Origin of the sequence: Aristophania vespae, from assembly GCF_009906835.1 — a bacterium.
GTDB lineage: Bacteria > Pseudomonadota > Alphaproteobacteria > Acetobacterales > Acetobacteraceae > Aristophania > Aristophania vespae.
Genome location: NZ_CP047652.1, coordinates 483,357 through 541,027 on the forward strand (window position 1 = coordinate 483,357; position 57,671 = coordinate 541,027).

The following is a 57,671-nucleotide window of genomic DNA, read 5'->3' on the forward strand; positions in this document are numbered from 1 at the left end:
AAGACGTTATGTTATAGAAGAGCTGGTTCAGGACCATATTCCTGAAAAATCATTCCCAGAAGCCTGGGATATGAAAGGCCTTCATCAAGAAATTATGCGCGTCTTGGATCTGGACCTTCCGGTAGAGGAATGGTCACATGAAGATGGTATTGATGAAGAACATATGATTGACCGCATTGAAGCAGAGGCGGTGAAAGCTCATGCTACACGCTCTGCCTTAATGGGTCCCGACATGATGCGTATGGTCGAAAAGCATGTGCTCTTAACGTCATTTGACAGCGCCTGGAAAGAGCATCTTCATGCTTTGGATCAGCTGCGCCAGGGCATTGGTTTAAGGGCATATGGACAGCGCGATCCATTAAATGAATATAAGCATGAAGCCTTTCAGATGTTTAAATTCATGCTTTCAGAAATGCGCTTGAGAACAGTCCAGACCCTGTCACGTATACAGACAGTGTCTGAAGCCCCTCAAACACCTGAATTCCCTGCTAATGCACATTATGAAACCGTTCCAGAAAGTGAAAATGACATAATCGATGCTGAAACTTTAGCTTTATGGAATAATCAAACACCGCGTAATGCCCCATGTCCTTGTGGTTCTGGGTTAAAATTCAAGCATTGTCACGGTAAAATTATCTAACTTTTGATATGTAACTTTTTGAGGAGATGAGAGGTCAATGGCCGGCCATTCCCAGTTTAAAAATATTATGCACCGTAAAGGCGCGCAGGATGCTAAGCGTGCCAAACAATTTGGTAAAGTCATTCGTGAAATAACGGTTGCTACGCGCTCTGGTCTTCCTGACCCGGCCATGAATCCCCGTTTGCGGGCCGCTATTATTGCTGCACGCGAAGTGAATATGCCTAAAGACACCGTAGAGCGTGCTATTCGCAAAGCTTCCGGCGCTGCCGGGGGTGATGACTATGAAGAGGTTCGTTACGAAGGTTACGGTCCTGCCGGTGTTGCAATTATTGTCGAAGGTTTGACAGATAACCGCAATCGCACTGCTTCTGAAGTACGGGCAGCTTTTTCCAAGCATGGTGGCTCTATGGGAGAAGCTAATTCTGTTTCTTTCATGTTTCAGCGCCTTGGCGTTGTGACCTATCCTCTCGATGTGGCGAATGAAGACGAAATGCTGGAAGCTGCCATTGAGGCAGGAGCGGATAATGTCGAGGTTGTTGACGGTTTCCATGAGATTACGAGCTCAATGGAAGCGCTCTTCACCGTTCGCGATGAGTTAGAAAAGCGTTTTGGTGAGGCACGTTCGGCCAAACTAGACTGGCGCCCTGAAACGACTGTTTCTCTGGATGAAGATAAAGCACGTTCAGTGTTAAAACTCATTGATGTGCTCGATGAAAATGACGATGTGCAGGCTGTGTACGCTAATTTTGATTTGCCAGACGAGGTAGCAGAGGCTTTATCAGCTTGATACGTCTCATTGGTATTGACCCCGGCCTGCGTTTTATGGGCTGGGGTGTTATTGAGGTTGAAGGTAACAGGTTACGCCATATTGCTGATGGTGTTTTAGCGACAGATAGTGCGGATTCAGTCCCTCAGCGTTTATGCACCCTCCATGAAGGTTTGAAAAATCTCATAGAAAATTTCGCCCCTGTTGAAGCCGCTGTAGAAGAGACTTATGTTAATCGTAATGGTTCTTCTACTCTAAAGCTTGGTTATGCTCGTGGTGTAGCTCTTTTAGTGCCCGCTCTGGTAGGGCTCCCTGTAAGTGAATATGGGGCTATGGCTGTCAAAAGATCAGTCGTGGGTACAGGAGCAGCTTCCAAAGAGCAGGTAACTATGATGGTAAGAAGGCTTTTGCCTGGAGCAATAATTAAACGTGCAGATGCTTCTGATGCTCTTGCTGTTGCAATCTGCCATGCTCATTATCGTGCAAGTGCCTGTAGAGTGGTTCAGGGAGTGAGAATGGCATGATAGGACAGCTTACCGGCTTTGTTGGACAAGTTGAAAATGACTGCTGCATTATTGACGTCAATGGTGTTGGTTATGTCGTTTTCGCCTCTACCCAAACTTTGGGGCAACTGGCCAAACCCCCAGAAATAGCCCGTGTTTTCATTGAAACAATCGTAAGGGAAGATGCAATTCAGCTTTACGGTTTTGCTGAACTAGAAGAAAGAGAGTGGTTCCGCTTATTAACAACGGTACAGGGCGTTGGTTCTCGCGTGGCTTTGGCAATTTTGTCCGTTAGCCAGCCTATACAGTTGCTTCAGGCTATTAATGCGAGTGATAAACAGGTTTTTACACAGGCTGCTGGTGTTGGGCCGCGTTTAGCAACGCGTATTTTGACTGAGCTAAAGCCCAAGGTTGCAAAAATGCCAGGGAGTTCTCAAAATCTGCAAGCCCCCATTCTGGACTCTGCACCGGGGGCAAGTATCGAGGCAGATGCACTGATGGCGCTTGAGGGATTAGGATTTCGTCGTGCTGAAACTTGGCCTGTGGTTAGTCGTCTCATAAGTGAAAATAAAACATCAGGGCTTGATCAAATTATTCGTCTCTCCTTGCAAGAGTTAGCACGTTCATGATGGATGAATGGGAAACACCAACCAACCGTGCCCCAGAAACTGACGCGGTGCGGCAGCCAGAAGACGCAGCTGATGCGAGCTTGCGGCCTCAAACCCTGGCTGATTTTACAGGTCAAAAAGCAAGCCGGGAAAATCTGTCTATTTTCATTAAGGCAGCTAAATCTCGTGGTGAAGCTTTAGACCATGTTTTACTGCATGGCCCGCCAGGTTTGGGTAAAACCACCTTGGCTCAAATTGTCTCACGAGAGCTGGGGGTTGGTTTTCGTGCAACGTCAGGGCCTGTGATTCAAAGAGCTGGTGATTTAGCGGCTATCTTAACCAATCTTCAGCCGCGTGATGTTTTATTCATTGATGAGATTCATCGTTTGCAGCCAGCTATTGAAGAAGTCCTTTATCCCGCGATGGAGGATTTTCAGCTCGATCTCATTATAGGGGAAGGGCCGGCAGCACGCTCAGTACGTATTGATTTAGCCCCCTTTACCTTGGTTGCAGCAACGACGCGGGCAGGTCTTTTAGCAACGCCATTACGTGACCGTTTCGGTATTCCCTTAAGGTTAGTGTTTTATACCCCAGAAGAGTTACGCTTGATTGTCTCGCGTGGCGCAAAGAAACTGGGCATGTCTCTAACACCAGAGGGTGCTGAGGAAATTGCTCGCCGTTCTCGTGGAACACCACGCATTGCAGGGCGGCTTTTGCGCCGTGTAAGAGATTTTGCTCTTGTGTCTAAAAAAGACGTCATAGACCGTGAGACAGCCGATATAGCTTTGTCTCGCCTGGAAGTAGATGCGCATGGTTTAGATGCAATGGACCGGCGTTATTTACGCCGCATTGCCGAACATCATCATGGGGACCCGTAGGGGTAGAAACCTTGGCCGCTGCTTTGGCCGAAGCCAGAGATACGTTAGAAGATGTTGTTGAGCCTTATCTTATCCAGGAAGGTTTGGTGTTGCGTACTTCAAGAGGGCGTATGTTGGGCGATCCTGGATGGCGTTATCTTGGGCTAAAACCACCCACCGATTCACCAACCCTTTTTTAGCAAGGGCGTCTATGGCTCACCATATAAAATTTCGTGTATATTATGAAGATACCGATGCTGGAGGCATTGTCTATCATGCGCGTTATCTCGGCTTTGCCGAGCGTGCTAGGGCAGAGGCTTTAAGAGAGTTAGGCCTGGCTATCGGTGAATTGGCTGAAAAAGAAAATCTTGGTTTTGTTGTTGCCAACCTCTCTATTCACTATCATCGTCCGGCTAAATTAGATGATGTTCTCGAAATAGAGACATGCCTTGTAGAGGCCAAAGCGGCCAGGTTTATTTTACAGCAAAATATTTTTACTGAGGTTAATTCAGAAAAACTTCATATTGCTAGTTTAAAAGTGGAACTCGTTTCTATGGCAATGGATAGATTAAAACCTGTGAGATTGCCTGTTGAAGTTAAAAAGCGATTAGAACAACTAAGAACAGATAATTAACCTGAACGATCGGTAATAAAAAATCCCTTTCACCTTTTGTGGCGTAATGCCATGTAAGAAGATAGACCTTGCATGAAAGAATCATTGTCAGGATTCTGATGCCCGGAACTTTGAAAAAATATCAGGAGAAAGCAGAGTGGACCAAGCGGTGAGTTCAAGTGCTCTAGGGGCTGTTAGCGCTGTGGGGTTATCGCCGGTACAATTATTCTTACATGCTTCCATCGTGGTTAAATTAGTCATGATTGGCCTTGTGGCATGTAGCATATTTGTTTGGGCGGTCATTGTTGAAAAAATCCTTCTTATCCGTCGTATCAACCACGAGGCTGCGTCTTTTGAAGATCTGTTTTGGTCTGGAGGGTCTCTTGATGATCTTTATGAAACAGAGGGTGCACGCCCTGTACATCCTCTGGCAGCTGTTTTTGGCGCAGCTATGGGAGAATGGCGTCGTTCATCGCGTATAGAAGGGATTGATATGGTGCGGGGCGGTACGCAAGAACGTATTGATCGTGCCATTAATATCACGATTGCCCGTGAGGAGGATCGCCTTTCTCGTTATGTGACAATGCTTGCCACAATTGGCCCAGTTGCACCATTTGTCGGGCTATTTGGCACAGTATGGGGCATTATGCATGCTTTCGGCTCAATTGCCGCAATGCATAATACAAATCTTTCAGTTGTTGCTCCTGGTATTTCCGAGGCTCTTTTCGCAACGGCAATTGGTCTTATAACAGCCATACCCGCTTATGTTGCCTATAACCTTATTACGCGTTCATTAGATAATTTTTCAGAGCGTATGCAGGCGTTTGGCACTGAATTCGCTGCCATTCTTTCTCGTCAGTCTGAAGAACGTAAAGCTGGAAAGAACTGAAGATCATGGCGATGTCAGGAGGAGGAGGGCGATTTTCCGGTCGCCGCCGTCACAGGCCCGCTTCGGAAATCAATGTTACGCCTTTGGTCGATGTCATGTTGGTGTTGTTGATCATTTTTATGGTCACGGCCCCTATGATGACAAGCGGTGTTAATGTTGATCTTCCTAAAACAAGCGCCAGTCCCGTTAATACTGATAGTAAGCCCATAACTGTTTCCTTACGTAGCGATGGAAACCTGTTTTTGGGTGATGAGCCTGTTACGGCTGAAGAGTTGGTAGATCGTCTTAAAAAAGCTGCCAATAATGACTCAACCAGACGCATTTTTGTGCGTGCGGATGCAAAGATTGATTACGGACAGGTCATGCGTGTTATGGGGCAGATTACGACCGGTGGTTTTAGCCACGTAGCCCTGCTTGCCCAGCAACCCCCAAGTGGCCCTTAATTAAAGTCCTAGGAGCGCACTGTGCAGCCCGGAATATTTTACGATAATAGGGGGCTAAATTCCGAAAAGCGTTTAACGCTTGTTGGAACGGTGCTTTCTATCATGGGGCATGGGGGAATTTTAATAGCGCTTTTATGGAACCATGTGGCTCCATTGCCTGAACCTCCACCGCCACCACCTGTTGAAATGGTTTTTGATACACAAGGTTCAGCGGCTCCTCCAATGAAATCAGCTCACAAGGCTAAGGTTCCTGCACCATTTGCTAAAGAGGAGAGTGAAGCGCCTCCCTCTCAGGAACCACCTAAAAAGGCGCCTCATGAGCCACCGCCACCAACAGCGCCACCACCACCGCGGGCATCATCAGTGCCTAAACCTTCCAAGACGCCTGTAAAAACAGACATTCAGCAAAAAGCTGAGCTGCACGAAAAAGGGGAGGTTAGTGCTGAACCCAAAAAGCAAAAGGTGGTCAAGCAGAAAGTGGCTGATATTAAAGCCCCGTCACCTTCAGTTACAAAACCTATTTTAAAGCCACAGGCCTCAAAAACCCACCAACCGAATGAAGCTAAAAAAGCACAATCAGATAGCCATTCCTTGCTGGCCACTTTGGATAGTTTTCGGTCTGAACAAAAACAGACCCAGCCACCAAGAGCCAAGGCTAATCCGTCACAGGGTGGTTCTCCTAAAGGTGGGGGAGATCCAGATGGTGATACGCGTTCTTTGAATGCGGGAGAGCAAAAAGCTATCGGCGCTTCCGTACGGCGTTGCTATCAGGAGGATACGGCGGCGAAAAATTATGCAAGCTTTATGGCGCGCATGATCGTAACAGTAGATGCCTCAGGAGAAGCCAGAATTGCGGTTTTTGCGCCTGAGACAGCATCACGTATGGCTTCTGACCCCTCTTATCGTGTGTTGGCTGAGCGTGCTCGTGCGGCTGTATTAAGTCCAACCTGTTCACATTTGCCAGTTCCTGCCCGTTTACTGGGGAAAACCCGGCAATTTCGTTTTGTGTTTAGACCATAATTTTACAAACTCGAGGTAACTGCATATGTCATTTTTTACCGATGCTGAGTCTGAAAACCTAAAAAAGCATTTTACTCGTCGCACTGTCTTGAGTGGTGCTGCTATGGGGGGTGTTGCCCTGGGGGGCGTTATGGCGACGCCATTAGGGGCTTTTGCCGCTGGTCAGGATAATGCGCCTGGTGCTCCTGAAATAACAGTTGATCAGGCGCATCAGGCACCTATTCCGATTATTATTCCTAACTTTGGAGCAGGTTTAGGAAGCCGCATTTCCGATGTTATTTCCTCTGACCTGAGCAGCACTGGGTTGTTTCAGGTCATGTCAGGTGATGTTCCTTCAGGAAGTCAACCTGATTTTGGTGCGTTAAAAGCACGTGGGGCCCGTGCTGCTGTGGCGGGAAGTGCAAATGGCACAAATAATGTTCGTGTTGAAATGAGATTATGGGACGTTGTTGCAGGTCAGCAACTGCAAGGGACGGCCTATACAGCATCAGAAACAAATTGGCGGCGTATTGCCCATATTATTGCTGATGTCATTTACAAACGTCTTTTAGGCGAGCAAGGTTATTTTGATACACGCATTGCTTATATTGCCCGCACAGGCCCGCGTCGGAAGCAGATAACGCGTCTTGCCATTATGGATCAGGACGGAGCGAATCCGCATATTTTAAGTGATGGAAAATGGCTCACATTAGAGCCGCGTTTTAGTCCGATCAGCCAGCAAATAGCTTTTTTATCCTACGCAAAAAATAGACCTCGCGTTTATGTTTATGATCTTAATTCTGGTCAGGAAACATTGTTTGGTTCCTTTGAAGGCATTTCATTTGCACCACGTTTCTCACCAGATGGAGGGACCATTATCCTTTCAGTGACAACACGTGACGGGGGTCTGATATTTATAGAATTGAGACTGCTACTCAACAACGCATACGCCTAACGAGCGGTCCTGGCGTTATTGATACAAGTCCCTGCTTTAGTCCTGATGGTCAAAAAATTGTCTTTAATTCCGACAGGGGCGGTAGTCCGCAACTTTATATTATGGATGCCACAGGAGGAAATGTGCGTCGCCTTTCTTACGGAAAAGGGCATTATGGTTCTCCAGTATGGTCCCCCCGTGGCGATGTGATTGCCTTTACGCGTCTTAATCAGGGTCAGTTCTCACTTGGGGTTATGAATCCTGATGGCACGGGCGAGCGTATTTTGACACAAGGCTTTACGGTAGAAAGCCCGAGTTTTGCTCCTAATGGCAGGGTCATAGCTTTTTGTCGTCAGAGTGCTTCAAGAGCAGGTGGTGTAGGATTTAGTTCCACAATTGGTGTGATTGATGTGGCTGGGTTTAACGAGCACGTAATTCCAACCTCCACTGGTGCTTCCGATCCTTCTTGGTCACCTTTTAGACAATAAGAAAGAGACCGTAAATCAGATGCCCTCGAAAGAGGGTGCTTGACAGTTTTTAAAATACAGGATTAGCATCACTTCCTGAAGCTTATCTTAAATTAAGAAGGCTTTTTTCATTTGGCTCTTTTCAGAGCCTTCCTAAGGTTGAAGACATGAAATTCAAGGCGTTTGGTATTATCGGTTTGACCCTTGCTCTGGCAGCTTGCGGTAGCTCCTCAGATCATAAAGGGGACAGCTTAGGGAACGGTATGTCTCAGCAGGCTGATATGGGGCCTGTACCTGGTAGTGAAGCAGATTTGGTCGCTAGTGCTGGGGACCGCGTCTATTTTGCTCTGGCACAAAATCAGCTTAGCTCAGAAGCGCGTGCAACCCTTGATAAACAGGCTGCTTGGCTGCAACGTTATCCTCAGGTGAGCATTGTCATTGCAGGAAATTGCGATGACCGTGGCACAGAAGAGTACAATATTGCTCTGGGTCAACGTCGTGCTAATGCTGCAAGAGACTATTTGCAGGCTCGTGGCGTAAGTGCATCACGTATCAGCACCATCTCATATGGTAAAGATCGCCCTACAGTTGATGGCGATAATGAAGAAGCATGGGCACAGAATCGTAATGCTATTACATCGGTTCGCTAACGCGAACTGAGCATTTTGCTCATAGAGATTTTTTTAGTAGAAAGGCCAGGAGGGGCATAATTCCCCCAAATGGCCTTTTTTATTTTTGGCTAAGGAAGAAGAGGTAATATATGTCACGACTTGCTATTTTAAAGCAGATTAAAAATTCTCTGTCTTTAATGTGCCTTGTTTCGACTTTCCCTTTTGCCACGGCCTATGCCGATAATGGTCTGTCGCGTGAGGATATATTACGGCAACACCAACAATTAGAGCGTCAGAAGGCTGGTTATTCTTCTGACTCGCAGGATGCTCTAGCCCCTCCCGTCGCTTCTGACTCAGCTATTAATGCCTTATCTCATTCTTCTCATAATGGTGCGGTAAATTACGGGGCAAATAATGATGCCACATCTGATAATCTGGTCGCACAGCTCTTAGAGCGTGTGAATAGCCTGGAAAACCAGGTGCGGGGAATGAGAGGAGAGCTGGATCAGCTTAATAATCAGGTTCAGCAAAACCAGGCAGATATGAAAAAGCAAATTGGTGACATGCAGTTTGCTCAGCAAAATGGATCATCTTCTCATAGCAATTCTGTACCGGTAGCTAAGCCAGCTGCTAAGGGGAATGCGAATATAAATAATGGTACCCCTAAACCATCCTTAACGCCTATTAAGTCTGGGCAGGATGCACTTGCCGCACAGCGTTTTAGTGATGCAGAATTTTACGCGCGTGAGGCTTTAAAATCAGCCAAAACGGCAACATTGAAAGCTGAAGCCGATTATCTATTAGCGCGTGCTTTGGCGGGACAGAAAAATTATCGGCAATCAGCAGTTTCTTATTTTGACGCCTATAATAAAGCTCCTAAATCAGGCCGGGCACCAGAAGCACTCTTAGGTGTTGCTGCATCAATGATCTCCCTTAAAAATAATGCTGCTGCGTGCGAAGCTCTGGATAAACTTTCCAGAGAATTTCCAAATGCAAATGCCCGAGTTAAATCCTCACAAAAGGTTTTCCGTGCCCGCGCTGCCTGTCACTAAAGATGAATTTGCTTCCCTTATAAATAAACTCGGTCCTTTTGGGCCAGATGATCCCAGATCTCCTCTTGCTTTGGCTGTTTCAGGCGGAGGGGATTCCCTGGCTCTTGCTTATTTGGCAAGAGGGTGGCGAAAGCATATTATAGCTTTTATTGTTGATCATGCTTTGCGAGCAGAGTCCCGTCAGGAGGCAGAGTTAACACAAAAGCGGCTCGAAGCTATGGGGGTTCCGGCACATATTTTAACTTTAGATAGTTTAAAAACAGGTGGGTTGCAGGAAAGAGCACGGGACGCTCGTTTTGCTATTTTGGAGCGTGCTTGTAAAAATGCCGGAGCAACTGCTTTAGTGCTTGCTCACCATGAAGCAGATCAAGAAGAAACAATGTGGATGAGGGTGGAGAAAAAGAGCGGTAAAAGCGGATTAACAGGTATTGCCCCTAGATTATATCGCGGTAGAATTGCTCTCATTCGTCCTTTTTTGTCCATTCGTCCCGAGCGTTTGAAAGAAACATTGCGACAGGCAAATATAGCCTGGTGTGAAGATCCCTCAAATCATAATAGACGTTTCAAACGTGTACAGCTGCGCCAGGATCTTACTGACCTAGAACGACATGAAATGAGGTCTTTACAGGTAAAGTCGGTGCTGGATTATCGACGTGATGAAAATGACGTGGCAGAGCTTTTGGCCCGCCATGCATCATGGCAAGCTGAAGGGTGGATTATTTTGGAAAGCAAAGCCCTGTCTGTTGATGATCATAATATTTCTCAAAACTTATTAGGCCGTTTAATCAGTCTTGTTGGTGGTAATCCTTACATTCCTAGCCGTGCGCAATTAGCTATGCTGAAAGAAAATGAACAGGGTACGCTAGGAGGGGTCATCGTAAAAAAACAGCTTTCGCACAATTTTAAAGGCCGGCGAGACTATAAAGAGCCAAAAACAAATCTGTTATTTATGCGTGAAGAGCGTTCTCTCGAAGGGTTTTGTCCAGCAAAGTCAGGACAGCTATGGGATAATCGCTGGCTGTATCTTGGCCCTGATCGGACAGATTGTCAGATTGGGCCTTTAGGTGAGAAGGCTTTGTCACTTCGTGTAAATAGAGAGGTTCCCGCAGCCGTTCTTAAAACAGTACCAGCTCTTTGGCATAAAGGAACTGTTGTGAGTGTGGCAGAAGGCGTAAGAGGGCTTATAAAAGATTTACCAAGGGAGAATTTTTCATGGGAGAGCCGTGTCATAGTAACAGGCACCAGGCTATTTTAACGAATATTACAGCACTTTAAGAAAGTTTATGCAGTTTTTACTTTCTTTTCCTCTAGGAACAGCCCAAGAAAGTCTTATCTTTAAAGCATGAAGTTTAAGACACTAACTCCTTTTTGCCCCATACTGAGTGAGGTCATAAGATTAATATGAACAACATTGGTCGTAACGTTGTGATTTGGGTCATCGTCATCATGGCGGCCATCGTTGTGCTGACGGCCTTTCAACCTGGTGGAAACCGCCATGCTGTTCAACAGCTGGCTTATTCTGATTTCATGCATGATGTGGAACAGCACCAGGTACGCTCAGTCACTATTCGCGAGCAAAATATCTCTGGCGTTTTAACGAATGGCACTTCGTTTGAAACATACGCTCCCTTTGATCCTGCTATGGTCTCTAGTTTGACCAAGGCTGGAGTAGAGGTCACAGCAAAGCCTCCCCAAAGCAACGAAAGCCCTATTCTCCGTTACGTTGCAGCATATCTGCCTATTATTTTGATGCTGGGTTTGGGCTTTATGATTTTTCGGCAAATGCAGGCAGGTGCCGGTGGGCGCGGTGCAATGGGTTTTGGTAAATCCAAAGCCCGCTTGCTTAACGAAAAGCAAGGGCGCGTGACTTTTGCCGATGTTGCTGGAATTGACGAAGCCAAGTCAGAGCTCGAAGAAATTGTTGATTTTTTGAAAGACCCTCAAAAATTCACAAGACTTGGCGGTAAAATTCCAAAAGGTGTGCTGCTTGTCGGGCCTCCTGGCACAGGTAAAACGCTTTTGGCGCGTTCTGTCGCGGGTGAAGCCAACGTGCCTTTTTTCAGCATTTCCGGCTCTGACTTTGTCGAAATGTTTGTTGGTGTCGGGGCGTCGCGTGTGCGCGATATGTTTGAGCAGGGTAAAAAATCCGCCCCTTGCATCATCTTTATAGATGAAATTGATGCTGTGGGCCGTCATCGTGGTATTGGCCTTGGTGGGGGTAATGATGAGCGCGAACAAACCTTGAACCAAATGCTTGTCGAAATGGATGGCTTTGAAAGTAATGAAGGGGTAATTATCATTGCGGCAACAAACCGCCCCGATGTGCTTGACCCCGCTTTATTACGTCCAGGTCGTTTTGACAGACAAGTTGTAGTGCCTAATCCAGATGTGAGTGGACGTGAGAAAATTCTGCGTGTCCATATGAAAAAATTACCGCTTTTCTCTGATGTTGACCCGCGCGTTATTGCTCGTGGCACGCCAGGATTTTCGGGTGCTGACCTAGCCAACCTTGTTAATGAGGCCGCTCTTTTTGCGGCAAGACAGGGAAGCCGCTCTGTTTCTATGGCTCAGTTTGAGCAAGCTAAAGACAAAGTGATGATGGGCGCTGAAAGACGCTCCATGGTCATGACAGAAGAAGAAAAAAAGACAACAGCCTTCCATGAAGGTGGACATGCTCTCTGTGCCTATTTAACGCCGGGAAGTGATGCAATTCACAAAGCCACGATTATTCCGCGTGGACAGGCATTGGGCATGGTGATGACATTACCTGAGAAGGATAACATCTCTTATAGTCGTAAATGGTGTCTTGCACGTCTTATTATTGCCATGGGGGGACGTGTTGCTGAGGAAGTTATATTTGGCCATGAAGAGGTAAGTGCTGGGGCGTCTGGCGATATTAAAGGCGCTACCGATATTGCACGCCGTATGGTCAAACAATGGGGAATGAGTGACCGTTTGGGGATGGTCGCTTACGATAATCCTGATGATGTGTCTTCTCATATGGCTAACGAGATTGACAAAGAAGTACGCCTGCTGATTGACACAGCCTATGACCAGGCACGCCAGTTGATCCTTTCTCATATTGATGATTTACATCGTCTTGCTGAGGCTTTGTTAGAATATGAGACACTGACTGGTGAGGAAGTTGGACGCATTATTCGCGGTGAAGCAATAAGTCGAAGCGAAGATGGTGAGAATTCATTAGCTGGTAAAAAAGGGTCTGTGCCTGTCATTAATGCACCAGAAGGTGGGTTAAGAGCACAAACTATTTGACAATTTAGATTATAGTCTGAATTCAGGCGCTGAACGGAAACGTTTGGCGCCTGTTTTTAATGGAATTATTTAGTCCGTAAATCAGTATCTATGTAGTTTAACACTATGGACTGCTAAAAAAGTTAGGGGAGTTGTACTTGATGGCCAATCAAAGAGTTTTTTTTGGAACCGATGGAATCCGAGGCCAAGCAAACACATCTCCTATGACTGTAGAAGTTGCTCAAAAACTTGGTCAGGCTGCTGGTCTTTATTTTAAACACCGTCAAAATCGGCATACTGTTGTTTTGGGCAAAGATACAAGATTATCTGGCTATATGATTGAGTGCGCTCTGGTAGCGGGATTTTTATCAGCAGGCATGGATGTTACTCTTGTTGGGCCGTTACCTACACCGGCTATCGCGTTTTTAACGCGCTCTTTGAGAGCTGATATTGGTGTCATGATTTCTGCCTCTCATAATCCTTTTACGGATAACGGGATCAAGCTCTTTGGCCCAGACGGATTTAAGCTATCTGATGCTGCTGAAAGCGAAATAGAGTCATTAATGACTGATGATTTAACATCGTCTCTCGCACCCCCGAGCGAAATTGGACGTGCTTCTCGTCTTAATGATGCTGCTGGTCGCTATATTGAATTTGTAAAAGCGTCTTTTCCTCGTGGTTTGCGCCTTGATGGCCTTAAGATTGTGTTGGACTGTGCTCACGGCTCAGCCTATCGTGTTGCGCCTGAAGCTTTATGGGAGCTAGGGGCTGAGATTATTCGTGTTGGTTGTGAGCCTGACGGGGTGAATATTAATCACAATGTAGGTTCAACCCACCCTCAAACCGTGTGTGATGCCGTCAAAAAACATAAGGCCGATATTGGAATCGCTCTTGATGGCGATGCTGATCGTGTTCTGATTGCAGATGAGAATGGTGAGCTTATAGATGGTGACCAGATTTTGGCCCTTATAGCTCGGTCCTGGCAAAAAAGAGGTCAGCTTCGTGGTCAGGAAATTGTAGCAACAGTTATGTCAAATATGGGGTTAGCAAAATATCTTGAAGATATGGGTCTAACACTGTTCCGTACTGCTGTTGGTGATCGCTACGTTGTTGAGCGCATGCGTCAAGCAAGCGCTAATATAGGGGGAGAGCAGTCAGGTCACGTCGTACTATCAGATTATAGTACAACAGGTGACGGGCTTGTAGCGGCTCTTCAGGTGCTTGCTGTGATGATTGAATCGAAAAAGACAGCAAGCGAAGTGTGTAATGTTTTTAAACCATATCCGCAAATGTTAAAAAATCTGCGTTACAGTGGGCCAAACCCCATGAACAAGCCCGAAATGAAAGAAATTAATCAATGGGCTAACGAACAGCTTGATGGGCAGGGCAGGCTAGTTTTGAGAGCAAGCGGCACAGAGCCCCTTATTCGCGTCATGATTGAGGCTGAAGACGAAAATCTAGTTCAGACGCTTGTTCAGCAGGTTTGCGATAAAATTAGCAAGATAACCTAGTTGCTATCTTTCTAATTCTTCTAACCAGCTTTTTAATAAAAAACCCTTCTTTCTCTATGAAAGAAGGGAATATCAAAACATAAAACAGGCTTTGCCTCACTTTTAAGAGTGAGGCTGTAGAGCAGGGATAGAGGCATTTGTGTTTGTAGATGTATTTTCTGTTACATCACGCATAATATAGCCGCGACCCCAGACGGTTGAGATAAGATTATCTACATCATATGTCTGAAGTTTGCGTCTTAATTTGCAGATGAAAACGTCGATTATTTTCATTTCAGGTTCGTCAATACCACCATAAAGATGGTTCAAGAACGTATCTTTTGTAAGAACAGTGTTTTTACGAATAACTAGCAATTCTAAAATTGCGTATTCTTTACCTGTAAGGTGAAGTGGTTTGCCGTGAATACTGACAATCCTACTTTCAAGATTAAGTTCTAACGGGCCAACTCTTAATAAAGAATCTGCAAAACCTCTCGTCCGGCGCATGATGGCTTGGCACCGCGCGACAAGTTCTTCTGGGTCAAATGGCTTAACAACATAGTCATCTGCCCCAAGATTGAGGATTTTTGTTTTAACAGGTCGACGTCCTACAGCAGAAACAACGATAATAGGCACATTTATTTGCGATCGGCGCGCCATACGGATTAGGTCTGCGGCGTCCATATCCGTAAGATTTAACTCAGTTATGAATAGGTCATAATCATAATGCCTAAGCATATCCATAGCTTCTTCACCTGTAGAAGTGCGTTCCGTGGTGTAAGAAGCATTGGAAAGAAGTTTCGTTAATTGGTTCGCTGAGGAGAGGTCACTCTCTGCAATCAAGACACGCATCGTTTAAGTCTCCTATTACATAGGTTGTAATTAGAGGCTCTAATAATGAAAAATGCAACCTATGATTGTTTTTTTAGGCATCAAATTACCCGACCAAGTCAATAATTTTCTTTCAGACTTTTTTGAGTAGATAAAAAATAAATTGGGAAAATTAATTAATTTTACATTAAAATAAGTAAAATTTCTTACTGTAATAAGTAAATATAAAAATGATAAATGTAATTATGCCACAAATCAAAAAGGCTGATTTTAGATAAAAACCTTCTTTTTAAAAGATTGTTTAATTATAGGAATTATGATTTTATCAGAACTTTCAAAGGGATTTCACATATTGGACTTGTTTTGGAACCATCCTAAAGAAGGTAAGAGCTTAGCTTATGGCTAAAAAAGACCAAAATCCTACACTTAAGCTTTTTTACACCTTACTAGAACGTGAGGACAATGCCGCTATGCAATTAGAGGATGCTGAAAAAGATCTAATGAACCGGTTATTAGAAGCAAGCTATCCTAACTCTGGCGATGATGTTGTGGAAGAATTTAGTCGTTGGCTTCCTATTGGCAGGCGCAATATCGATATTGCACGCCAACGACTCGCTTCAATTTCTCTTGAGAGGGGCTTTGTAAGACAGGCTCTCGTTCTAGAAGCATCTGACCCATCCGATTCGGATGCGGAGTCGTAGCTTCTAAAAAATATATATTACATCCAGAATTCAAAAGCTCTCTATTAATAGCTTAAGTTAATTTTTCTTCTGGTTCTCTTTCAAAGACTGCAAAATTGCCGAAGACGAGCCAATTAAGGCACATATCACTGGATAAGCCTTATCTCTTACCAAAAGTAAAAAGACCTTTTTTTGATTTAGAAAAAGGTCACTTTCAATCTCGAAGATTGCGGGCGGTCTCTTTTCTGACTCATGTCCACCTAGTGTAATGAAAGTTTTTGCGGCTTCCTGTAGAAAATGAGCCGAAATTTTTTCTAGAGCTATTAATAGAGCTTCATCGCTATATGCGGGTTGCTCATGGCCTTCCCGTGTTTTTAAAGCGTCCCAGTCCTGTCGTATAATGAAAGAGGGTATGCCATCTTCTTGTGTATGGCGCTCAGCCCGGACGATTTGTCCGGACTGAGAAAGCCCAATAATATCGAGAGATGGCAAAGAGTTGGGGTCAAGCGTTATAGACACAGATTTACACCCATTCTCCCTGGCGCATTAAAGGGTAAGACTGGCCGTTTTTGATACCATCAACATCTATTTGACCAGAACCAACCATCCAATCAATGTGGATCATAGATTGATTAGCGCCGCGTCGTAAAAGCTGGTCCTCATTTTGTCCATCTGTATCGGAAAGACATTTTGTATAAGATTGCCCTAAAGCGATGTGGCTGGAGGCATTTTCGTCAAAGAGCGTATTTCTATAAAGAATACCGCTTTGAGAAATAGGAGAGGAGTGAGGCACAAGGGCAACTTCACCAATCCGCCTTGAGCCTTCATCTGTATCTAAAATACGCTCAAGGACATTTTGCCCTTGGCTGGCATGGGCCTCTATAATTTTTCCTTCTTTAAAATGAACCTGAATACCATCAATGAGCGATCCCTGGTGGAAAAGAGGCTTTGTGCTAGAAATCACACCATCCACACGGGTGCAATGAGGTGTCGTAAATACCTCTTCTGTAGGTATATTAGGGTTACAAATAATGCCTGATTTTGTCTCTTCAGCGCCGCCTGCCCATAAGTGTCCATCAGCCAAACCGATCGTAATATCTGTGCCAGGGCCTTTAAAAGCTAAAGCGTCAAAGCGCTGTTCATTAAGCTGGGATGAGCGGGCATGAAGTTGCTTATTATGATTTTTCCAGGTCGCTATTGGGTCTTGTGTATCGACGCGGGATGATGTGAAGATTCCTTGCCATAAGGCCTTCAGTGCGTCTTCTTCTGACAAATCTGGAAAAACTTGCTGAGCCCATATTGCATTAGCGGCAGCGACAATAGTCCAGTTTGTCGCAAATTGGGTAATAATTTCCATAGCGGGGCGGTTAGCCTTTGAGCTCGCTTTGCTCGATCGCTGGATATAATCAGGGTTTTGACCTTTAAGTAAGGTTGGATTACCCCCTGTTATAGCGAGGCGTGCGGCGCCTTCACGGTAAGCACGAGCGATTCCGTCAGCAAGCCATTCATTCGCGACATCAAAGCTTTCGGGTGAGGCATATTGGTAGCGGGCGAGAGTCGTCTCGTCATCGTTAAAAAAGGTTGTGACGAGAGAGGCACCGGCCCGATAAGCGTGCTCGGTAATACGGCGTACAAGCGGTGCTGCATCTAAAGAGGCTGTAATAAGGAGTTGCTGCTGCGGCACAAGATTAAGTCCGATACGCACAGCAACTTCACCAAGGCGGTCAAGTAATTGTTCATGAGAGAATTCTGTCTGAGACACGGTATTACACTCTGGGTTCTTTGTTGAAATATGACTTATAAAGTGAGCATAAATCATTTTGAGTGCAATAAGAGCATTCTGGCCCAGATTATTTTAACATTAATAAAACCGCTTTAACCCAGATAAACCTTCTCGAAGTAAAATTGTTCAATCAGCGTAGAGCGCGTAAATTTTATGCTGGGACGTTTTGACTGAGTCGTCTGGCCTTTTTTGCGATGAACTTAATATATCGGTGCTCAGCTCACTAATTCTACGTCTAATGCTATTTTTCAAAGCCAGAGATGTATGGGGTTTCATATGTTCCAAAACATCACGCAACTCTTTTAGCTGTTTCTTTTTTTCATCAAGATTACGACGAATGGGGCGATTTTCAGATAACATTCTGTTGCCAAAGCGCATTGCCACAAACTCCTCTTAATTAGGTAAGATCATATTCTCTGCCTGACATTTCAGGCAGAACATCCTCCTTTGCAGTATTAAGGAGGAGTCTTACTGTCCGATTAAGAAAGAGATTTTCTTTTAAATCAGTTCTTTTGGTGAGTATCTCAAACTGGTTTTAAACTAGGATTTTCCAGAATTTTTCTTAAAATGCGAATTAGGTTTTCACAGTCCTGGTCCGAACCGATTGTAACACGTAGCCACTCTTGAATACGCGGTACAGATGAGAGATGCCTTACTATTATAGACTGATCTCTGAGACGATTATGAAGAGTCACTGCCGAAAATTCTGGATGGTGTATTAAAATAAAATTTGCCTGAGATGGCAGAATTTTAAAACCAAGTGCTTCAAGTTGAGGAATCAGTTTTTCCCGCGTAGCGACGATATGTCGAACAGTTTTGCCAAACCACTCTTCATCTAAAAGAGAAGCAACAGCACCGGCCTGAGATGTACGAGGGAGGGGATAAGAGTTGAAACTGTCTTTAACACGGGTCAGGGCTTCAATAAGCTCTGGGGCTCCTAAAGCATATCCAACGCGCAATCCTGCCAGGCCAGAAGATTTAGAAAAAGTGCGAACAACCAGTAGATTGTCATAATTTTTGATGAGCGAGACAGCAGTTTCAGCCCCAAAATCTACATAGGCCTCATCAATAATGACAACACAATCAGGTTGAGATTTTAGAAGCTGTTCAATAGCGTCAAGAGGTAAGGCAATTCCTGTATTGGCATTGGGATTTGCAATTGCAATTCCACCGCATGGCCCCTGATAGTCTTCTACCGCCAGGCAAAAATCCTCCTTGAGGGGAATATGCCGATAGCTAAGGCCGAAAAGTTCGCAATAAACAGGATAAAATCCGTAAGTAACATCTGCGAAGAGAATATCATTTTCTGGCCTAAAAAAGGCACGAAAAGCGTGAGCCAGAACTTCGTCAGATCCGTTACCAACAAAAACATTATCAAGTTTAAGGTCAAATTTATCCGCAATGACTTCGCAAAGTTTTCGGGCTGTTGGATCAGGGTAAAGGCGAAGATCCTCATTTGCAGCATTTTTGATGGCTTCTATCGCCTTAGGGCTTGGTCCATAAGGTGACTCATTTGTATTGAGCTTTGTAAGATTTAATAAATGTGGCTGCTCTCCAGGAATATATGGATGTAATTTGTGAATGGAAGGGTTCCATAAACGGCTCATAAAATCTGCCCTACGAAAAAAAGCGAAGCTAAAAAAGAATATTTTGCCGCGTTGTATGAGGGAAAATCCCTCCATTACACTGCTAAGCTACAATGCCAAATTACATTGTGAATGAGTGTTATGAGAAAAGATGCTCTAATCCCTGCCGCTGTGCCAAAATACGTGCTGAAACATCTTCAATGTCTTTATGGTCGGGATTAGCCCCAGCTTTCAAGAGCTTGGTAACCATGGCTTCACGGCCAAACATGACAGCAAACATAAGTGGGGTGCGTCCTGCATGATTAGGCTTATCAACCGAGGCCCCATGTTCAATGAGTAAATCAGCTATCGTGTCAAACCCTTTAAAAGCAACGCCTGATAGGGCCGTAGCACCTTTAAGATCTGCTGCGTCAGGATTAGCACCTTTTTCTAAAAGTAACTTAGCGGCTTCCAAATTATCATTATATGTCGCTACAATCAGTGGCGTGTATCCGCGACTGTCAATGCAATCAACTGGCATACCTGCTTCAAGAAATTGTGAAAGCAGCTCAGTATCGCCACTTCTGGCAGTATCTATGAATAAAGCTGTTATCTGTTCTGGAGTAAAATTTATTTTATGATCAGTCATAATTTTTCCTGACTTATAATGCGGGGTAGTAAGATTTTATTACCTAACAAAGTGGTTTAAACTGTTTACTTCAATGAGTTTTACAAAACAGCGAAAAGAGTCGAAATCGACTCATAATAAACAGACACAAAATCGTGTTCCAGGTAAATTTTTGCTTTTTAGGCATTGCGTTACCCACCGGTCCACGCCAACTCTAATGGCGTTGGTGTTTTGGGACTGGACAGAAAGATAAAGAAGACTAATTCTGTACTAGTTGCCGTTTATTGATTAAGGATTTCTAAAGTGACTAACTCGCTATCGAAACTATGTATCGACACTATTCGAACTCTGTCGATGGATGGAGTAGAGCGTGCGAAATCCGGCCACCCAGGCACAGCCATGGCGCTTGCTCCTGCAATGTATGCCCTATGGCAACATGACATGCGCTATGACCCTGCAAATCCGCTATGGCCCGCACGCGACCGCTTCGTTCTTTCTGGCGGTCATGCTTCCATGCTCTTATATTCTCTTATTCATCTTGCTGGTATTAAATCTGTAGAATCAGGGAAGGTCGTCGATAAACCCTCTCTGAGTGTAAAAGATCTCGAATCTTTCCGTCAGTTAGATTCCCTAACCCCAGGCCATCCTGAATATCATCACACCTCTGGGGTAGAGACCACGACAGGGCCTTTGGGTCAGGGTTGTGGTAATTCTGTTGGTATGGCGATGGCAGAGCGCTGGTTTGCAGCTCGTTATAACCGTCCTGGATTTAAGCTCTTTGATTATCACGTCACGACATTCTGTGGTGATGGGGATATGATGGAAGGAATCGCATCAGAAGCTGCTTCTATGGCAGGGCATCTGGGATTAGGTAATCTTACATGGATCTATGATCGCAATCATATCTCCATTGAAGGATCAACCAATCTTGCCTTTACCGAAGATGTTGGTAAGCGCTTTGAAGCTTATGGCTGGCACGTTGTCCATATTGATGATGGCAATGATCATGAAGCTATTTTGGCCGCTCTTAAAGAGTGCAAAAATGTTAAAGACAAGCCTAGCTTAATTGTCTTAACAACTGTTATCGGCTTTGGTGCTCCTAAAAAGGCCGGCACGGCATCTGCCCATGGTGAGCCGCTTGGAAATGAAGAAATTATCGGCGCCAAGGCTTCTTATGGTTGGCTCAAAGATGCGCCTCCTTTCTATGTTCCTGAAGGTGTAAAAGAACATTTCGCTGAAGGTTTGGGCCGCCGTGGCGCAAAAGCAAGTGCGGAATGGGATAAGCTTTTTGCAGAATATGGCCAAAAACACCCTGAACTGGCAGCAGAATTAAAAGCAATCTTTGCTGGTGAGTTACCTCAGGGTTGGGATAAAGACCTTCCTGTTTATGAAACCAATGAAAAAGGCGTAGCCTCGCGTCAAAGCTCTGGCGAGGTGCTTAATGCGGTAGCGAAAAATCTGCCTTGGATGATTGGTGGTTCGGCCGATCTGTCCCCTTCTACAAAAACAACCATTAAAGACGGTGGGTCCTTCCAACCAGAAAAATGGAACGGTACTTATAGCGGGCGTAATATCCATTTTGGTGTGCGTGAACATGCCATGGGTGCGATTTGCAACGGTCTGGCTCTTAGCGGGCTGCGGGTGTTCTGCTCAGGCTTCCTTATCTTCTCAGATTATATGAAGACGCCAATCCGTCTTTCTGCTCTGATGAATCTACCAGTGAGCTATGTGTTTACTCATGATTCTATTGGTGTGGGTGAAGATGGCCCAACACATCAACCCATTGAACAGCTTGTTCAGCTTAGGGCAACGCCAAACGTCACTTTAATGCGTCCATCTGATGCAAATGAAGTGACAGAAGCATGGCGTTTCTTGATACAGCATAAAACAGGTCCTGTTGCTCTTGCTTTGAGCCGCCAGAACCTGCCGACTATTGATCGTTCAAAATATGCGCAAGCCTCTGGCCTGACAAAAGGTGCTTATGTGCTTGCTTGCTGTGGCCAAACACCAGATGTCATTCTCATGGCTTCCGGTTCTGAAGTAGGGTTGGTTGTTGCGGCTTATGAGCGCCTCAGAGCAGAAGGCGTTAAAGCGCGTGTCGTCTCTATGCCAAGTCTCGATCTTTTTGAAGAGCAGGATCAGGCTTATCGTGACAGCGTCCTTCCTCCTTCGGTTAAGGCAAGAGTTGGCGTTGAAATGGCATCGCCTATCGGTTGGGACCGTTATGTAGGTCCAGAAGGCAAAATGATTGCTATGCCAGGCTTTGGTGCCTCCGCACCAGCAGGTCAACTTATGAAGAAATTCGGCTTTACTGTTGATGACGTTTATGAGGCCGCCAAGGCTTTATTGGCAGCTCGTCACTAAAGTAAGATTTAAGGAAAAGAAATGACCAAAAACAATGAGGGTAATTCCCTAAAAAGACTGGCCGAACACGGCCAGTCACCATGGTTCGATTTCATCCGTCGTGATTTTACAGCCAATGGTTCGCTGAAAAAAATGGTAGAAGAAGATGGGTTAATGGGGGTCACGTCTAACCCCGCCATTTTCGAAAAAGCTATTGGTCATGGCGCAGAATATGAGTCAGAAGTTCGTAGTCTTCTGGCAAAACATAATCTTTCAGCTGGTGAGCTATATGAGCATATCGCCATTGAAGATATTCGTGATGCCTGTGCTGTTTTAAAGCCAGTATTTGACAAAACAAAAAAGCGCGATGGTTATGTTAGCCTAGAAGTTTCGCCTTATATTGCCTATGACCAGGCAGCAACAATTGCTGATGCCCGTCGGCTCTGGAAAGAAGTTAATCGTGAAAACCTCATGATTAAAATTCCAGCCACAGCAGAAGGCACACGCGCTGTTAAAGATGCTATTGCCGATGGCATCAATGTTAACGTTACGCTTTTATTTTCGCTCAATGCTTATAAGGCTGTTCTAGAATCTTATATTCAGGGCCTGGAAGCGCGCGTTCAAAAAGGCCAGAGCATTGATCATCTGGCAAGTGTGGCGTCTTTCTTTGTGAGCCGTATCGATTCAAAAATTGATGCTGAGATTGATCGCCGCATTGCTGAAAATGCTCCAGAAGCGGCAGAGCTGAAAAAACTGCGTGGTAAAGTTGCTATTGCAAACGCCAAATTAGCTTACCAACATTATTTGGAAGTAAGCAAAAGCGCACGTTGGAAAGCACTTGAAGCAAAAGGCGCACAGCCTCAACGTCTGCTCTGGGCCAGCACGGGAACAAAAGATAAAGCCTATAGCGATGTTCTTTATGTTGAAGAGCTTATTGGGGCAGATACAGTCAACACAATCCCACCCGCAACCTTCGATGCTTTTCGTGATCACGGAAAACTTAGAGGAAGCTTGCTTGAGGATATTGAAGGTGCCCGTAAGGTCCTGGCTGAAGCTGAGCGTCTGAATCTTAACCTTCAAAAAGTGACTGAAACACTCGTTATTGAAGGTTGTGCTTCTTTCTGTGTTGCCTTTGATGCTCTTTTAGGGGCTGTGGAGGCACGTCGTGAGGCTGTTCTTTCTGATCGTCTTGCTGAACTGAGCCTATCTTTACCCGATGAATTATCACCAGCTGTTGTTGCTGCTGAGAAAAAATGGTCAGAAGGTGGTGGGGTCCGTCGTATTTGGGCACATGATGCATCTGTCTGGACAAATGGCCCTGAAAGCAAATGGCTCGGCTGGCTTAATGCACCACAAGATGGTCTTGCTCAATGCGACGCTTATGAGAAATTTGCCAAAGAAGTTAAGTCACGCGGTTATAGCGACATCCTTCTTTTAGGAATGGGTGGCTCCAGCCTTGGCCCAGAAGTGCTTGAAAAAACTTTTGGTCGTGTAAGCGGGGCTGCTCAGCTTCATGTACTTGACAGTACAGACCCACAGCAAATTGCGCATTTTGCCAAACAGGTTGACCTTAAAAAGACTCTTTTTATTGTCTCCAGTAAGTCAGGTAGCACTTTAGAGCCGAATATTTTATTCGCTTATTTCTGGGAACAGGCAAAAGCAGCACTAGGACAGGATCCTGGTGAACATTTTGTTGCTGTGACTGACCCTGGTTCAGCTTTTGAGAAAAAAGCAAAAGACCATAAATTTGGTCATATTTTCCATGGTAATCCCGAAATTGGTGGACGTTACTCAGTTCTTTCAGCTTTTGGATTAGTGCCCGCTGCTGCGGCTGGATATGATGTGCGCGCTTTCTTGGAAAGTGTCATGCTCATGGTCAGTTCATGTGATGGCAGTGTTCCACCAGCCATGAATCCTGGAGCCCGCCTAGGACTTGCCTTAGGTGTTGCTGCAAAAACTTTCGGACGTGACAAAGTTACTCTTTGCGCCTCGGAAGGGGTCAAAGCTCTGGGTGCATGGGCTGAACAGCTTATTGCAGAGAGTACCGGCAAAATAGGTACGGGCCTTATCCCCATTGATGGCGAAACACTTGGTGAGCCTTCCGTATATGGCAATGACCGTGTGTTTGTGGAAGTTCGTCTTGGTAATGAACCATCAAATAGCCGCTTAAAAGCCCTACGTGATGCCGGACATCCGGTTCTTTCTTTACAGCTTCATACAAAAGAGCAAATTGGTCAGGCATTCTTTGTGCTTGAATTTGCGATTGCTGTAGCAGGCTCAGTTTTGGGTATTGATCCTTTTGATCAACCTGATGTTGAGTTCAGTAAAGTAGAAACACGTAAACTGACAGAAGCTTACGAAAAAACAGGACATCTTCCTCAAGAGGCTCCTTTTGCAACTGACGGCACTTTAGAATTCTATGCAGATGATAAAAATGCCCAGGCCCTCGGAAAAGGTGATGCTGTTTCAATCCTGAAAGCGCATTTCGGAAGAGTTAAAAAAAGCGACTATATCGGGCTTCTGGCCTATATTGAGCAAAATGCATCTCACATTGGTTGGGAGCAAGATCTTCGTCTAGCCCTCAGAGATGCATTGCATGTAGCCACTGCTGCACAGTTTGGACCTCGCTTCCTCCATTCAACTGGACAAGCCTATAAGGGTGGTCCAGATAGTGGTGTGTTCTTGCAAATTACTGCCGATGACGCAGCAGACCTTAAGGTCCCTGGCGCTAGCTATTCATTTGGTGTGGTAAAAGCAGCTCAGGCACGTGGAGATTTCGATGTTCTCGCCTCTCGTGGACGTCGTGCTTTGCGTGTTCATGTAAAAGGATCGTTGGAAGACGGATTGAAGCGTTTAACCGCTGCTGTAAAAGATGCTCTTAAAGGAATAAAATAATGTATATCGGAATTATTGGTTTAGGCCGCATGGGCGGCAATATTGCAGCAAGACTAACACGTCATGGGCATGATGTCGTTCTTCTCGATCGTACGCCTGAAACCTTTAACAGAACTGTTGAAAAATGCGTTGATGGCAAGGCTCACGGCGTTGAGACACTTGAAGAAATGGTTAAGGCCCTTTCTGCCGAAAAACGTCGTGTTATCTGGATTATGCTTCCTGCTGGCGATGTCACAGAAGGTATGGTTAAAAAGGTAGCAGCCCTTTTGGGTGAAGGTGATATCATCATTGATGGTGGTAACACTTATTATAAAGATGATATCAGACGCTCTCAGGAATTAGCTAAAAAAGGCATTTCCTATATAGATGTTGGTACTTCAGGTGGCGTTTGGGGATTAGAACGCGGCTATTGCCTCATGTATGGTGGTGAGAAATCAGCTGCTGACTTTATCGATCCTTTCCTTGAGGCTCTTGCTCCTGGTGTTGGTGATGTTGTTCCTTCACCAAACCGTCAGGAAGGCAAGCATAACCCACGTGCAGAAAAAGGTTATCTCTATTGCGGACCTGCGGGTTCAGGCCACTTTGTGAAAATGGTTCATAATGGCATTGAATACGGCATGATGCAGGCTTTTGCAGAAGGGTTTGATGTTCTAAAATCAAAGAACTCTCCGCTGGTAGCTGAAGATCAACGCTTTGATCTCAATGTGGCTGATATTGCTGAGTTATGGCGCCGCGGTAGTGTTGTTTCTTCATGGCTGCTTGATCTAACAGCACAGGCCTTAGCAAATTCTGGTGATCTTTCCGAATTCTCGGGTCAGGTCCAGGATTCAGGTGAAGGCCGCTGGACAATTGAAGCTGCTATTGAGGAAGATGTTCCTGCACCTGTGATGACGGCTGCGCTCTTCACACGTTTCCGGTCACGCACGGGCAATAACTTTGCTGAGAAAGTTCTTTCAGCAATGCGCTTTGGCTTTGGTGGTCACGTCGAGCCTAAAAAGTAAGCTTAAAATAGAGGTGAGGTCGGGTTCAACCCCGACCTTATTTCTATAAAGAGGGGTCAAAATGCGCGATAAAGATTTGCCGTTTAAAATTATTATGTCCGATATGGACGGAACGCTTTTGCCACCTGATAAAATAATTACTCCCAAATCACTAGAAATGATTGAGCGGCTTCAGGCTGCTGACATAAAATTATGCCTAGCAAGTGCACGCCCCCCTAAGGGCATGATGCGCTATATTAAACAATTAGATTTAAACAATATTTGTGCCGGTTTTAACGGCAGTGTTATTTTCGGCCCTCACGGCCATTTATATCGTGATATCACTCTTCCTTTGCCCTTAGTCCAGGAACTGATAAGCGCTCTTCTGCCACATCCTATTGAAATTTGGCTTCAGGATTATGAGACATGGCTTGTTGAAGATGCTAGCACTGAGCTCGTCATCTATGAGCAGGGTGTGACAGATGTTGCCCCTCGCGAAGTTGATAATTTGCTGGAACATGCCATGCCTGTTAGTCGGATTGTGGCTACAGGGCCTGATATCAATCTTATTGCCAGTTTAGAGCACAGTTTTAACAATAGTTATAAAGATCAAGCAGCAATTACGAGATCTAGCCCCTATATGCTTGATATTACGGCTCCGGTTGCGACAAAAGGTGCAGCGCTGCGCGCTATTGCTGAGCTTTATAAAATTCAACCACAGCAAATTATTGCCATTGGTGATGCTGAAAATGATATCTCTTTGTTAGAGGAGTCGGGATTGGGCATTGCTATGGGACATGCACCTCAGGCGCTCAAAAATGTGGCGTCTTTTGTTACAGATGATAACGAAAATGAGGGCTGGGCTAATGCTGTTGAAAAAATCATTTTACCCCGGCTCTAATTGGTCTTAGGTTAAGTCATTATTATTAAGGAACGTAATTATGACCACTGATATGAAAAAAGCGTCATCAGAGGTTTTAGCAAATGCCGACGCCGTCGCTATGCGTATGGCCGAATTGCTTATTGATGCTATCGAGACCTGTCCGGAACAAAAAGCCCGCATTGCTCTTTCAGGAGGGTCGACCCCCAAGCGCCTTTTTGAGATTTTAGCTCAGCCCGATATGGCTAAAAAAATTGATTGGTCCCGCGTAGAAATTTTTTATGGCGATGAGCGTCATGTGCCTGTGACACATGATGATAGTAACCATAAAATGGCACAAAGCTTACTTCTTTCCAAAGTGTCTCTTCCGGCATCCCAAATTCACCCTATGCCGACTTCGAGCAGTGCGAAAGAAGATGCTGCGACTTATCAGTCTATTTTACAAAAATCATATGGTAGCGATACATTAGAGCCAGGTCGGCCTTTATTTGACGTTGTTATGCTTGGTCTCGGGACAGATGGCCACACAGCGTCACTCTTTCCAGGTGAAGAGGTGCTTGATAATGATCGTGATTGGGTTTCGATTTCAGCGCCTAAAACGGCACCTCATGATCGTCTGACTTTGACCTACAAGGCTATCCAGTCTAGCCGACTGGTTGTTTTCCTTATTACCGGGGAAAATAAAGTACCGATGCTTAAAAGATTAAAACAAGCAGATGACACGATCCCATCGGGTCGTATTAAATCTGACGGAAAAATACTCATTTTATCTGATCGTGCTGCTGCCGGAGAAGGCTAAATGACTGTTGCTGAATGCAAAGCAGCAGCGGGAAAAAGAGCTGCCTCCTTTGTTGAATCAGGCATGATCGTAGGACTCGGAACAGGGAGCACAGCTGCTTACTTTGTTCAGAGCCTTGGTGAACGCGTTGCTCAGGGCTTGAAGATTATAGGTGTGCCTACGTCAGAGGCAACGCGAGCATTAGCTTCATCATTATCTATTCCCTTAGGGAGTTTAGATGATTATCCCCAACTAGATATTGTAATTGATGGGGCAGATGAAGTTGAACGCGGAACACTAAATCTAATAAAAGGACTTGGTGGCGCTTTACTGCGTGAGAAGTTAGTTGCACAGGCGGCAAAGCGTTTTGTTGTAATTGTAGATGCGACAAAGCCAGTTGAATGTCTGGGCGAGCGTGTTCCGGTTCCGGTAGAAGTTGTGCCTTTTGGCAGTAAAAGTACAGTATTGCGTTTAAGAGACGCAGGGGCTTTTGATATTACGCCGCGTCTCACATCAAGTGGTGACCATTTTATTACAGATAATGGTAACTTTATATTTGATTGTAATTTTGGGCTTATTAGAGATGTAAAAACATTATCTTCATGCTTGGATGCTATTGTTGGTGTCGTTGAACATGGAATATTTGCCCACATGACAAGTGATGTTATCATCGCTACAGAAAAGGAAATTGTGCAATGGTCGGAATGACAAACACAATGCAAAAAGAAAATGTTTCTTATTCCCAAGAGGTGGAAATTGCTCCACATTATCTTGTCGTCATGGGCGTTTCTGGAACAGGTAAAACGACTTTAGCAAAAGGCTTAGCTGAAAGACTAAACTGGCCATTTCAGGAAGGGGATGCACTTCATCCTTTGGCCAATGTTGAAAAGATGAAAGCCGGTCAGCCTTTAAATGATGAAGACCGTGCTCCCTGGCTAAAATTATGTCATGACTGGTTAGCGAAAGAAGTTACATTAGGTCGTGGGGCTGTTCTAACCTGTTCTGCTCTTAAAAGAAAATATCGTGATGTACTGGCTCAGGGCCTGCCTGTGCAGTTTCTTTATTTGAGTCCAGAACCTGAAATTGTAAAAGATCGTTTAGTAAACCGGGTGGGGCATTATATGCCACCTTCATTATTACCAAGCCAATATGCCACTTTGGAAGAACCAACAGATGATGAGCCAGTAATCAAAGTTACGAGCTTACTTGGTCCGGCGGAACTTCTGGACAATGTGGTGGGGCTTTTAAAAACTGTTCCAGCCCCTGAAGAGTCTTAATATCGAAAATTTTGATAGTTTTTAAAATAATGGCTCCTTTTTAAAGGGGCCTTTATTTTAACTGAGTAAAGTTTGCCATGCCGGTCCTACAATCGCTACAGCTCTTTTAGATCCTTCTTCTCGCAAAATAATCATTTCGCGTTCTTCTAAATAATGAAGCTGCCGTCTTGCTCTGCTGAGCGAGTGTGTGCCGTAGAAACGGGCAAGAATTTCATCATCTGGGCATGGCTTGTTTATACGGGCTGTATTAGCTAGCAAAAGATAAAGTCCTTGAAGATCTTCAGGTAGTTGATTGGCACGTTGTAAAATATCGTGCCACTCTTCCAATTCAGCATCTTCCTGACTTATGCCAGACCGTATTGTGCCTAAAAGGCGCCTAAATTCATCAATATCGATAACTGAGCGTGGTAGCCCTTTTAAACGAGCCCTCATCTGGAAGTCTTGGTACAAAGTGGCAAGAGAATGGTAGTAACTTTTTTCCGACTCTGTTGTTTCGCTGATGAGCTGCCAAATAAGAGCGGGATCGCTTTCTTGGAGCTGAGGTCTATTGGCTGCGTTTTTCTCTTCATCATCAGCGCGTTTTTCTGCATAAGCATCAAGCTGGGCTAATAAATCAGGGGCAGGAGGGGCAGCTTCTTTTCTTTGTCGAGGAGGGAGGTCGGGCTCAGCTTGCAAAATCAGCTCTCGCAAAGCTTCAGCTGGCACAGAGGGTTGCTCAAGCGGCATAAGGAATGGGCCAGAAGCACGGCTGGACGTCTCAACCGGACCAATCGTAATATGTTTTGGTCTTCGGGATAAAGCTGGTCCCAAAGCCATAAACTGCCCCGATTTAAATCACGAAAAGATTCAGCACTGCGCCTTTCCATGCCCAATAAATCGGCAGCTCTTGTCATATCAATATCTAAAAAGGTACGCCCCATTAGGAAATTAGAGGCTTCTGCTGCAACATTCTTGGCCAGTTTAGCCAAACGCTGTGTCGCAATAATTCCGGCCAAACCTCTTTTGCGGCCTCTGCACATTAAATTTGTCATGGCCCCAAGAGATAGTCGTCTTGCCTCATCAGAGGTATCTCCTCCGGCGGAGGGAGCAAAAAGTTGGGCTTCATCCACAACAACCAAAACGGGGTACCAATAAGCACGGGGTGCTTCAAAAAGCCCGGATAAGAAAGAGCCTACAGCTCTTAATTGTCCTTCTGTCTCCAAATTTTCCAGGTTAAGTATGACAGAGGCTCTGTGAATCCGTACTTTCTCGCCCGCTGCCTGTAATGCATTTTCACTTTGTGTATCAACATCAATGATGAGATGTCCGTATTTATCTGCAAGGGTAACAAAATCACCTTCAGGATCAATTATAACCTGCTGTACAAGGCGGGCTGTCTGTTCTAAAAGGCGCCTTAACAGGTGAGACTTCCCAGAACCAGAATTGCCCTGCACCAAAAGGCGCGTAGCCAAAAGTTCAGGCAAATCTAATGTCGCGTCAGAACCAGTGCGATCAGTTCCCAGACTAATTGGAGAGGGTTTAGAAGACGTCATGACTCTAATTTAGGGCCTTATTATTGTGAAAGCGACGATTATAAAAACAATTATATAGGTTGAAGATTGTAAAACTGGTTATTGTGAAAGCCAGCGATCCAGATGGTGGCTACAGGCAAAAGCCGTAGAAAAACAGGCTTGTAATAAATAGCCGCCTGTAGGAGCCTCCCAATCTAGCATCTCTCCACAGACAAAAATACCAGCTTGAGATTTCAGCATAAAATGCTCATCAAAAGCCTCAGATTTAATGCCACCAGCTGTGGAAATGGCACGATCTAATGCAGCCGGTGCAACAAGCTTGAGCGGAAAGCTGGTGATCATGGAAGCAAGACTTTCATTGTCCTGGGTTTTATCACCATAATGATTGATAAGGGCTGTAGAAAAGCGATCAAATTTTAACGATTTTCGAAGGCGATTGGCACGGCTTTCACGTGGCCTCTGCTGGGAAAGGCGCTGCACAATCACTTCATGCGATAATAATGGCCTAAAATTAAGCTTAACAATAACTTCACCATTTTGCTTAATAGCGTCTCTTAGGTGAGGGGAGAGCGTATAGAGAGGTCCGCCTTCTAGTCCTCTACGGGTTAATGTGAGGTCGCCTCTAATCTGGTGTTTATCATAAGTAAGGGTAATGGCTTTAAGAATAGCACCTTCATGTGTCTGACAAAATTCTTCAGACCAATCAGGATAAAAACCACAATTAGAAGGCTCCAGAGGGGCGCAGTTATGGGGAAACATTTGGACCCATTGACCATCACTTCCCAGCCGAGACCAGCTAGCGCCTCCCAAGGCTAAAACACAGCCATCAAATTTATAATTAACTAACCCGGTAGCGGTCTGAAACTGTGCTTTTTGTGTTTCCAGAGAGACCAGCTTATGGCGGGCATGAAATGTCACCCCTAAATCCCGCAGCCTTTCTAGCCACGCGCGTAACAAGGGGGAGGCTTTAAATGATTTTAGAAAAACGCGGCCAGAACTTCCTGTAAAGCATGGCTGGTCAAGTCCCTCAGCCCATTCTATGAGCTGAGTGGGCGTAAAAGCACGCAAAGCAGGTTCGAGCCATGACTGTGCTTTTCCATAGCGGGAGAGCAATATTTCAAAAGGTTCACTGTGAGTGAGGTTAAGCCCCGTCCGTCCAGCAAGAAGGAATTTAAGGCCAGCGCGCTTCATATGGTCAAAAAGATGGACAGAATAACCTTTTCGCGCCAAACATTCAGCGGCAAATAAACCAGCTGGTCCGGCGCCAATAATGGCAATTACTTTTTTTTCAGATAATGAGGTAGCAGAATCAGGAGAGTGTTGGTTAATCATGAAGGTTCATTGCCATTTGTGGAAGAGTTTGTCAGGGGGGCTAGTTTATTTTTATTAAAGGCGGCCCGTAAGAAATTTTATAGGGAAAGAAAGAGATAAAATGGAACAATGCATAACTATAGAGTCTCTACGTCATGCACGTAACACGTTAGGGAATGTTGGTTTTGTACCTACTATGGGTTTTTTGCATGAAGGTCATCTTTCTCTCGTGCGCCGGGCAAAAGCTGAAAATGACGCCGTTATTGTTAGTATTTTTGTTAATCCAGCCCAGTTTGGACCAGGTGAAGATTTTGAAACATATCCCCGCTCTTTAGAGCAGGATATGGCGCTTTTAGCTAAAGAAGGTGTTGATATCGTTTTCACCCCCAAAGCTGGCGATATTTACCCTCAGAATTACGTTACTGAAGTCAGTGTAAAAGGTGTTGCTACTCAACTAGAAGGTGCATCTCGTCCGGGGCACTTTACAGGTGTGGCAACTATAGTAACAAAACTCTTTAATATAGTTCAGCCGCAAAAGGCATATTTTGGGCAAAAAGATGCCCAGCAATGTGCTGTAATCAAGCGTTTTGTGGCTGACTTAAATATTCCGGTTACAATCATTACAGTGCCTACCTGGCGTGAAAAAGATGGATTAGCATCTTCAAGTCGGAATGTGCGTTTAAATCCAGAAGAACGTGAGAAAGCACCTGCGCTTTATAAAGCATTGCAAAGGGCACAATCTTTATTTCAAAAAGGAGAGCGTGATCGTAATGTTTTGGAAAAAGCTATAAGAGACACGTTAAAACAAAATAATATTGAAAAAATTGATTACGCTAAAATCGTTGATCCGCTTACATTTCAGGAGGTTAACCCGGTAAGTGAAAGCGGCATTGCTCTGCTTGCTGTGCCCTTTAGTCAGGCAAGACTTATTGACAATTTGCCCCTAGCGTTAGAGTAAGGAAAATCTTCGAAAGACGGAGTGGATTCGTCTTTTCAATCTTCCTCTACAAGAAATAGGCGCGTAAGAGACCATGAGGCTCAGTCAAGCAACTATTGGTCTGCTTTTGGCATTGGCAGGCTTTGCAGCTTTAGCCATTAGCGATATGTTTTCCAAATTGCTCGCAGGACAAATAAACCCCTTTGAGGTGGCATTTTCTGGCGGTGCATTTGGGCTTTTGCTGCTTCCTCTCGTAAAGAAAAAACATGAGAGCTATGCAGATACGATTCCTTATAAAAAGGAAATACCCCTCTGGCTTTTGAGAGCTGTGGCGGTTTTCACAGCAACAGCTGTGAGCGTAGAAGCCTTTATGCTGCTTTCAATGCCAGAAGCATTGTCGCTTATGTTTTTAATGCCCTTTATGGCCAATATTTTATCTGCTGTTTTCTTGAAAGAGCGTATTTCTCTGGCATCCTGGCTATCGGTTTTTGTTGGGTTTATTGGTGTTCTGATTGTATTGCGGCCAGGCGTAAAGCCTTTTAATCTGGGTTATGTTTGTGCGCTTATTTCTGCCTTGGCTAATGCTATTAGTGTAATTGCTTATAAAGTTGCAGCTGGTAAAACAAATAAGTTAGAGCTTCTAAGCTCAAGCCTTTGTGGACCTTTGATAGGCAATGGCCTTTTAATGATGGGGCATTTTACGTGGCCGCGTGATATTACAGCATGGATTAATCTTTTTGGTTACGGCTTTTTGGCTGCTTTAGGGCAGCTTCTTTTAATGCTCGCAGCACAAAAAACACCTGCAAGCCGCGTATCACTCTCTCAATATAGTCAAATGATCTGGGCTGTCTTATTTAGTCAGATTATCTTTCATGATCATTTAGACCGTTGGACTGTTCTTGGTGTTCTTATCGTGACATTTTCTGGCACAATCAACTGGATATGTCGCTATATGTTGCTGATCTGGACAGGAAAGCTAGAGATTACTGAAGAGGATGAAAAGCGTAACCGCTTAGCCTCTCATTCTTCTTAGCGTAGTGTATTAAAGTACATAAACGCAGTTTAACGCCGTTATTGTCTCACAAAGTGCCTGATCTGGAATAGTTGAGAGAATTCGTTGAGCCTGGTTTAAAATTATTTTCACAATCTTAGCTTTCTCCCTGATTTCACTAGAATGAAGGGGGAAAGAGGTATAGGCTGAAAGGTGTATATAATAAACATAAATTTAAGGTAATCGAATATGACTCATAAAGTACCCCGTACAGTAACATCACCAAAAAAATTCATTATTGGCTCAGGTTTACTTGCGCAATTGCCTGATTTTGTTAAAGATTTTGGTGATAATGCTCTTATTATCAGTGATGTCTTTATTGTAGATCGTGTTAAAAAAGAAAGTATTGCGGCCTTAGAAAAAGCAAATCTTAAGGGGTATGCTGAACAATTTGCCTTTGAATGTACAGATAAAGAAATTAAACGCCTGGGTGAGTTAGCCAAAACTCAGGGTTCAAATGTTATTGTTGGTGTTGGCGGCGGTAAAACGCTCGATACAGCTAAGGCAGTAGCTTATTATTACAAGCTTCCTGTCATTTTATACCCTACTATTGCCTCTACTGATGCACCTTGCACAGCATTAGCCGTGGTCTATAAAGAAGATCATTCTTTTGACCGCTACCTCTATCTTCCCCAAAATCCTGATGCCGTTGTTGCTGATACAAGCATCTTGGCTGCGGCCCCCGCACGGTTTTTTGCTGCCGGTATTGGTGATGCGCTTGCAACATATTTTGAAGCACGTGCCTGCTACCACTCAGACGGACTCAATCTTGTTTTAAAAAGGCCATCTCATACGGGGCTCGGCTTGGCAGAAATGTGCTATGACTTCTTATGTGAGAATGTCGAACAAGCTATGTTTGCCGTGCATAATAAAATCTCTACACCTGCTTTAGAGCAAGTGATTGAAGCTACAATATATTTGAGCGGTGTTGGTGCTGAATCTGGGGGCCTTGCAGCAGCACATGCTGTTAATAACGGCATGAGCGTAGTGCCTGATTTGCATCAGGCGCAGCATGGTGAGAAAGTTGTATTCGGGCTCTTAACACAATTAGTGCTTGAAAATGCTCCTAAAGAAGAAATTGAAGACGTTATTGATGTGATCAAAGCTGCTGGTCTACCAATGACGCTTGCGGAATTGGGCCTGAAAAGCTTTAAAGAAGAAGAATGGCGCAAAGTAGCTCAGCTTGCTTGTGATAAAGGTGATACAATGGGCAATATGCCTTTTGAGGTCACTGAAAATGAAGTTTACGATGCTATGATTGCTGCTAATGCTATGGCTGAATATTACCGTAAACAATAGATTATAATGATAAAGCCCCTCTTTATTATGAGAGGGGCTTTTGACGTGCGTTATATATATATGTTTTAAAAAGACAGCCTGACGAAATTACCGGCTAAGTCAAGTCTGGGTGGCAAGGTCTGGTTATAATAATAGACAGCCTATATAAATTTTTTAACGGCTAGAGCAGAAATTAAGTAACGATATTATCTATGAATAAAGGTCTAATTGGTGATTAAGGCGATTGATGTAACATCCTATAAATTTTCAGCAATCATATTTGATTGTGATAATACTTTAGCCAAGACAGCACCTGTTCACTATATCGCTTTCAGTACGGCCGTAAAAAATTGCGGTTATAGCATGGAAGAGGCATGGTATTATGAGCGTGTAGGAATCTCTGGTATTGATTTATTAAAAGATTTCCAAAAAACTTATAACGCTGCATTTGATATTGATAAAGCCTCACTTGAAAGTGGCATCCTGTTTAAGAAAAATATTAAATTGGTTCGTGCCGTTGAACCAGTTGCACAGGTAGCACATGATTATTATAAAAAACTTCCTATGGCTGTGGCCTCTGGTGGAAATCGTCCCACTGTTGAGGCTACTTTAGAAGCTATAAATATTGCGCCACTTTTTAAAACGGTGGTGACTGTTGAGGATGTAACAAAGGGCAAGCCTGCTCCTGATTTATTTTTATTAGCTGCGCAAAAGCTTTCTATAGCACCGCAAGACTGCCTCGTTTTTGAAGATAGTGATGAGGGGATTGAGGCGGCTCAAGCAGCTTCTATGCAGGTTATAGATGTCCGCAAAGTTCTTGGCCCTGACTATTTAAAATAAAGTCTATTTTTAGCCACCTATAGTTTTATATAGAGAGTATCAGTGAATATAGCATCAATTAGGCGCTTTTTTAAGCAACCTGCTGGAGGGGCTATTATCCTTCTAGTAGCGTCCATATTAGGCTTTTGGGCGGCTAATTCTTCTTTATCGGGGGCGTATTTTAGTCTTATTGAGGCAAAAATACCTCTTCCAGGCTTAAGCGCAAACTTAACTTTTGAAGAATTTGTGGCCACAGGACCAATGGCGCTGTTTTTTTTGATAATAATGATTGATATTAAAAAAGAACTGGTCTCTGGTCATCTTTCTTCTATCAAAAGCGCAGCTCTCCCTTTGATTTCGGCTTTGGGCGGTATGATTGTGCCGGCTTTAATCTATATCTTAATGACATTAACTCACCCCGATGTTTTTCGGGGATGGGCTGTGCCAATTGCGACTGATGCTGCTTTTACTTTGCCTATTATTTTGGCTTTAAGCCATTATGTTTCTGATGGCGCGCGTGTTTGGCTTGTTGCATTGGCGATTTTTGATGATGTACTAGGGATTGTCGTTATCGCACTTTTTTACGGTTCAGCCTTTAATTATATTGCCCTTCTGGCGGCTCTTATAATCACTCTGGGCCTTGTGGTACTTAATAGAGTTTATATTCAGTCTTTATGGGCCTATGGGATTGGGGGCTGTTTGTTATGGGTGGCGCTGTTGGTGTCTGGCGTGCATCCGACAATCGCAGGGGTGATTACGGGGCTAAGCCTGCCAAGCTATAGCAAATTAGGTGAAATCGCTCCGTTACAAAAAGCAGAAGAAGTTTTTTATCCCTGGGTAAATTGGTTGATTCTGCCCGTTTTTGGTTTTGTAAGTGTGGGCGTTTCACTCTCAAATATGACTACTGAGATGATTTTTGCGCCTGTTACATTGGGCATAATGCTTGGTTTGCTCGTGGGCAAACCCATTGGGGTATTTGGCGCAACTTATTTAGCGCAAAAACTCAAAATAGCATCGCTACCTTATAATACTTCGTGGGAAATGATTTTTGGTCTCTCCATATTATGCGGCATAGGCTTTACAATTAGTCTCTTTATAACGGGCTTAGCCTTTTTTAATACGCCTTATCTTATTCAAGCAAAATTAGGCATTTTTGTTGGCTCAATTCTTGCAGCGCTTATTGGGTGGGCGTGGCTAAGATTTTACTGCTCACCAATTATGCAGCTTCATAAATATAAGCATTAATTATGCTCTAAGAGCTGTTAGGTGAGCGAGAAAAAACTGAGCCTACGATCTGCAAAAAATTGTAGCAAAGTTACAAATTATTCGTTCTCCGCGTCAGGGTGGAGGAGAGGGTGAAATATATATATCTGTTAGTTACGTGATTGGCATATTGATACTGTTTTTAAGTGTGTTCACGTTATTATTTAGAGTAGGAAATTGTTATCATAGTTCTCTGTATTTAAATTTACTAAAAATATACAAAAATAATGAAACTATAGGCCATAAAGCCTATATATAATGATCGCATTAAATCAAAAAAGTTCCTGCATATAAAACATGTTTATCGGGTTCTAAGCTCTAAAAAACATTGCGTTACTTTGCAGCAAAATATGTAGGCGCTTATATTTCTGCTCTAAAATATAATATCTTGAAATATGGTCACTTACAGCTAATTCTCATGCACTAAAAGACTGTTAAATTGCCACCCAAAAGCGCTACCAACATAAAAAGTCATTAATACTGCTTTTAGGACTAAAGCCTAATGTAGAGAGCTTTATCTCTTTTCACTATGGCTTTACCCATAAAAGTGATAGTTCTTTTACACTAAGTTACGTCAAAAGTAATATTTAATATAGAGTTGCATAATAATATATTATAATAATATTTAATTAAAAATCTAATATTTTTTAAATTACTTTAAATTTGTAAAAAATTATTACTCTATAAATAAACTAATACATTATAACGTTAATTATAACAAAGCCTTATGTAATTTAATGAAAAGTTTTTTATAAAATAATAGTACTTATATTGTTTTTTTAATTCTAGCTAAATTATTACAAAATAAGGTAATATAACTAAAAGCTATCTAATCAATTTCTCGATTTTGTAAATTAATAAATGTGATGAAAAACTCGCGATTAGTATAGCATTGTTATAAATTGAAACATGTTTTTCATGATCTGAAATCTATTAACTCTTTAAAAGGCTTTGTCATAAAAAAAAACTTTTACTGTGTGTAAGAAGAAATTCGAAGCTTTTTAGAAAAAAGAAAGCAGGTGTTTTTCTGGGCTATGAACAGTAGAAACCATTTTTTACCGTTTAATAGCACTTAATTATAGGTTTATAATTACCGTAAAATGCTCATAATATATGTGTCAAAAGTAATTATGTAACTTATAGTTGAATGTTGTTTTGGCTTAATTTTAATATATGTTGTAAAGTATCTTATTAATCAAATTAAGAAAAAACCTTAAAGTAAGTTTGATATGATTATTTTATTCTTTCTAAGTAGTGTAAATTTCTGTGTTTTTCTTTAATTATGAAAATATATAATTATATATTGTATAAATTTATTTATGTGCTATAAATATCTTATCTTATCTTATCTTATCTTATCTTATCTTATCTTATCTTATCTTATCTTATCTTATCGCAGGAATTTTATTCTTTGTGTTTGTTGAGTTTAAGCTTTTTATTTCATGTAAAAATTTATATAGGTTACCAGATCCCAAAAGATGTCGTTTTATTAATCACTTTGGGAAATGTTAAAAATGTCTGATTTTATAAATCTTTAAGTATATTTCAATATTATCAGTTGTTGTAAAAAATATTTACTTATAAACATATTTAATTTATATTAATACTATAAATTATTTGAGATCTCTAAAAAATAACTTTAATGCTGGCATATTATGAAGGATAATATTAATAAATTTGTAATTCCAAAGCTAATTGTCAAAAACTTTTCTAAAAGTTGTTACTATTATTTTTTGGTACTAATAGTCTCAAAGGGTGTGGAGATATAGATATTTTTATTTCTTTTGCCGAAAAAACATCACCATCAATTTGCATAAAAATATTATCAGATGCGGGAACGATAATTTCTTTGGCTGTTATGATTTCTAGGTGGTCTGTATTTTTTTTGCAAAATAATAGCTTTAAAAAAGCTAAGCCAAATTTGTAAAAATTATTACAACGAAAAAGTATAGCGTCACAATTTTTACTGCTTTGTTTACTTGCTGCCGTTATTTGAAAATTACCGCCATAAAAGCAGCCTTTAGATATTATCGCTGCGTTAATTTTGTAGCTGTGACCATCTATAAAAATACTAAATTCAGGAAATTTATAGCGCAATATCATCAAAAATGTTGACAGAACATAAGCGGCTCTACCAAAAATTTTTTTTATTTTAGTGGAAACATTATGTACAACCCAACCATCGGGACCCATGCCGAGCATTTGGATAAAAATTGTTTTTGATTGATCAGAACTTACAATAGCGGGCCATATTTCCTTTTGGCAATAATGAGAAATCATAATAGCGTTTCTGCGGTCATTAAAGTCTATATTCAGCTCGCGGGCGAATACGTTAGCTGAGCCAATAGGAAACAGAGCCAAAGGGATCGTCTGGCCTAGTAAAATTTGAGCAATTTCGGAAATTGTACCATCACCACCACCTATAATAATGAGATCAAGTTGAGTCCCAGAGTTGATATAATTTTGTGCGAGCTGAGCACCATGTCCCTTAAAATGCGTTGGCTCAACAAAAACATGCCAATTTAATTGCTGCAAATAATGCACAAATTTGTGGAGCCGTCTTTTAGAATAATGGCCTGCAATAGGATTAACGATTAATAATGCATATCTAGTAAGCATAAATCAGGCCTTATTCGAAACTCTGTTTTAAGGTCAAGTTCAATGTAAAAAGATAATTAGACAAAGGAATTAGCCAGGAAAATTAGGTGTTATATGCGTACAGAATATCATAAAAATTATGATACCGTAATAAATAATTAAATTATTTTAAAAGATTTTACGTCTGAGTGAAGGGCTTTATAGTGGACCAAAACCAAATTTTATATTTTGTAGTCGTAATGTATTATTAATTTTTTTAACTCTAAGATTAGATAATTCTAGTATAAAATAAATTGACTTTTTTCTTTCCCCTTTTTTTAAAAAGCTGATTTTGGTTATTTTATCGTCGTACTTACCCTTAGCTGGTTAAATAAATATGCCGGCACATTAAGCTGTATCTGATTGATGTAGGTTATCAGTAACTGCGGTTATTGTGGCGCTGCAAGGTAGTTTTGCTCCAAAAATTAAGAAGCTTAAAGAGTTTTTTTAGAGCGATATTTGCGTAGAATTCAACTTTACTTTTGCCGCTACATAAAAGAAATTGGGCAAAATGCTGTTATCTTTATTAAATAAGCTCGGTTTACCTAATTAATATTAAAATTGTTTTTGGCAAGTATGAGAATTTGTCTAAAATATTTTAATTATTAGTCTAAGCTGGCTGTCATATAAGCTAAGGCTCTTTATTAAGTGAGTAAATAAATAATGTCATTAGGTCTTTAGATATAAAAATCTTTGCAATAAAAATATTCATCACATTGCCGAGTTTTTTGAGATGATAGCGCAGATTTGAGCTATTTTCATTATAAATTAATCTGAAAGAGTCATGCTCTCTTAGAGTGTCTTTATACTCAAAAGACCATCTTTACCCCAGCTAATCGAATGCGCAGTGCTAAGGGTTATTCATAATTTTAGACATAAAATCCTAGCCATAGTCGCATGATTAAGGAGAGACGTTTATGGCACGCAAATCAGAAACTGATGCACAGAAAAAGACTTCCTCTTTGACAGGCCAGAATAAAAAAGACCGCCCTTCTGTAGGACGGCGCACGGTCCTCTCTAGCGCTGTAGCATTGGGGTCTTTGTCTGTTATTCCATCTGCTCATGCAGCTGAAGGGGCTTCTTCTACAATGGGAGCGGGAATGCAAAGCCAGGCTGACCCAGTTGGGCATTATCCTAAACCCCCATTTCCAAAACAGCCTCAGCAATGGCCAGGTTTACAAAGCAAAATGGATCCACGTCCTGATTGTGGAGAAACCAGTTATAAGGGCTCAGGACGCCTAGCTGGTCGCAAGGCACTTATTACAGGTGGTGATTCTGGTATAGGAAGAGCTGTCGCGATTGCCTATGCGCGTGAAGGTGCTGATGTTGCGATTAGCTATCTTCCTCAAGAGGAAAGTGATGCACGCGAAGTCATTGAGCTGATTCAGAAAGAAGGGCGCAAGGCTGTGGCTCTTCCAGGAGATTTGCGCAAAGAGGAAGTGTGTCAAAATGTTGTTAAAACTGCTGTAGAAAAATTGGGTGGGCTTGATATTCTCGTCAATAATGCAGGCCGGCAGCAATATTGCGAAGATATTTTGGAGCTGACAACCGAGGCGTTTGACTGGACGCTTAAAACAAATATTTATGCGTTATTTTGGCTGGTAAAAGCTGCTGTACCACATTTGCCCAAAGGAAGCGCAATTATCAATACAACCTCAAGTAATGCATATTCTCCAAGCCCTATTTTGGTCGATTATTCTCTGACCAAGGCCGCGATTGCTAATATGACTCATACTCTCGGCCAGCAGCTCCTCAAAAGAGGAATACGCGTCAATGCCGTGGCGCCTGGTCCTTTCTGGAGTGCTTTGCAGGTCTGTGGAGGTCAGCCACAATCAGCAGTCGAGAAATTTGGCTCAGAAACAGCCTATCAACGCCCTGGTCAGCCCGTAGAAATTGCCCCTGTTTATGTCACGCTCGCTTCTCATGAGAGTAGTTATGTAACAGCACAAGTGTGGGGTATTACCGGTGGCAATGGTATGCCAGGGTAGATGACCTAAAAATAAGGACAGATTAGCTGAGCGTTTGAGTCATGTAATGGGCGATCATTGTGTCTAAATGGGCGCCCCCGCCATTTTTGAAAATGGTAATATCATCATGACTCGAACGTCCAGCCCTGCCTTTAACCAGATCATAAAGGTCTCCCAAAATTGAGCTCTCTGTAATAATGCCTGAGCGTAAAGGTTCTATGAGTTCACCAATATGATGTATGGTCGTGTCACGGGAATCGACAAATAAGCGTCCTATACTTATCAAGTCATCATCTGCCTCTCTCATATCAGCCTTATAAGCACCAATAAGATCGATATGGGTGCCGGGTTTTATCCAGGCCCCACAAATAATGGGCTCTCGTGCCATGGTCACGGTAGAAATTATGTCAGCCTGGGCGCAAGACTGAGCCAGATCAGGCACAGCTTTGACCGAAGGGCGTAGATCATGGAGAGACTGAGCAAGTTTTTCTGCCTGTTCGGGACGACGGCTCCATATCATAATATTTTTTAGCGAGGGGAAGAGAGCACTGTAAGCATGTGCTATGCTTTGAGCCATATTACCAGCCCCCACAATTAATAATGTGTGGCTATTTTCACGGGCCAAAAAGCTTGCTCCGCAAACTGAATCGGCTGCAGTTTTAATGTCCGTTACCAAACGGCTTTCTAAAATAGCCCGGAGTGACCCTGTTTCATGGTCAAAAAAGAACATACCGCCTTGTACTGTTGGTAAATGACGATGCCTGTTTTCATCCATTACCGTAACGGCTTTAACACCATATCCCAGGCCCTTAATAAAAGCTGCACGATTAAGTAGGGTCGCTTTATCAGGTCCTAAAAATAAATCACCTATTTCAGCTTTTGGATAATGATGTCCTTCTTTGAGAGCATTTACAGCTTCATTCCAATTAAGATGGGGAATAAAATCGTTATAGTTGATTATGCGCATGATAAGGCCTGCTATTGCTGGTTTTAGGTAATATTATAAAATAATGTCTGAAATAGTCTGAAAGTATGTCTAGCCTGATATAATTTTATTTAGTGTTCTCATGCATGTTACTTTTTTTTTAAAAATATAACATAGCGTAATGTGTCTGGCGTATTTTATGCAAGCCTGCAAAATAATGAAGATTAAAAGAGGCACGGAAAGTTAAATATATCGTATTTTTTGGGATGAAAGCGTTTTTGTAATTATAGCAATAGATAAATGCCAGCTTCTGAAATTAAGTCGTAGCAAACCATTACTAAGCTCAAAAAAACCGCCTTAAGGTGGTTTTTCTTTGAAGCCCGTGGAAGGGAAAGATTATTAGAGTGCCTTTAGGGCAAAATATGCTACGTGGGCTTGAAAGCCTTTATCTCCAAAGAGTGTCAGTTCTACTTTATAGGTATCTTCTGAGATGGTAAGCGGTACCCGTATTAAACCATCTGCGCTGACAATATCTTGAGTCACGACACATTCACCAAGAATTTTATTGCCTGAATCTGCTTTGATCTTAAAAATTCCACTATGCTTGATATGCGCTTTGGTGACGTTATGTTTCCAAATTAAAATTTTAGACCACTTTGTGGGAGGAAAAGGCAAAAACTCGATCACGGCCTCATATTTCCCCGGGCTGAGACGAATATAAGGTCCCCAAATAATATCACCTCCCTCATCACAAGAGATTAAAAAGTGACCATCTTTCCGGTTAACTTGAGTAGAATGGCTTTGCATGGCAGGGTTATAAGCATCTAAACGCCGCACGTGAGGATTTCGGGTGGCAAGATATTGGGCATTCCGTGAGAAGTTGACACTTTCGTTGCTTGTAGATGAAGGAAGGGTGTCAAAAACATTTTCCCAACCAGCATTTTCACCGTGCCAATCGTCAGCATCATCAAGGACGTAAATGTAACAGCAATCCAGCCCGCTAATAACATTGCGCCGATTGGTAACAAATATGAGAACATTCTCACCAGTCGGAAAGGCACGGTTTATCGCCTTACAAGTATCTTCGACGTTTTGTTTAGTAAATCTCCATATAATTCGGCCTTCCGTGTACCTTTTCCACAACATGACGTCTATATCTGCATTGCCAAAAATAAAATATCTTTTGGGGATAGTGGCAAGATTTTTCATCTTCTTAAGAAGATAGTTATATTTTTCTTGTACATTTATGAGTCTTTGCTCATCTGTACGAATAATCCCTGTTTCTCTAATCTCATTGAAGGGTTCGTGGTGTACAAACCATGAGCCAGTAGGGGCAAGATAAGGGCATTTTGAATAATGATCTTCAATTTTAATATCTTCTACAAGGATTTCTTGGTTTTGCCTGACATATTTGTCGAAAATAATGGGTAAACCCCAAGGTTCTTGGTAGATAAACTTAAAAAATGAAGATTCTGATTTAAAATTTGTATTTAGCTTTTTTCCAAAAATAGTTGCCGCGTTTTCTATTTGTCTGCCCTGCATGCAAGATGTGCCCGTGGGGATAATAGCTGTTTTTCTAGAAATAAGCATAGTGACTCCATATATTATAATAATTAGATAAATAATAATTTTTAGAATAGTTTTTTTATTTCTATATTTTATAGGGCTAATAAAAAATATTTTTGTTGCAAATGTGTTATGAAATGAGTGTCGGGGCCATTCTTAAATAAAAGAAGCAGGGTTACATATACCGTTCAGTTAATTAGGAATGGTTTCCCATAAATGTAGTAGGCAAAGTTCTGACAGTCAGGCAATTTAAAAAAGCAAACTTACTTTTAGAAATAGCGGCTTTCTCATGTTGTTAAGAGAGTATGGTGGACCCGGCGCGATTCGAACGCGCGGCCTTTGCCTTCGGAGGGCAACGCTCTATCCAGCTGAGCTACGGGTCCTACGTAAGTACCCGCTTTATTAAAGAATTAGACTTCGTTTGGCTAGTCCTTAAATTAAGCTTTGCTGCCAAGGTCCGATTTTATTACACGGTAAAAGCAATAAAGCTGTTTTTTCAATTTTTTTATGAAAATTTGTTAAAAACTTATCACTTGCCTCACATTATCGTGATAAGCCAAAAGTACGGAAAAGGCCTATCTTCCATCACAGCAAAAATCACATAATTATAAAGTGTGAGGTACAGTATGAAACGGTTCTGCAATCACCGAAATGCCATTGTCAACGAGGCTCTCAATGGCCTTGTTCGCTCATCTTATGGCGCACAATTGCAAAAATTGAGTGGCGCTGATGGCATTCAAGTCATTGTTAGAAAAGACTGGGATAAAAGCAGAGTTGCCGTTATTTCTGGTGGGGGGTCTGGCCATGAGCCGGCTCACGCTGGTTTTGTTGGCGAGGGCATGCTGACAGCTGCTGTCTGCGGTGCCCTCTTTGCCTCTCCTAGTGTAGATGCAATTTTAGCAGCCATTTTAGCTGTTACGGGTGACGCAGGCTGTATCGTACTGGTCAAAAACTATACTGGTGACCGTTTGAATTTTGGTATTGCGGCTGAACAGGCACGTGCCATGGGCTATAAAGTAGAAGTTGTCATGATTCATGATGACATTGCTTTAGGTCAGACGAAAAAAGCCCGCGCTATTGCGGGCACTGTTATGGTGCAAAAAATTGTTGGCCATAAAGCAGCACAGGGAGCCTCTTTAGAAGAGGTTACAAAAATAGCCAAAGAGGCTGTAGACTCTGTTAAGTCTCTTGGATTAGCACTCACAGATTGCGACGTTTTTGAGCCTGGCCATCATTGTCGCCTTGGTGATGATGAGATTGAACTTGGTTTAGGAATTCACGGTGAGCCAGGTGCAGAGCGTCTTCCTATGGCGCCTCTTGATGAGCTTACAAAGCGCGTTATTGCTAAATTAGCCCCGGCTCTTGAAGATAAAGAGCTTGTATTGATGGTCAATATGTTGGGTGCTGTCCCAGTTATTGAATCTCAGGCAATTATGGATTCTGTAGCGCGCAATCCTTTTTGCTCACGTGTTAAATGGGTTATTGGCCCGGCGCCTTTAATGACAGCGCTGGATATGGTCGGTTTTTCACTTACAATTATGCCAGCTAAGGCAGAGTTTGTAGAAGCTTTGCAAGCGAAGGTTGCTCCTCCTGCATGGCCTGTAATGGTGCCATTCCAGAGTGAAATTCCCACCTTAAAGGCGCCCAAACTTCCAGAGACTTTCAAGCATGCTTCTTCTCACAATGAGTATTTGGAGCGTTTGATAAAAGAGGGGGCACGTATTCTTGATGAAAATGAGCAGCCCCTCAATGCTCTGGATGAAAAAATCGGCGATGGGGATGCAGGCTCTACTTTTGCTGAATCTGGTCGTCAGATTTTTAGGGCTTTAGATAAGCTGCCTTTAAATTCGCCAAAAGAATTATGTGAGACAATTAGTAACCTTCTGGCGCGTTACTCCGGTGGTTCAAGCGGTGTGTTGCTGTCGATTTTATTTTCAGCAGCTGGGCAGAATGAAGATTGGAAAGAGGGTCTGTTGCAGGGTGTGAAGCTTATGCAGCATTATGGCGGGGCTTCTTTGGGAGACCGCACCATGATTGATGCCCTGGTTCCTGCCTTAGAGGCGCTTAAACAAACTGGCAAGCTTGAAGACGCTGCTCAAGCCGCACGTGCCGGTGCTGAGCGGACTAAATTAATGAAAGCAAGAGCTGGTCGTGCAGCTTACGTACCAGAAGAGCAATTACGTTCTATCCCTGACCCAGGGGCAGAAGCGATTGCACGCTTGTTAGAAGGGCTAAGTAAAGCTCTTTCTTAAATATTAAGGTATATTTTGCCAGGAGGCGGCTGCAAAGTCTCCTCCAGAAGGCAAGAATTTTTGTGGGGTGAATAGCCAGGAAATTATGTCTTGGCTCACCCCATTTTTGTCTCTGCTTAAAAGATGATAGCTGTAATCAAGCTCGTCGATGCGTGCATTTTTCGGCAAATTTTGCAAAAGAGTAACGTAAGCGTGGCGAGGGACGAATTGATCACGTGACCCAAATATGACCAAAAGTGGCATTGGAGCTTTTGAGGTTTGGCTGGTTGCTTTTGCCATAAGCTTTGTCAGACCATAAAGTGCATGAATGGTTGTGTCATGGCGCGTGAGAGGGTCGAAATATAAACGACGTAGGGCAGGGTAATTATCTGTCGCAATATGATGTCCCGGGACATCAGATTCAGTCATGAGTAGATCGGGGGTAATGCCATCCCATAAGGTTAAGGCCATATCTAAAATTGGATTGAGCTCCATAATAGCGGGAGCGAGAAGAATTGTTCCTGAAAGATATGGATTATGTTGGGCGCTTAATAGGGCCAAAGCACCTCCCATACTTTCTCCCATAAGATAAAGAGGGATTGTAGGGTAATGGTTATGGAGCCATTCAGTCTCTTCCCTTACATCTTGGGTCAAGCGTTTGGCTGAAGACCATCTGATAGAAGGCTGGGTTCCGCCAAACCCTCTAATATCAGGTGCAATAAGAGCAATATTTTTTTGTGTTAGGGCTGGCGCCAAAAACTCCCAACCATCGCGGCTATCGTTAAAGCCATGAAGAGCTAAAATATAAATACGTATTTTCTGCCCTGGGGGAGGGAGGTAAAAACGCATGGGAATTAAAGCGCCGTCGCTCATTTTGAGAGTAAGATCGGGCTTGATAAGAGCGCTTTCCTGAGCATTATGTGGCAAATGAGAGGGGGTTGGTGGGGTAGTGCAGCCTGCAAGGCACATAAAAAAGAGTGTCAGAACGATAAAGAGTCGTTTTGAGTTGGGGGAGAATGCGCTTATCATAGGCAATAGTTTATATCTGATATTATCTTAAGGGCGAGCAGGAGAATGAATATGACGTCAGAAAAAGATCATGTCGTCTTGGTAGATGGATCTGGCTTTATATTCAGAGCTTTCCATGCTTTGCCTCCTATGAGCAGTCCTGACGGCACGCCTGTTAATGCTGTTTATGGTTTTACCAATATGCTGTCGCGTTTGCTGAAAGAGCATAAAGGCCATTCAGTTGCCGTTATTTTTGATGCATCTCGCCAAACATTTCGAAATGAAATCTATCCCGATTACAAAGCACATCGTCCCCTCCGCCAGAAGATCTCGTGCCGCAATTTTCTCTTATTCGAGAGGCGACAGAAGCTTTTAATATTTTAGCTATTGAGTTGCCTGGATGGGAAGCTGATGATCTTTTAGCAACTTATGCCCGTCATGCTGTTGCAGAGGGCAAGCACTGTACTATTATTTCTTCTGATAAGGATTTAATGCAGCTTGTGCGCCCTGGCGTTGAGCTGATGGACCCGATTAAGCAAAAACCGATCCGTGAAGCAGAGGTAGAAGCCAAATTTGGCGTCCATCCTTCCCAGGTGGTTGAAGTGCAAGCCTTAATGGGCGATCCGACCGATAATGTACCGGGGGTTCCTGGTATAGGCCCCAAAGGGGCGGCGCAGCTTATTTCGGAATATGGAAATTTAGAGGCTGTATTAGAGGCTGCGCCTTCAATGAAACAGTCTAAAAGGCGGCAAAATCTTATAGATCATGCTGAGGCTGCCCGTATTTCACGTAAGCTGGTCTTATTAGCTGATGATGTGCCGGTGCCTTATAATCTCGATGAGATGCGTTATCAGGAGCCCAATTCTGAGACCTTGCGCCCATGGCTAGAGAAAATGGGTTTTGGTTCTATTTTGCAGCGTCTGGGCTTAAAGAATGGGGCATCTGCGGTTTCTTCATTACATTCGGCAGCTAAGGCACCTTTTCAAAAAGAAGCTGGCAAAGAAGCTGCTGCTTTTGGACCTTATGAGACTGTTACAACGCTTGATGCTCTCAAAAATTGGGTGAAGGCAGCACAGGAAAAGGGGGTGGTTGCTGTTGATACAGAAACAGATAGCCTCAACGCACGTGCAGCGCAGTTAGTGGGTGTATCTCTGGCTATAGAAGCCGGGAAAGCATGTTACATTCCTTTACGCCATGAAGGAACGTTGGAAGCCCCAGCAGGTCAGCAATTAGAGGTGGAAGATGTTATCAAGACATTAACGCCCCTCATGGCTGATGACACGGTATTAAAGCTTTTTCAGAACGCCAAATATGACCTGACAGTCTTTAATAATGTAGGTCTGACGCAAATCTCGCCTATAGATGACACAATGCTCCTTTCTTATGTGCAGTCAGCTGGTGAGCATGGTCAGGGGATGGATGAGCTATCACGCCTTCATCTTGATCATAGCCCTATTGCTTATGATGATGTTACGGGCAAGGGCCGTCAGCGTATTCCTTTTGCACAAGTGCCTATTGATCGCGCAACAGCCTATGCCGCCGAAGATGCCGACGTCACTTTCAGATTATGGGAAGTTCTTCGTCCGTCATTATTGGCATATAAAGCTGTGGCTTTATATGAAATGACTGAGCGGCCCCTCATTAATGTGCTTACAAGAATGGAGACTGAGGGTGTCAGGGTTGATGCCCAGGATCTGCGGGATATGTCCGCAGAGTTTAGTAGGCGGATGGCGCAGATGGAGCAGGAGCTTCATCAACTGGCCGGGCGTGAATTTAATGTAGGTTCGCCTAAACAATTAGGTGAAATCCTTTTTGATGAAATGCAACTTGCGGGCGGTAAAAGAACAAAAAATGGTAGTTGGGGTACAGATTCCTCTGCCTTAGAAGCGCTTGCTGAGCAGGGGCATGAAATTCCTGCAAAAATTCTTGCATGGCGGCAATTGGCCAAACTCAAATCGACCTATGCAGATGCTCTTGTAAAATTAATGGATCCGCAAACGCAGCGTGTTCATACAACGTTTCAAATGGCAATTACGACCACAGGGCGTCTTTCTTCTAACGAGCCAAACTTACAGAATATTCCTATTCGGACAGAGGAAGGAGGCCGTATCCGCAAGGCCTTTATTGCCTCACCAGGTCATGTGCTGGTTTCTGCAGATTATAGCCAGATCGAACTGCGTTTATTAGCTCATGTTGCTAAAATCGAACCTTTGATTGAAGCATTCCAGCTAGGGCAGGATATTCACGCTCGTACAGCCTCTGAGGTATTTGGTGTACCGCTTGAATCGATGGACTCTGTAACGCGGCGGCGGGCCAAAGCGATTAATTTTGGTATTATTTATGGCATTTCAGCCTTTGGCCTTGCCAGACAGTTACAGATCTCACCTGGAGAGGCTAAAAGCTATATAGATACTTATTTCAAGCGTTATCCCGGTATTCGCGCTTATATGGAAAGAGTAAAAGAAGAAGCGCGTGAAAATGGCTTTGTTACGTCACCTTTCGGGAGGCGTTGCTATGTTCCAGGGATTAAGGAACGTAATGCGGCAAAACGTGCCTATGCAGAGCGTCAGGCGATTAATGCCCCATTACAGGGTGGGGCAGCTGACATTATCAAGCGTGCTATGATTCGTGTTGATAGGCTCATTTCTGAAAAACATTTGCCAGCGCAAATGGTGCTACAAGTTCATGATGAGTTGCTGTTTGAAGTCAAACAGGAAAATGCTCAAGAATTTGCAAAACTTGTTCAAAAAGAAATGGAGAGTGTTGTTCAACTTGATGTTGCCTTGGCTGTAGAAACAGGCATAGGCCCTAATTGGGCAGAAGCTCATTAAAAAGGATGAAAATAAAATTATGAGCGACTCTAATAAAATAATTAAGCGTATTACACTCATCATTAGTGCTTTAGTTGTTGTTGCTGCGTTATTAGGGTTTGGTGCCTTTCGTCTGGCATCCTCGGTAGGGCAAAAACATTTGGTTCAGTCTAATGGAAACCCTGTTGGAGGGAGCTTCAGGGTTGTTTCCATGGCGGGTAGCACCGCAACAGAGGGCGATTTTTACGGAAAATGGCTGCTTGTCTGGTTTGTTGATCCACGTTGTCCTAAAGATTTATGTCAGCCTACTTTAAAGAAACTCGCTACAACTTTAGAGACTCTCAAAAAAGAACGTCATCTTATTGTGCCTTTAGTCGTTTCACTTGATTATACAGCACCTGACACAGATGATTTGGAAGATTACGTTCAGGCTGTTGCCCCAAATATTTGGCCATTTTATGCCACTGAAAACATGATCAGGGCCATGACGGCGCTTTATCATGCTCCTTTAACGATGGAGCAAGGCGGTTATTATGCGCCTGCACCTCATTTTGTGTTAATGAATCCTCAAAGTCGCTATGTTGCTTCCATTCCTTCATCCTTATCGGAGGAAGAACTTCATAAACGTCTCACAACCTACGTTGTTCACAACTGAAAGAAGGTGGAATGCCGCATTACCCGTTTTTACTAATCGATTATGATGGTACACTTGCCGAAACGCGACCAGCAATTTTAAAAAGCATAACACAGGCCATTAAAGAAATCGGACATAAGCCGCCAGCTGCTAATATTTTGGAAACTCATATTGGCCAGGGGGGTACTCTTCGGGAATTTTTTCGTCTTTCTGTTCCCGGTGGTACAGCAGAAGAAGCCGATGAATTTGCCCGTCTTTATAGAAAATATTATGTCAAAGCTGATTTGGAAGATACAGTTCTTTTTGACAATGTCGTTAGCACGTTAGAAGAGTTGAAAAAGCAAAATCATCAGCTTGTTGTAATCAGTAACAAACATGCTCAAACTTTAAAAAAAGGTCTTGAGCATTTTGGCATCACATCTTTTTTTGATGTTGTTATAGGGGCAGAGGAAGATAAACCTCGTAAGCCTGATCCAACCGTTTATACACAACGCCTAGAGCCGCTATTTCCGCATGTTCCTCTTTCAGATATGCTTATAGTTGGTGATACATTGGCAGATCTAAAATTTGCTCAAGAAATCAATATTGCTTCATGCTGGGCGGCCTATGGCCATGGCGTTACAGAGGCATGTCTGGCTTTAAGACCGAATTTTCAGATCAATAAATTTTCAGATTTACCTAAGTTGCTGAGATCTTAAATTTAAAATTCCAAGCCTAGAGAAAAGGGAGAAATCGCTCTTTGAGCATTTTCTCCCTTCTAAAGATGCTGTCTTTATATTGTGTGTTTTAAAAGCGGATTATAATCCGATATCGCTCCTAAGCATTTTATCTTCCCATTGAATAGCGGCAGCAGCTTCGTAAACGCGGCTGCGTGCTTTTTCAGGGGTTGAAGCTGTAGCGCAAATCGTAAGAACACGCCCTCCTGAGGCAATAAGCTGGCCATCTTTAATGGCTGTACCTGCATGAAAAACACTGACCCCAGGCTGTGCAGCGGCGTGGTCTATTCCTGTGATAACGCCACCCTTTTTAGGAGAGTCTGGATATCCTTCTGCGGCTAAAACCAGAGAGATAGAAGGATCATTCGAGAATGTAACCTCAGATCCTGCCAGCTCACCTTTGGCCAAAGATTTAAGAACGGGCAGTAAATCACTTTCCAGGCGGATTAAAAGAGCCTGAGCCTCTGGATCACCAAAGCGGACATTATATTCTATAAGCTTAGGCCCTTCATCTGTGAGCATAAGGCCGGCAAAAATTACGCCTTTAAATGGTGTTCCTCGTTTGACCATTTCAGCAAGCATAGGGCGCACAGTCAGATCAAGTGCATTTTCCTGGGCTGAGCGGTCAAAATCAGGTGGGGGACAAATCGCTCCCATACCGCCTGTATTGGGACCAGTATCACCATTCCCAACACGTTTATGATCACGCGCTGCTCCAATCAAAACGGCCTCTTTGCCAGAGCAGAAAGCAAAAAGGGAGACTTCTTTGCCAAAAAGACATTCTTCGATAACAAGAGGAAGGCCGAGTGTTTCGACGGCTTTTTCTGCTTCTTCGACTGTCTGAGCGACAATAACGCCCTTACCCGCGGCCAAGCCATCAGCCTTAATGACGATTGGAGCACCTTGCTGACGTATATAGGCTATAGCGTCTTCTTTATTATTTTCAAAACGCTGCCACCGTGCAGTTGGAATAGAGGCCGCATCAGCTATTTCCTTAGTAAAAGCTTTGCTTCCTTCAAGTTGTGCCGCAGCTTTAGAGGGGCCAGCACAGGCTATGTCGGCTTTTTCGCAGGCATCAGCTAAACCGGCAACAAGTGATATTTCGGGACCGGGAACGACGAGGTCAATTTTCTCTGCTTTAGCAAAATTTACCAAGCCCTCAATATCATCGGCTGCAATAGAAACACAATGTGCAATTTTGCTTATTCCCGGGTTTCCAGGGGCAGCATAAAGAGTGCTAATATCTGCTGATCGGGCAATAGCCTCAGCTAAAGCATGCTCCCTCCCACCAGAACCAACAAGAAGAACACGCATAAGACTATCCTTTATGACAATTTCAGGCTTCGTTTCCCAGAATGTTTAGCATAGACTAGCCCCATGATGGAAAGCCTGTTCACGCGCAATGCAGAAGATTCTGCTCTACCCCTTTCAAATATTCCCCAATATTCAGTCTCTGATATTTCGGGCGCTATTAAACGCACCTTAGAAGGTGCTTTTGGCCGTGTCCGGGTGAGAGGTGAAATTACCGAACTAAAGCGTTATCCCTCTGGGCATATTTATTTATCTCTTAAAGATGAAAATGCGAAAATTTCCGGGGTGATATGGCGTGGCTCTGTATCACGTCTCGGTTTAAAACCGGAAAATGGTACGGAGGTTATCGCGACTGGACGCATTTCTTCTTATGGGGAGCGGTCCAGTTATCAGCTCATTATAGATAAATTAGAATTTGCTGGAGAAGGCGCTCTTCTTGCACGGATTGAACAATTAAAAAGACGTTTGCAAGAAGAAGGTTTATTTGATCAGAATCGTAAAAAGGCCTTGCCGTTTTTGCCTCGTCGTATCGGGGTCATTACCTCTCGATCCGGGGCCGTACTGCATGATATTTGCACAACATTATCAAGACGTTTCCCTTGCGAAATTATTTTATGGCCTGTTGCTGTTCAGGGTGAGGGAGCGGTCCTTCAGATTAAGACAGCCATTGAGTCTATAGCACGTAGTCCTATCCCACCTGATGTTGTTATTGTGGCGCGGGGAGGTGGCTCGTTAGAAGATCTTATGGCTTTTAATGATGAGCAGGTTGTCAGGGCTGCGGCTTCCTGTCCTTTACCGTTAATTTCGGCTGTAGGGCATGAAACTGATACGACATTAATAGATTATGTTTCGGATAGACGTGCACCAACCCCAACGGCTGCGGCAGAAATGGCTATGCCTCTGCGTTCTGAACTAGTTGCAGATTTAGCCCATCGTGCAGCGCGTTTGGCTGGTGGATTTGCGTCTATAAAACAGCGCTTTCAGATGGCATTGCAGCAAAATGTTGCGGCTTTACCTGATTTGCCTGCTTTACTTGATACAGCAAGAATGCGCCTTGATGATCGAAGTCATAGGCTTGATTTGGCTTTGCCAAGATGTGTTACAAAATCTCGCGCCTTGTTAGACCATAAAGCTTATTATCTCCCTCAGCCAGAACGCTTTATCGAAAATAAAACATCTGCTTTGCAAAATGGGGTAGAGGGGTTAAATCTCAGATGGAAAGATTTCATTCAGGCACAGCAGATCAAGCTTTTACGTGCACCTTTAAGGGTGGATATGCTGCGCTCGCTTTTAGGCCTTTACCACACGCGGTTAAAAGGTATTGAGGGCCATCTTGCTGCTGTATCACCTAAAGCGATCTTGGAGAGAGGTTATGTTCTTGTTCAGGATCATCAGGGGCGAGCTATTACAAATTCTGCCGCGTTAGAAAAAAGAGCAGTTGTTTCTCTTAATTTTGCTGATGGTAAGCGACACGCGCAGCTTGATCCCTTTATTGATGATTTAGAAACAGGAGCAACGGGTAAGACATTAAGCCGTGCTCAAAAAACATTTAAATCATCAGCTAAAAAATCTCTAAAAAAACCTGGTCAAGGAGAGTTAGGGTTATGAGACTATCGCCGAAACATATTTTATGGTCACTCTGCCTAGCCAGTATTTTAGCAGGCTGTTCTCATACACAACCGCAAAATCGGCGCGTAACACAACAGAGTTTTGCTCCCGATATGGTTGCTAGTTCTGGGATATCGTCTACTAATCGCACAAAATATAATTTGCCTTCTGCCCCCGTGACAACACCATTATGTGGCAATGCTTTGCATGAGCAGGCCCAAACAGGTGAAAAAATTTATGGCCAGAGCCTTATGAGCGGTAATAATTGCGCTCTTAATGCCTGTTTTCAACCTTTAACGGGTACTTATATTTCTGAAAGTGGAAATCCAACAGTCTGTCGTTAGATTTTTTAGTAAAATAGTTTTTATATAAATGGCCGGATATTAAATCCGGCCATTTTGTATTTTAGCGTTTCCACCAACCTACACGTCTTTTGCTGATTTTAGCATCATCAACATTAATAGGCTGAGGTGCGGCGCTGTTTTCACCTGCAGGTGAGTCACCATTGGCAGTCTCATCTTTAGGCTCAGCTTTTTTGCGACGCGTTGTTGTGCGGCGCTTACGAGTAGTGGAGCTCTTTTTCTTCTCTTCAGAAGGAGCTGGCTCTTCAACCGCTACGTCGACCTCATTTGCTGTTTCTGCAATTTCGGTGCTTTGGGTTGCTTTGCGTTTATTACTCCGCCAATAACCTTGTATTGGTTGAGCTGTTTCTTTTTCGGCTGCTGGTTGAATTTCAACAGCTATTTCTGTGTCTATGGCAGAAACTTCCGTGGTTTCAACTTTTTTAGCACGTGTAGAGCGAGTGCGTCTGCGTCGTGGCGCTTTTTCCTCGCTTTGAGGTGCTTTTTCTTCTTTAACCGATTCAGAGGCAGGGTCAGTGCTTTTAGAGGAAGATTTTGCAGCCTCCAAAGCAAGATCGTCATGACGGTTAATCACCTCGAAGATATCAAATCCTCCAAAGGGATCAGCCGGTGTTGGGCCCTGATAAATAGGAAGAACGGGCTCGTTTTTCTTTTCGTAACGTTTCTGTCGAGATAAATCTTGCTCGCGACCCTGCTCAGTAGCGGCTTCTTTTGTGCCTCTACGAGGAGGGTTATTGAGGCGATGAGTACGCGTGCGACGGCGGCCTGGTGCCAGACCTTCAGTCTCAGTAGGAATATTTTTTGCATTACGTACTGGCTCTTCTTCAATAGGAGCCTGCTCTTCAGATGGCAGAACCGTTTGTTCGTTAACTTCGCGGTGCTGGTTGTGACGGCGTGTTCCTCTGCGACGACGGCGTCTTGTCTGGTCTTGAGCCGGCTCTTCTTGAGGTTGTGCGTCTGATCCCGCCTCAATAACGGCAGGGGCTTCACCTTCGACAATAGCAATTGTACGAACTTTTTCTGAAGCTGCTGGCAGTGCGGGAGGTTGAGGTCTGTTTTCGTAGCGTCGTCCTGAATGTTCAATACGCACATTTTCTTCACCAAGATTTTCATCCGTGCGGAAGAAAATGCTTACGTAATGTTGTGCTTCAATCTCTGCTAGTTTGGTACGTTTTGCGTTGAGAATGAAAAGGGCAATGTCAGGAAGTGTGAAAACACAAATTTCATTACTTAAACGACGTGATGCTTCATCTTCAATAGAGCGCAAAACATGCAGGGCAATATTTTCCGTCCCTCTAACAGAGCCAGTGCCATGACAATGTGGACAAGGCGTAAGCATTGTTTCAGCTAATGAAGGATGTAAACGTTGGCGTGACATTTCCAGCAAGCCGAAATGTGAGATGCGGCCAATTTGGATACGAGCCCGATCCTGCTTAAGGTTTTCCTTTAAGCGGCGCTCTACCTGGATATTGTGACGACGGCTTTCCATATCGATAAAATCGATCACAATCAGGCCGGCTAAATCACGCAATCTTAACTGACGGGCAATTTCTTCAGCAGCTTCAAGATTTGTACGGATAGCTGTTTCTTCAATATCGCGCTGAGAGGTGGATTTCCCAGAGTTAACATCGATAGAAACCAAAGCTTCAGTCTGATTAATAACGAGATAACCGCCTGATTCTAAGCGCACTGTTGGTGAATACATTGCATCGAGAGCGGCTTCGACATTGTAATATGAAAAAAGTGTCTGACCTCTATTTTGCCAAAGCTTAATTTTGCGTGCGCTATGGGGCATAAGTAAGCGCGCAAATTCGCGAGCACTTTTCCAGGCTGTTTCGCCATCAATATAGATATCTTCAATATCACGTGAGAAAAGATCTCTTATGGCTCTTTTGATCAGGCTTGCTTCTTCATAGACCAAAACTGGTGCCATGGAAGCAAGAACATGGTTGCGTATATCATCCCATAGTTGCAGAAGATAATCGCAGTCTCTGATAATTTCTTGTTCTGGACGACCAGCCCCAGCCGTACGAATAATCATGGCCATAGAACGGGGGAGACCAAGCTGGCTAACAATGTCTTTTAAACGCTTACGGTCAGTTTCAGAGGTGATTTTACGAGAAACCCCACCGCCCCGTAAGGCGTTTGGCATTAACACACAATAACGTCCCGCCAGAGAGATATAGGTCGTCAAAGCAGCACCTTTATTGCCACGTTCTTCTTTAACGACCTGTACCAAAAGAATCTGGCGGCGTCTTATAACTTCCTGAATGCGGTAATTTTTTAAAAACCGGTCTGTTCTGCGGGCAGCAAGATGCTCATCGCCCGTGTCATGCTCGCCACTGACCATTTCAGGAGAGTAATCCTGGTCATCACCATCATCAGAGTCAGGTGACTCCAAATTGTGATCATCAGCAAAATCATCTGGCTCTAAATAGGATTTTTTCTCAGACTCATCATAGGATGAATGAGAGCGACGATCATAGCGGGTTTCTTCATCTTGTAAGGCAAGAAGTTTTTCACGATCGGCTACAGGTATTTGAAAAAAATCTGGGTGAATTTCGCTAAAAGCTAAAAAGCCGTGTCGGTTTCCACCATAATCAACGAAAGCAGCCTGAAGGCTGGGCTCAACGCGGATGACTTTGGCAAGATAGATATTGCCTTTCAGCTGTCGACGAGCTGAGGTCTCAACATCGTAATCATCAATGCGTCTGCCGTTCATGACCACAACACGTGTTTCTTCAGCGTGAGTGGCGTCAATGAGCATATGCTTTGTCATGAAAGACTAAACTCCGGGGCGCCATGCTTTTTAAAAGCAATTATAAATGAGCGCTTGTAATCAAAGAGGAGAAAAGGGCAGATCTCAGGCGTTAAACGGGCAAAAATTGTACTGATGCCTCTGTTTATATACGCTCCAAACAATATCGACCCCTGCAATAAACGGTCCGGCCTTAAAAGCGCC

At 43.5% G+C, this 57,671-nt stretch carries 45 protein-coding genes, 1 tRNA gene and 4 pseudogenes (1 of these 50 only partly in view); 35 read left to right on the top strand and 15 right to left on the bottom strand.

Translation table 11 applies throughout. The features are described from left to right. The 15 genes and pseudogenes from secA to glmM all read left to right on the top strand — a co-directional run. Positions 1–640: the 3' portion of a preprotein translocase subunit SecA gene (secA, locus tag GT348_RS02170; RefSeq protein WP_160618316.1), read on the top strand. The gene continues 2,021 nt to the left of window position 1, outside the view; the window shows 640 of its 2,661 coding nt (coding positions 2,022–2,661); the start codon falls outside the window, past its left edge; its stop codon occupies positions 638–640. A 37-nt stretch (positions 641–677) separates the two neighbouring features. Then, positions 678–1,427, top strand: coding sequence for a YebC/PmpR family DNA-binding transcriptional regulator (locus GT348_RS02175; RefSeq protein WP_160618317.1), 750 nt, complete (start codon positions 678–680; stop codon positions 1,425–1,427). Beyond that, on the top strand, positions 1,424–1,930 hold the full coding sequence (ruvC, locus tag GT348_RS02180; RefSeq protein WP_160618318.1) for a crossover junction endodeoxyribonuclease RuvC: 507 nt from the start codon (positions 1,424–1,426) through the stop codon (positions 1,928–1,930). Before GT348_RS02175 ends, ruvC begins: the two co-directional genes overlap by 4 nt. Beyond that, positions 1,927–2,538: a Holliday junction branch migration protein RuvA gene (gene ruvA, locus GT348_RS02185; RefSeq protein WP_160618319.1), complete on the top strand. Its 612-nt coding sequence runs from the start codon at positions 1,927–1,929 to the stop codon at positions 2,536–2,538. Before ruvC ends, ruvA begins: the two co-directional genes overlap by 4 nt. Continuing rightward, positions 2,538–3,574, top strand: a pseudogene (gene ruvB, locus GT348_RS02190) (Holliday junction branch migration DNA helicase RuvB). Before ruvA ends, ruvB begins: the two are co-directional and overlap by 1 nt. Before the next feature lie 11 nt (positions 3,575–3,585). Then, the gene (locus GT348_RS02195; RefSeq protein WP_160618320.1) at positions 3,586–4,008 is read left to right on the top strand and encodes a YbgC/FadM family acyl-CoA thioesterase; all 423 of its coding nucleotides are present in this window, start codon (positions 3,586–3,588) and stop codon (positions 4,006–4,008) included. 136 nt (positions 4,009–4,144) lie between these two features. Next, entirely contained in the window at positions 4,145–4,876 is a 732-nt protein-coding gene (gene tolQ, locus GT348_RS02200) for a protein TolQ (protein WP_160618321.1), read from the top strand. A 5-nt stretch (positions 4,877–4,881) separates the two neighbouring features. Next, on the top strand, positions 4,882–5,319 hold the full coding sequence (gene tolR, locus GT348_RS02205) for a protein TolR (protein ID WP_160618322.1): 438 nt from the start codon (positions 4,882–4,884) through the stop codon (positions 5,317–5,319). A gap of 102 nt (positions 5,320–5,421) precedes the next feature. Next, on the top strand, positions 5,422–6,339 hold the full coding sequence (locus GT348_RS02210) for an energy transducer TonB (protein WP_160619409.1): 918 nt from the start codon (positions 5,422–5,424) through the stop codon (positions 6,337–6,339). Between the two features lie 25 nt (positions 6,340–6,364). After that, positions 6,365–7,740: pseudogene (gene tolB, locus GT348_RS02215) on the top strand (Tol-Pal system beta propeller repeat protein TolB). Between the two features lie 146 nt (positions 7,741–7,886). Continuing rightward, a complete protein-coding gene (gene pal / locus GT348_RS02220; protein ID WP_160618323.1) occupies positions 7,887–8,369 on the top strand; it encodes a peptidoglycan-associated lipoprotein Pal in 483 nt (160 codons plus the stop codon). A gap of 110 nt (positions 8,370–8,479) precedes the next feature. After that, complete coding sequence (locus GT348_RS02225; RefSeq protein WP_160618324.1) at positions 8,480–9,382, top strand: tol-pal system YbgF family protein; 903 nt, start codon at positions 8,480–8,482, stop codon at positions 9,380–9,382. Then, positions 9,360–10,637 carry a tRNA lysidine(34) synthetase TilS gene (gene tilS, locus GT348_RS02230; protein ID WP_160618325.1) on the top strand — a complete coding sequence of 426 codons (1,278 nt, stop codon included), beginning with the start codon at positions 9,360–9,362 and terminating at the stop codon, positions 10,635–10,637. Before GT348_RS02225 ends, tilS begins: the two co-directional genes overlap by 23 nt. Before the next feature lie 146 nt (positions 10,638–10,783). Beyond that, a complete protein-coding gene (gene ftsH / locus GT348_RS02235; RefSeq protein ID WP_160618326.1) occupies positions 10,784–12,655 on the top strand; it encodes an ATP-dependent zinc metalloprotease FtsH in 1,872 nt (623 codons plus the stop codon). A gap of 140 nt (positions 12,656–12,795) precedes the next feature. After that, positions 12,796–14,145, top strand: coding sequence for a phosphoglucosamine mutase (gene glmM / locus GT348_RS02240; RefSeq protein ID WP_160618327.1), 1,350 nt, complete (start codon positions 12,796–12,798; stop codon positions 14,143–14,145). A 102-nt stretch (positions 14,146–14,247) separates the two neighbouring features. Here glmM and GT348_RS02245 read toward each other — a convergent pair whose 3' ends face one another. After that, entirely contained in the window at positions 14,248–14,976 is a 729-nt protein-coding gene (locus GT348_RS02245) for a response regulator transcription factor (RefSeq protein ID WP_160618328.1), read from the bottom strand. Between the two features lie 377 nt (positions 14,977–15,353). On the opposite strand from GT348_RS02245, the gene GT348_RS02250 reads away from it, so the two are divergent. Further along, entirely contained in the window at positions 15,354–15,656 is a 303-nt protein-coding gene (locus tag GT348_RS02250) for a hypothetical protein (RefSeq protein WP_160618329.1), read from the top strand. A 57-nt stretch (positions 15,657–15,713) separates the two neighbouring features. Here GT348_RS02250 and GT348_RS02255 read toward each other — a convergent pair whose 3' ends face one another. From GT348_RS02255 to GT348_RS02275, 5 genes are all read right to left on the bottom strand, one after another. Further along, positions 15,714–16,154 carry a hypothetical protein gene (locus tag GT348_RS02255; RefSeq protein WP_160618330.1) on the bottom strand — a complete coding sequence of 147 codons (441 nt, stop codon included), beginning with the start codon at positions 16,152–16,154 and terminating at the stop codon, positions 15,714–15,716. 4 nt (positions 16,155–16,158) lie between these two features. Then, positions 16,159–17,454, bottom strand: a complete 1,296-nt coding sequence (locus GT348_RS02260) for an aminopeptidase (RefSeq protein WP_160618331.1) — start codon at positions 17,452–17,454, stop codon at positions 16,159–16,161. 90 nt (positions 17,455–17,544) lie between these two features. Then, positions 17,545–17,796 carry a hypothetical protein gene (locus GT348_RS02265; RefSeq protein WP_160618332.1) on the bottom strand — a complete coding sequence of 84 codons (252 nt, stop codon included), beginning with the start codon at positions 17,794–17,796 and terminating at the stop codon, positions 17,545–17,547. Between the two features lie 146 nt (positions 17,797–17,942). Beyond that, positions 17,943–19,025, bottom strand: coding sequence for a histidinol-phosphate transaminase (gene hisC, locus GT348_RS02270; RefSeq protein ID WP_160618333.1), 1,083 nt, complete (start codon positions 19,023–19,025; stop codon positions 17,943–17,945). Between the two features lie 118 nt (positions 19,026–19,143). Continuing rightward, positions 19,144–19,632 carry an ankyrin repeat domain-containing protein gene (locus GT348_RS02275; protein ID WP_160618334.1) on the bottom strand — a complete coding sequence of 163 codons (489 nt, stop codon included), beginning with the start codon at positions 19,630–19,632 and terminating at the stop codon, positions 19,144–19,146. 333 nt (positions 19,633–19,965) lie between these two features. On the opposite strand from GT348_RS02275, the gene tkt reads away from it, so the two are divergent. The 7 genes from tkt to GT348_RS02310 all read left to right on the top strand — a co-directional run bounded on the left by tkt (position 19,966) and on the right by GT348_RS02310 (position 28,764). Further along, complete coding sequence (gene tkt, locus GT348_RS02280) at positions 19,966–21,975, top strand: transketolase (protein WP_236646596.1); 2,010 nt, start codon at positions 19,966–19,968, stop codon at positions 21,973–21,975. Between the two features lie 21 nt (positions 21,976–21,996). Then, entirely contained in the window at positions 21,997–24,849 is a 2,853-nt protein-coding gene (locus tag GT348_RS02285) for a bifunctional transaldolase/phosoglucose isomerase (RefSeq protein WP_160618336.1), read from the top strand. Then, positions 24,849–25,850 (top strand): phosphogluconate dehydrogenase (NAD(+)-dependent, decarboxylating), encoded by a 1,002-nt coding sequence (gene gnd / locus GT348_RS02290; RefSeq protein ID WP_160618337.1) that lies wholly within the window; start codon positions 24,849–24,851, stop codon positions 25,848–25,850. Before GT348_RS02285 ends, gnd begins: the two co-directional genes overlap by 1 nt. Positions 25,851–25,911: 61 nt before the next feature. After that, positions 25,912–26,730 (top strand): Cof-type HAD-IIB family hydrolase, encoded by an 819-nt coding sequence (locus GT348_RS02295; RefSeq protein ID WP_160618338.1) that lies wholly within the window; start codon positions 25,912–25,914, stop codon positions 26,728–26,730. Between the two features lie 40 nt (positions 26,731–26,770). Then, positions 26,771–27,508 (top strand): 6-phosphogluconolactonase, encoded by a 738-nt coding sequence (gene pgl / locus GT348_RS02300; protein ID WP_160618339.1) that lies wholly within the window; start codon positions 26,771–26,773, stop codon positions 27,506–27,508. Next, positions 27,509–28,195, top strand: a complete 687-nt coding sequence (gene rpiA / locus GT348_RS02305; protein ID WP_160618340.1) for a ribose-5-phosphate isomerase RpiA — start codon at positions 27,509–27,511, stop codon at positions 28,193–28,195. It abuts the gene before it with no gap. Then, positions 28,183–28,764, top strand: coding sequence for a gluconokinase (locus GT348_RS02310; RefSeq protein WP_408865151.1), 582 nt, complete (start codon positions 28,183–28,185; stop codon positions 28,762–28,764). Before rpiA ends, GT348_RS02310 begins: the two co-directional genes overlap by 13 nt. A 57-nt stretch (positions 28,765–28,821) precedes the next feature. Here GT348_RS02310 and GT348_RS02315 read toward each other — a convergent pair. Then, positions 28,822–30,296, bottom strand: a pseudogene (locus GT348_RS02315) (helicase HerA domain-containing protein). 78 nt (positions 30,297–30,374) lie between these two features. Next, complete coding sequence (locus GT348_RS02320; RefSeq protein ID WP_160618341.1) at positions 30,375–31,607, bottom strand: TIGR03862 family flavoprotein; 1,233 nt, start codon at positions 31,605–31,607, stop codon at positions 30,375–30,377. Positions 31,608–31,707: 100 nt separating this feature from the next. Between GT348_RS02320 and panC the strand changes: the two genes are divergently transcribed. The 5 genes from panC to nhaA all read left to right on the top strand — a co-directional run bounded on the left by panC (position 31,708) and on the right by nhaA (position 36,916). Further along, complete coding sequence (gene panC / locus GT348_RS02325; protein ID WP_160618342.1) at positions 31,708–32,544, top strand: pantoate--beta-alanine ligase; 837 nt, start codon at positions 31,708–31,710, stop codon at positions 32,542–32,544. 73 nt (positions 32,545–32,617) lie between these two features. Next, entirely contained in the window at positions 32,618–33,556 is a 939-nt protein-coding gene (locus GT348_RS02330; protein ID WP_160618343.1) for a DMT family transporter, read from the top strand. Between the two features lie 207 nt (positions 33,557–33,763). Further along, positions 33,764–34,873: a glycerol dehydrogenase gene (locus GT348_RS02335; RefSeq protein WP_160618344.1), complete on the top strand. Its 1,110-nt coding sequence runs from the start codon at positions 33,764–33,766 to the stop codon at positions 34,871–34,873. 210 nt (positions 34,874–35,083) lie between these two features. Then, complete coding sequence (locus GT348_RS02340; protein ID WP_160618345.1) at positions 35,084–35,692, top strand: HAD family hydrolase; 609 nt, start codon at positions 35,084–35,086, stop codon at positions 35,690–35,692. 42 nt (positions 35,693–35,734) lie between these two features. Continuing rightward, complete coding sequence (gene nhaA / locus GT348_RS02345; protein ID WP_201740058.1) at positions 35,735–36,916, top strand: Na+/H+ antiporter NhaA; 1,182 nt, start codon at positions 35,735–35,737, stop codon at positions 36,914–36,916. A 1,728-nt stretch (positions 36,917–38,644) separates the two neighbouring features. Here nhaA and GT348_RS02350 read toward each other — a convergent pair. After that, positions 38,645–39,553: a diacylglycerol/lipid kinase family protein gene (locus GT348_RS02350; RefSeq protein WP_160618346.1), complete on the bottom strand. Its 909-nt coding sequence runs from the start codon at positions 39,551–39,553 to the stop codon at positions 38,645–38,647. Between the two features lie 1,106 nt (positions 39,554–40,659). Between GT348_RS02350 and GT348_RS02355 the strand changes: the two genes are divergently transcribed. Then, a complete protein-coding gene (locus GT348_RS02355) occupies positions 40,660–41,559 on the top strand; it encodes an SDR family oxidoreductase (RefSeq protein WP_305764644.1) in 900 nt (299 codons plus the stop codon). 22 nt (positions 41,560–41,581) lie between these two features. On the opposite strand, the gene GT348_RS02360 is transcribed toward GT348_RS02355, so the two are convergent. The 3 genes from GT348_RS02360 to GT348_RS02370 all read right to left on the bottom strand — a co-directional run bounded on the left by GT348_RS02360 (position 41,582) and on the right by GT348_RS02370 (position 44,412). Beyond that, the gene (locus tag GT348_RS02360) at positions 41,582–42,505 is read right to left on the bottom strand and encodes an ornithine cyclodeaminase family protein (RefSeq protein ID WP_160618348.1); all 924 of its coding nucleotides are present in this window, start codon (positions 42,503–42,505) and stop codon (positions 41,582–41,584) included. 357 nt (positions 42,506–42,862) lie between these two features. Further along, positions 42,863–44,053: a hypothetical protein gene (locus GT348_RS02365; RefSeq protein ID WP_160618349.1), complete on the bottom strand. Its 1,191-nt coding sequence runs from the start codon at positions 44,051–44,053 to the stop codon at positions 42,863–42,865. Positions 44,054–44,335: 282 nt separating this feature from the next. Beyond that, positions 44,336–44,412, bottom strand: a tRNA-Arg gene (locus GT348_RS02370). A gap of 243 nt (positions 44,413–44,655) precedes the next feature. Here GT348_RS02370 and GT348_RS02375 point away from each other — a divergent pair. Then, entirely contained in the window at positions 44,656–46,281 is a 1,626-nt protein-coding gene (locus GT348_RS02375; protein WP_160618350.1) for a dihydroxyacetone kinase subunit DhaK, read from the top strand. 3 nt (positions 46,282–46,284) lie between these two features. On the opposite strand, the gene GT348_RS02380 is transcribed toward GT348_RS02375, so the two are convergent. After that, positions 46,285–47,289, bottom strand: coding sequence for an alpha/beta hydrolase (locus GT348_RS02380; protein ID WP_160618351.1), 1,005 nt, complete (start codon positions 47,287–47,289; stop codon positions 46,285–46,287). Between the two features lie 51 nt (positions 47,290–47,340). Here GT348_RS02380 and polA point away from each other — a divergent pair. The 3 genes and pseudogenes from polA to GT348_RS02395 all read left to right on the top strand — a co-directional run bounded on the left by polA (position 47,341) and on the right by GT348_RS02395 (position 51,410). Next, a pseudogene (gene polA, locus GT348_RS02385) lies at positions 47,341–50,099 on the top strand (DNA polymerase I). Positions 50,100–50,118: 19 nt separating this feature from the next. After that, positions 50,119–50,733 (top strand): SCO family protein, encoded by a 615-nt coding sequence (locus GT348_RS02390; RefSeq protein ID WP_160618352.1) that lies wholly within the window; start codon positions 50,119–50,121, stop codon positions 50,731–50,733. An 11-nt stretch (positions 50,734–50,744) separates the two neighbouring features. Beyond that, complete coding sequence (locus GT348_RS02395) at positions 50,745–51,410, top strand: HAD family hydrolase (RefSeq protein ID WP_160618353.1); 666 nt, start codon at positions 50,745–50,747, stop codon at positions 51,408–51,410. Positions 51,411–51,509: 99 nt separating this feature from the next. On the opposite strand, the gene purD is transcribed toward GT348_RS02395, so the two are convergent. Beyond that, positions 51,510–52,742, bottom strand: coding sequence for a phosphoribosylamine--glycine ligase (purD, locus tag GT348_RS02400; RefSeq protein WP_160618354.1), 1,233 nt, complete (start codon positions 52,740–52,742; stop codon positions 51,510–51,512). Positions 52,743–52,805: 63 nt separating this feature from the next. Here purD and xseA point away from each other — a divergent pair, with 63 nt between their 5' ends. Continuing rightward, a complete protein-coding gene (xseA, locus tag GT348_RS02405) occupies positions 52,806–54,347 on the top strand; it encodes an exodeoxyribonuclease VII large subunit (RefSeq protein WP_236646556.1) in 1,542 nt (513 codons plus the stop codon). Then, a complete protein-coding gene (locus GT348_RS02410) occupies positions 54,344–54,691 on the top strand; it encodes a hypothetical protein (RefSeq protein WP_160618355.1) in 348 nt (115 codons plus the stop codon). Before xseA ends, GT348_RS02410 begins: the two co-directional genes overlap by 4 nt. Before the next feature lie 61 nt (positions 54,692–54,752). Here the strand turns inward: GT348_RS02410 and GT348_RS02415 are convergent, their stop codons facing one another. Next, on the bottom strand, positions 54,753–57,488 hold the full coding sequence (locus tag GT348_RS02415) for an Rne/Rng family ribonuclease (RefSeq protein WP_160618356.1): 2,736 nt from the start codon (positions 57,486–57,488) through the stop codon (positions 54,753–54,755). Between the last annotated feature and the right edge of the window lie 183 nt (positions 57,489–57,671).

Excerpts from the sequence above, each read along its gene's own strand:
- ftsH (WP_160618326.1), top strand. The coding sequence starts at position 10,784 with ATGAACAACATTGGTCGTAACGTTGTGATTTGGGTCATCGTCATCATG.
- GT348_RS02175 (WP_160618317.1), top strand. The coding sequence starts at position 678 with ATGGCCGGCCATTCCCAGTTTAAAAATATTATGCACCGTAAAGGCGCG.
- GT348_RS02360 (WP_160618348.1), bottom strand. The coding sequence starts at position 42,505 with ATGCGCATAATCAACTATAACGATTTTATTCCCCATCTTAATTGGAAT.
- GT348_RS02395 (WP_160618353.1), top strand. The coding sequence starts at position 50,745 with ATGCCGCATTACCCGTTTTTACTAATCGATTATGATGGTACACTTGCC.
- panC (WP_160618342.1), top strand. The coding sequence starts at position 31,708 with ATGGAACAATGCATAACTATAGAGTCTCTACGTCATGCACGTAACACG.
- rpiA (WP_160618340.1), top strand. The coding sequence starts at position 27,509 with ATGACTGTTGCTGAATGCAAAGCAGCAGCGGGAAAAAGAGCTGCCTCC.
- GT348_RS02260 (WP_160618331.1), bottom strand. The coding sequence starts at position 17,454 with ATGATTTATGCTCACTTTATAAGTCATATTTCAACAAAGAACCCAGAG.
- GT348_RS02265 (WP_160618332.1), bottom strand. The coding sequence starts at position 17,796 with ATGCGCTTTGGCAACAGAATGTTATCTGAAAATCGCCCCATTCGTCGT.
- GT348_RS02390 (WP_160618352.1), top strand. The coding sequence starts at position 50,119 with ATGAGCGACTCTAATAAAATAATTAAGCGTATTACACTCATCATTAGT.
- hisC (WP_160618333.1), bottom strand. The coding sequence starts at position 19,025 with ATGAGCCGTTTATGGAACCCTTCCATTCACAAATTACATCCATATATT.
- GT348_RS02355 (WP_305764644.1), top strand. The coding sequence starts at position 40,660 with ATGGGAGCGGGAATGCAAAGCCAGGCTGACCCAGTTGGGCATTATCCT.
- GT348_RS02225 (WP_160618324.1), top strand. The coding sequence starts at position 8,480 with ATGTCACGACTTGCTATTTTAAAGCAGATTAAAAATTCTCTGTCTTTA.
- GT348_RS02310 (WP_408865151.1), top strand. The coding sequence starts at position 28,183 with ATGGTCGGAATGACAAACACAATGCAAAAAGAAAATGTTTCTTATTCC.
- GT348_RS02320 (WP_160618341.1), bottom strand. The coding sequence starts at position 31,607 with ATGATTAACCAACACTCTCCTGATTCTGCTACCTCATTATCTGAAAAA.
- GT348_RS02295 (WP_160618338.1), top strand. The coding sequence starts at position 25,912 with ATGCGCGATAAAGATTTGCCGTTTAAAATTATTATGTCCGATATGGAC.
- GT348_RS02250 (WP_160618329.1), top strand. The coding sequence starts at position 15,354 with ATGGCTAAAAAAGACCAAAATCCTACACTTAAGCTTTTTTACACCTTA.
- GT348_RS02285 (WP_160618336.1), top strand. The coding sequence starts at position 21,997 with ATGACCAAAAACAATGAGGGTAATTCCCTAAAAAGACTGGCCGAACAC.
- GT348_RS02275 (WP_160618334.1), bottom strand. The coding sequence starts at position 19,632 with ATGACTGATCATAAAATAAATTTTACTCCAGAACAGATAACAGCTTTA.
- pgl (WP_160618339.1), top strand. The coding sequence starts at position 26,771 with ATGACCACTGATATGAAAAAAGCGTCATCAGAGGTTTTAGCAAATGCC.
- GT348_RS02375 (WP_160618350.1), top strand. The coding sequence starts at position 44,656 with ATGAAACGGTTCTGCAATCACCGAAATGCCATTGTCAACGAGGCTCTC.
- GT348_RS02210 (WP_160619409.1), top strand. The coding sequence starts at position 5,422 with ATGGGGCATGGGGGAATTTTAATAGCGCTTTTATGGAACCATGTGGCT.
- glmM (WP_160618327.1), top strand. The coding sequence starts at position 12,796 with ATGGCCAATCAAAGAGTTTTTTTTGGAACCGATGGAATCCGAGGCCAA.
- tolR (WP_160618322.1), top strand. The coding sequence starts at position 4,882 with ATGGCGATGTCAGGAGGAGGAGGGCGATTTTCCGGTCGCCGCCGTCAC.
- pal (WP_160618323.1), top strand. The coding sequence starts at position 7,887 with ATGAAATTCAAGGCGTTTGGTATTATCGGTTTGACCCTTGCTCTGGCA.
- GT348_RS02350 (WP_160618346.1), bottom strand. The coding sequence starts at position 39,553 with ATGCTTACTAGATATGCATTATTAATCGTTAATCCTATTGCAGGCCAT.
- GT348_RS02335 (WP_160618344.1), top strand. The coding sequence starts at position 33,764 with ATGACTCATAAAGTACCCCGTACAGTAACATCACCAAAAAAATTCATT.
- GT348_RS02195 (WP_160618320.1), top strand. The coding sequence starts at position 3,586 with ATGGCTCACCATATAAAATTTCGTGTATATTATGAAGATACCGATGCT.
- tkt (WP_236646596.1), top strand. The coding sequence starts at position 19,966 with ATGGATGGAGTAGAGCGTGCGAAATCCGGCCACCCAGGCACAGCCATG.
- GT348_RS02380 (WP_160618351.1), bottom strand. The coding sequence starts at position 47,289 with ATGATAAGCGCATTCTCCCCCAACTCAAAACGACTCTTTATCGTTCTG.
- GT348_RS02365 (WP_160618349.1), bottom strand. The coding sequence starts at position 44,053 with ATGCTTATTTCTAGAAAAACAGCTATTATCCCCACGGGCACATCTTGC.
- xseA (WP_236646556.1), top strand. The coding sequence starts at position 52,806 with ATGATGGAAAGCCTGTTCACGCGCAATGCAGAAGATTCTGCTCTACCC.
- GT348_RS02330 (WP_160618343.1), top strand. The coding sequence starts at position 32,618 with ATGAGGCTCAGTCAAGCAACTATTGGTCTGCTTTTGGCATTGGCAGGC.
- gnd (WP_160618337.1), top strand. The coding sequence starts at position 24,849 with ATGTATATCGGAATTATTGGTTTAGGCCGCATGGGCGGCAATATTGCA.
- purD (WP_160618354.1), bottom strand. The coding sequence starts at position 52,742 with ATGCGTGTTCTTCTTGTTGGTTCTGGTGGGAGGGAGCATGCTTTAGCT.
- GT348_RS02245 (WP_160618328.1), bottom strand. The coding sequence starts at position 14,976 with ATGCGTGTCTTGATTGCAGAGAGTGACCTCTCCTCAGCGAACCAATTA.
- ruvA (WP_160618319.1), top strand. The coding sequence starts at position 1,927 with ATGATAGGACAGCTTACCGGCTTTGTTGGACAAGTTGAAAATGACTGC.
- GT348_RS02415 (WP_160618356.1), bottom strand. The coding sequence starts at position 57,488 with ATGACAAAGCATATGCTCATTGACGCCACTCACGCTGAAGAAACACGT.
- GT348_RS02410 (WP_160618355.1), top strand. The coding sequence starts at position 54,344 with ATGAGACTATCGCCGAAACATATTTTATGGTCACTCTGCCTAGCCAGT.